Annotated in this window: 52 protein-coding genes and 2 riboswitches (2 of these 54 running past the window's edge); of the genes, 30 read left to right on the top strand and 22 right to left on the bottom strand. The window is 73.0% G+C overall.

Annotation, left to right across the window (positions count from 1 at the left end; genetic code table 11):
• From ACIRG9_RS18715 to ACIRG9_RS18670, 10 genes are all read left to right on the top strand, one after another.
• Window positions 1-454, top strand: the 3' portion of a protein-coding gene (locus tag ACIRG9_RS18715) for a DeoR/GlpR family DNA-binding transcription regulator (RefSeq protein WP_402857081.1). 332 nt of this gene lie to the left of the window's left edge; only the last 454 of its 786 coding nucleotides appear in the window; its start codon lies beyond the left edge, outside the window; it ends in the stop codon at window positions 452-454.
• Between the two features lie 117 nt (window positions 455-571).
• The gene (locus ACIRG9_RS18710) at window positions 572-1,552 is read left to right on the top strand and encodes an ATP-binding cassette domain-containing protein (protein ID WP_402857079.1); all 981 of its coding nucleotides are present in this window, start codon (window positions 572-574) and stop codon (window positions 1,550-1,552) included.
• Complete coding sequence (locus ACIRG9_RS18705; RefSeq protein ID WP_402857077.1) at window positions 1,549-2,565, top strand: ABC transporter permease subunit; 1,017 nt, start codon at window positions 1,549-1,551, stop codon at window positions 2,563-2,565. Before ACIRG9_RS18710 ends, ACIRG9_RS18705 begins: the two co-directional genes overlap by 4 nt.
• A 131-nt stretch (window positions 2,566-2,696) precedes the next feature.
• A complete protein-coding gene (locus ACIRG9_RS18700; protein WP_402857075.1) occupies window positions 2,697-3,221 on the top strand; it encodes a DUF3263 domain-containing protein in 525 nt (174 codons plus the stop codon).
• A gap of 71 nt (window positions 3,222-3,292) precedes the next feature.
• Entirely contained in the window at window positions 3,293-4,195 is a 903-nt protein-coding gene (locus tag ACIRG9_RS18695) for a hypothetical protein (RefSeq protein ID WP_402857073.1), read from the top strand.
• A gap of 150 nt (window positions 4,196-4,345) precedes the next feature.
• A complete protein-coding gene (locus ACIRG9_RS18690) occupies window positions 4,346-4,855 on the top strand; it encodes a GNAT family N-acetyltransferase (RefSeq protein WP_402857071.1) in 510 nt (169 codons plus the stop codon).
• A 294-nt stretch (window positions 4,856-5,149) separates the two neighbouring features.
• Window positions 5,150-5,587 (top strand): hypothetical protein, encoded by a 438-nt coding sequence (locus tag ACIRG9_RS18685; protein WP_402857069.1) that lies wholly within the window; start codon window positions 5,150-5,152, stop codon window positions 5,585-5,587.
• Window positions 5,588-5,589: 2 nt separating this feature from the next.
• Window positions 5,590-6,756: an SRPBCC family protein gene (locus tag ACIRG9_RS18680; protein WP_402857138.1), complete on the top strand. Its 1,167-nt coding sequence runs from the start codon at window positions 5,590-5,592 to the stop codon at window positions 6,754-6,756.
• Window positions 6,653-6,928 (top strand): gas vesicle protein, encoded by a 276-nt coding sequence (locus ACIRG9_RS18675; RefSeq protein WP_402857067.1) that lies wholly within the window; start codon window positions 6,653-6,655, stop codon window positions 6,926-6,928. Before ACIRG9_RS18680 ends, ACIRG9_RS18675 begins: the two co-directional genes overlap by 104 nt.
• Window positions 6,925-7,308: a gas vesicle protein K gene (locus ACIRG9_RS18670; RefSeq protein ID WP_402857065.1), complete on the top strand. Its 384-nt coding sequence runs from the start codon at window positions 6,925-6,927 to the stop codon at window positions 7,306-7,308. Before ACIRG9_RS18675 ends, ACIRG9_RS18670 begins: the two co-directional genes overlap by 4 nt.
• Window positions 7,309-7,386: 78 nt before the next feature.
• On the opposite strand, the gene ACIRG9_RS18665 is transcribed toward ACIRG9_RS18670, so the two are convergent.
• On the bottom strand, window positions 7,387-9,708 hold the full coding sequence (locus ACIRG9_RS18665) for an AAA family ATPase (RefSeq protein ID WP_402857063.1): 2,322 nt from the start codon (window positions 9,706-9,708) through the stop codon (window positions 7,387-7,389).
• Window positions 9,709-9,801: 93 nt separating this feature from the next.
• A complete protein-coding gene (locus ACIRG9_RS18660; protein WP_402857061.1) occupies window positions 9,802-10,305 on the bottom strand; it encodes a roadblock/LC7 domain-containing protein in 504 nt (167 codons plus the stop codon).
• 377 nt (window positions 10,306-10,682) lie between these two features.
• Between ACIRG9_RS18660 and ACIRG9_RS18655 the strand changes: the two genes are divergently transcribed.
• The 3 genes from ACIRG9_RS18655 (at window position 10,683) to ACIRG9_RS18645 (ending at window position 15,054) form a co-directional block, all read left to right on the top strand.
• Window positions 10,683-13,553, top strand: coding sequence for an alpha/beta fold hydrolase (locus ACIRG9_RS18655; RefSeq protein WP_402857059.1), 2,871 nt, complete (start codon window positions 10,683-10,685; stop codon window positions 13,551-13,553).
• A complete protein-coding gene (locus tag ACIRG9_RS18650) occupies window positions 13,553-14,440 on the top strand; it encodes an ABC transporter permease (RefSeq protein ID WP_402857057.1) in 888 nt (295 codons plus the stop codon). Before ACIRG9_RS18655 ends, ACIRG9_RS18650 begins: the two co-directional genes overlap by 1 nt.
• Window positions 14,441-14,604: 164 nt before the next feature.
• Window positions 14,605-15,054, top strand: coding sequence for a DoxX family protein (locus tag ACIRG9_RS18645; protein ID WP_402857055.1), 450 nt, complete (start codon window positions 14,605-14,607; stop codon window positions 15,052-15,054).
• Between the two features lie 81 nt (window positions 15,055-15,135).
• Here ACIRG9_RS18645 and ACIRG9_RS18640 read toward each other — a convergent pair whose 3' ends face one another.
• Window positions 15,136-15,738, bottom strand: coding sequence for a DUF4232 domain-containing protein (locus ACIRG9_RS18640; protein ID WP_402857053.1), 603 nt, complete (start codon window positions 15,736-15,738; stop codon window positions 15,136-15,138).
• Between the two features lie 186 nt (window positions 15,739-15,924).
• Window positions 15,925-16,057, top strand: a riboswitch (SAM riboswitch).
• Window positions 16,058-16,069: 12 nt separating this feature from the next.
• Here ACIRG9_RS18640 and thrC point away from each other — a divergent pair.
• The 3 genes from thrC (at window position 16,070) to paaN (ending at window position 20,524) form a co-directional block, all read left to right on the top strand.
• Window positions 16,070-17,359: a threonine synthase gene (gene thrC, locus ACIRG9_RS18635; RefSeq protein ID WP_402857051.1), complete on the top strand. Its 1,290-nt coding sequence runs from the start codon at window positions 16,070-16,072 to the stop codon at window positions 17,357-17,359.
• 418 nt (window positions 17,360-17,777) lie between these two features.
• A complete protein-coding gene (locus ACIRG9_RS18630; RefSeq protein ID WP_402857048.1) occupies window positions 17,778-18,797 on the top strand; it encodes a GNAT family N-acetyltransferase in 1,020 nt (339 codons plus the stop codon).
• Between the two features lie 53 nt (window positions 18,798-18,850).
• On the top strand, window positions 18,851-20,524 hold the full coding sequence (gene paaN / locus ACIRG9_RS18625; protein ID WP_402857046.1) for a phenylacetic acid degradation protein PaaN: 1,674 nt from the start codon (window positions 18,851-18,853) through the stop codon (window positions 20,522-20,524).
• 112 nt (window positions 20,525-20,636) lie between these two features.
• Here paaN and ACIRG9_RS18620 read toward each other — a convergent pair whose 3' ends face one another.
• A complete protein-coding gene (locus tag ACIRG9_RS18620) occupies window positions 20,637-21,161 on the bottom strand; it encodes a GNAT family N-acetyltransferase (protein ID WP_402857045.1) in 525 nt (174 codons plus the stop codon).
• Window positions 21,162-21,381: 220 nt separating this feature from the next.
• On the opposite strand from ACIRG9_RS18620, the gene ACIRG9_RS18615 reads away from it, so the two are divergent.
• From ACIRG9_RS18615 to groL, 3 genes are all read left to right on the top strand, one after another.
• Window positions 21,382-21,585, top strand: a complete 204-nt coding sequence (locus ACIRG9_RS18615) for a cold-shock protein (RefSeq protein WP_013288855.1) — start codon at window positions 21,382-21,384, stop codon at window positions 21,583-21,585.
• Window positions 21,586-21,694: 109 nt separating this feature from the next.
• Window positions 21,695-23,074, top strand: a complete 1,380-nt coding sequence (locus ACIRG9_RS18610) for a hypothetical protein (RefSeq protein WP_402857043.1) — start codon at window positions 21,695-21,697, stop codon at window positions 23,072-23,074.
• 276 nt (window positions 23,075-23,350) lie between these two features.
• Window positions 23,351-24,973, top strand: a complete 1,623-nt coding sequence (groL, locus tag ACIRG9_RS18605; protein WP_402857041.1) for a chaperonin GroEL — start codon at window positions 23,351-23,353, stop codon at window positions 24,971-24,973.
• Window positions 24,974-25,037: 64 nt separating this feature from the next.
• Here groL and ACIRG9_RS18600 read toward each other — a convergent pair whose 3' ends face one another.
• The 3 genes from ACIRG9_RS18600 to ACIRG9_RS18590 form a co-directional block, all read right to left on the bottom strand.
• On the bottom strand, window positions 25,038-25,280 hold the full coding sequence (locus tag ACIRG9_RS18600) for a hypothetical protein (RefSeq protein WP_402857039.1): 243 nt from the start codon (window positions 25,278-25,280) through the stop codon (window positions 25,038-25,040).
• Between the two features lie 93 nt (window positions 25,281-25,373).
• Window positions 25,374-26,303 (bottom strand): GNAT family N-acetyltransferase, encoded by a 930-nt coding sequence (locus ACIRG9_RS18595; RefSeq protein WP_402857037.1) that lies wholly within the window; start codon window positions 26,301-26,303, stop codon window positions 25,374-25,376.
• A gap of 87 nt (window positions 26,304-26,390) precedes the next feature.
• Window positions 26,391-28,928, bottom strand: a complete 2,538-nt coding sequence (locus tag ACIRG9_RS18590) for a S8 family serine peptidase (RefSeq protein ID WP_402857035.1) — start codon at window positions 28,926-28,928, stop codon at window positions 26,391-26,393.
• A gap of 132 nt (window positions 28,929-29,060) precedes the next feature.
• On the opposite strand from ACIRG9_RS18590, the gene ACIRG9_RS18585 reads away from it, so the two are divergent.
• Both ACIRG9_RS18585 and ACIRG9_RS18580 read left to right on the top strand, forming a co-directional pair.
• Entirely contained in the window at window positions 29,061-30,875 is a 1,815-nt protein-coding gene (locus tag ACIRG9_RS18585; protein ID WP_402857136.1) for a glycerol-3-phosphate dehydrogenase/oxidase, read from the top strand.
• A 7-nt stretch (window positions 30,876-30,882) separates the two neighbouring features.
• Window positions 30,883-31,170, top strand: a complete 288-nt coding sequence (locus tag ACIRG9_RS18580; protein WP_402857033.1) for a DUF4031 domain-containing protein — start codon at window positions 30,883-30,885, stop codon at window positions 31,168-31,170.
• Here ACIRG9_RS18580 and ACIRG9_RS18575 read toward each other — a convergent pair.
• Complete coding sequence (locus ACIRG9_RS18575) at window positions 31,136-31,777, bottom strand: metal-dependent phosphohydrolase (protein WP_402857031.1); 642 nt, start codon at window positions 31,775-31,777, stop codon at window positions 31,136-31,138. The genes ACIRG9_RS18580 and ACIRG9_RS18575 overlap by 35 nt on opposite strands.
• A gap of 76 nt (window positions 31,778-31,853) precedes the next feature.
• Here ACIRG9_RS18575 and ACIRG9_RS18570 point away from each other — a divergent pair, with 76 nt between their 5' ends.
• Window positions 31,854-33,113, top strand: coding sequence for an aromatic acid exporter family protein (locus ACIRG9_RS18570; RefSeq protein WP_402857134.1), 1,260 nt, complete (start codon window positions 31,854-31,856; stop codon window positions 33,111-33,113).
• A gap of 25 nt (window positions 33,114-33,138) precedes the next feature.
• On the opposite strand, the gene ACIRG9_RS18565 is transcribed toward ACIRG9_RS18570, so the two are convergent.
• The gene (locus tag ACIRG9_RS18565) at window positions 33,139-34,419 is read right to left on the bottom strand and encodes an aminotransferase class V-fold PLP-dependent enzyme (RefSeq protein WP_402857029.1); all 1,281 of its coding nucleotides are present in this window, start codon (window positions 34,417-34,419) and stop codon (window positions 33,139-33,141) included.
• Between the two features lie 49 nt (window positions 34,420-34,468).
• Window positions 34,469-34,589, bottom strand: a riboswitch (SAM riboswitch).
• Between the two features lie 23 nt (window positions 34,590-34,612).
• On the opposite strand from ACIRG9_RS18565, the gene ACIRG9_RS18560 reads away from it, so the two are divergent.
• Window positions 34,613-36,100, top strand: a complete 1,488-nt coding sequence (locus tag ACIRG9_RS18560) for a PrsW family intramembrane metalloprotease (RefSeq protein WP_402857027.1) — start codon at window positions 34,613-34,615, stop codon at window positions 36,098-36,100.
• A gap of 75 nt (window positions 36,101-36,175) precedes the next feature.
• Here ACIRG9_RS18560 and ACIRG9_RS18555 read toward each other — a convergent pair whose 3' ends face one another.
• Both ACIRG9_RS18555 and ACIRG9_RS18550 read right to left on the bottom strand, forming a co-directional pair.
• Window positions 36,176-36,343 (bottom strand): hypothetical protein, encoded by a 168-nt coding sequence (locus ACIRG9_RS18555; protein WP_402857025.1) that lies wholly within the window; start codon window positions 36,341-36,343, stop codon window positions 36,176-36,178.
• 82 nt (window positions 36,344-36,425) lie between these two features.
• Entirely contained in the window at window positions 36,426-36,773 is a 348-nt protein-coding gene (locus tag ACIRG9_RS18550) for a GroES family chaperonin (RefSeq protein ID WP_402857023.1), read from the bottom strand.
• Between the two features lie 134 nt (window positions 36,774-36,907).
• Here ACIRG9_RS18550 and ACIRG9_RS18545 point away from each other — a divergent pair, with 134 nt between their 5' ends.
• Entirely contained in the window at window positions 36,908-38,212 is a 1,305-nt protein-coding gene (locus tag ACIRG9_RS18545) for an AI-2E family transporter (protein ID WP_402857021.1), read from the top strand.
• 253 nt (window positions 38,213-38,465) lie between these two features.
• Here the strand turns inward: ACIRG9_RS18545 and ACIRG9_RS18540 are convergent, their stop codons facing one another.
• Entirely contained in the window at window positions 38,466-40,595 is a 2,130-nt protein-coding gene (locus ACIRG9_RS18540) for an ATP-dependent DNA helicase (RefSeq protein WP_402857019.1), read from the bottom strand.
• A 127-nt stretch (window positions 40,596-40,722) separates the two neighbouring features.
• Here ACIRG9_RS18540 and ACIRG9_RS18535 point away from each other — a divergent pair, with 127 nt between their 5' ends.
• The gene (locus ACIRG9_RS18535; RefSeq protein ID WP_402857017.1) at window positions 40,723-41,229 is read left to right on the top strand and encodes a DUF402 domain-containing protein; all 507 of its coding nucleotides are present in this window, start codon (window positions 40,723-40,725) and stop codon (window positions 41,227-41,229) included.
• Between the two features lie 8 nt (window positions 41,230-41,237).
• Here ACIRG9_RS18535 and sigJ read toward each other — a convergent pair whose 3' ends face one another.
• Window positions 41,238-42,191 (bottom strand): RNA polymerase sigma factor SigJ, encoded by a 954-nt coding sequence (gene sigJ, locus ACIRG9_RS18530; RefSeq protein WP_402857015.1) that lies wholly within the window; start codon window positions 42,189-42,191, stop codon window positions 41,238-41,240.
• Between the two features lie 242 nt (window positions 42,192-42,433).
• On the opposite strand from sigJ, the gene ACIRG9_RS18525 reads away from it, so the two are divergent.
• Both ACIRG9_RS18525 and ACIRG9_RS18520 read left to right on the top strand, forming a co-directional pair.
• A complete protein-coding gene (locus ACIRG9_RS18525) occupies window positions 42,434-43,060 on the top strand; it encodes a DUF47 domain-containing protein (RefSeq protein ID WP_402857013.1) in 627 nt (208 codons plus the stop codon).
• A 4-nt stretch (window positions 43,061-43,064) separates the two neighbouring features.
• Window positions 43,065-44,069 (top strand): anion permease, encoded by a 1,005-nt coding sequence (locus tag ACIRG9_RS18520; RefSeq protein ID WP_402857011.1) that lies wholly within the window; start codon window positions 43,065-43,067, stop codon window positions 44,067-44,069.
• 59 nt (window positions 44,070-44,128) lie between these two features.
• Here the strand turns inward: ACIRG9_RS18520 and ACIRG9_RS18515 are convergent, their stop codons facing one another.
• Window positions 44,129-45,121, bottom strand: a complete 993-nt coding sequence (locus ACIRG9_RS18515; protein ID WP_402857009.1) for a Gfo/Idh/MocA family protein — start codon at window positions 45,119-45,121, stop codon at window positions 44,129-44,131.
• Between the two features lie 244 nt (window positions 45,122-45,365).
• Between ACIRG9_RS18515 and ACIRG9_RS18510 the strand changes: the two genes are divergently transcribed.
• Complete coding sequence (locus ACIRG9_RS18510; protein ID WP_402857007.1) at window positions 45,366-46,187, top strand: NUDIX hydrolase; 822 nt, start codon at window positions 45,366-45,368, stop codon at window positions 46,185-46,187.
• A gap of 7 nt (window positions 46,188-46,194) precedes the next feature.
• On the opposite strand, the gene ACIRG9_RS18505 is transcribed toward ACIRG9_RS18510, so the two are convergent.
• Entirely contained in the window at window positions 46,195-47,151 is a 957-nt protein-coding gene (locus ACIRG9_RS18505; RefSeq protein WP_402857005.1) for a helix-turn-helix transcriptional regulator, read from the bottom strand.
• Window positions 47,152-47,213: 62 nt separating this feature from the next.
• Here ACIRG9_RS18505 and ACIRG9_RS18500 point away from each other — a divergent pair, with 62 nt between their 5' ends.
• A complete protein-coding gene (locus ACIRG9_RS18500; RefSeq protein ID WP_402857003.1) occupies window positions 47,214-48,401 on the top strand; it encodes an epoxide hydrolase family protein in 1,188 nt (395 codons plus the stop codon).
• Between the two features lie 64 nt (window positions 48,402-48,465).
• Here the strand turns inward: ACIRG9_RS18500 and pstB are convergent, their stop codons facing one another.
• The 7 genes from pstB to ACIRG9_RS18465 form a co-directional block, all read right to left on the bottom strand.
• Window positions 48,466-49,242 (bottom strand): phosphate ABC transporter ATP-binding protein PstB, encoded by a 777-nt coding sequence (pstB, locus tag ACIRG9_RS18495; RefSeq protein ID WP_402857132.1) that lies wholly within the window; start codon window positions 49,240-49,242, stop codon window positions 48,466-48,468.
• A gap of 20 nt (window positions 49,243-49,262) precedes the next feature.
• Entirely contained in the window at window positions 49,263-50,351 is a 1,089-nt protein-coding gene (pstA, locus tag ACIRG9_RS18490; RefSeq protein WP_402857001.1) for a phosphate ABC transporter permease PstA, read from the bottom strand.
• Window positions 50,348-51,433 carry a phosphate ABC transporter permease subunit PstC gene (gene pstC / locus ACIRG9_RS18485; RefSeq protein ID WP_402856999.1) on the bottom strand — a complete coding sequence of 362 codons (1,086 nt, stop codon included), beginning with the start codon at window positions 51,431-51,433 and terminating at the stop codon, window positions 50,348-50,350. The genes pstA and pstC overlap by 4 nt, the downstream gene beginning before the upstream one ends.
• Before the next feature lie 44 nt (window positions 51,434-51,477).
• Complete coding sequence (gene pstS / locus ACIRG9_RS18480; RefSeq protein WP_402856997.1) at window positions 51,478-52,584, bottom strand: phosphate ABC transporter substrate-binding protein PstS; 1,107 nt, start codon at window positions 52,582-52,584, stop codon at window positions 51,478-51,480.
• Between the two features lie 377 nt (window positions 52,585-52,961).
• Entirely contained in the window at window positions 52,962-53,888 is a 927-nt protein-coding gene (gene mshD / locus ACIRG9_RS18475; protein ID WP_402856995.1) for a mycothiol synthase, read from the bottom strand.
• A gap of 183 nt (window positions 53,889-54,071) precedes the next feature.
• A complete protein-coding gene (locus tag ACIRG9_RS18470; protein ID WP_402856993.1) occupies window positions 54,072-54,923 on the bottom strand; it encodes a polysaccharide deacetylase family protein in 852 nt (283 codons plus the stop codon).
• 176 nt (window positions 54,924-55,099) lie between these two features.
• A complete protein-coding gene (locus tag ACIRG9_RS18465; RefSeq protein ID WP_402856991.1) occupies window positions 55,100-55,813 on the bottom strand; it encodes a winged-helix domain-containing protein in 714 nt (237 codons plus the stop codon).
• Window positions 55,814-56,068: 255 nt separating this feature from the next.
• Here ACIRG9_RS18465 and ACIRG9_RS18460 point away from each other — a divergent pair, with 255 nt between their 5' ends.
• On the top strand, window positions 56,069-56,352 hold the beginning of the coding sequence (locus ACIRG9_RS18460) for a hypothetical protein (protein ID WP_402856989.1). Its footprint extends 769 nt past the window's final position; the window shows 284 of its 1,053 coding nt (coding positions 1-284); the start codon lies at window positions 56,069-56,071; the stop codon falls past the right edge of the window.

Raw genomic sequence — 56,352 nt, 5'->3', positions numbered from 1 at the left:
CGTCCGGCCGGACCTCAACACCAGCGCCGAGGGTGCCCAGCTCACCGTGGTCACCAACGCCCTGAACATCGCCAACGAGCTGCTGGTCCGCTCGCGGATGAAGGTGGTGGTGGCCGGCGGCGTGGTCCGGCCCAAGTCGTTCGAACTGGTCGGCCCGCTGGGCGGGGCGCTGCTGCGCGAGGTGACCCTGGACGTCGCGCTGCTCGGCGTGGACGCGATCGACCCGCAGCTCGGCGCCGCCGCCCACCATGAGGGCGAGGCCGCGATGAACAGCCTGATGGTGGCCCGGGCCAAGCGGGTGGTGGTGATCGCCGACTCGTCCAAGCTGGGCGGTCACGCCTTCGCCCGGATCTGCCCGGTGGACCGGGTGGAGACGCTGGTGACCGACTCCGGTGCGTCCCCCGACGTGGTGCAGGCGTTCCGCGAGGCCGGCGTACACGTCATCTGCGCCTGACGACACGCCCGGACGCCCGGGCGCGAATCCGGGAAAACCCTGACGCATACCGGGTATTGTCAGCGGCTGCATACCGCGTATGGTGTCTGCTGCCACTACTCATCGGGGGAGGTCAGCTTGACGGCTGTCCTGGAGATCGAGGGTCTCCGTAAGACGTACCGGAGTCGAAAGCGCGGGACACGCCATGCGCTCGACGGCTTCGACATGCGGGTCGAGGCCGGGCAGGTGCACGGCTTCCTCGGCCCGAACGGTTCGGGCAAGACGACCACGCTGCGTACCCTGCTCGGCCTCATCCGGCCCAACGACGGCCGGATGGCCATCCTCGGGCACGAGCTGCCGCAGGCGTTGCCGTCCGTCGCCGGGCAGGTCGGGGCCATCGTGGAGAGTCCGCAGTTCTTCCCGCACTTCTCCGCGCGCGACACCCTCGGCCTGCTCGCCCAGGCCGGTGAGCTGCCCCGGCAGCGGGTCGACGAGGTGCTGGAGCTGGTCGGGCTCCGCGACCGGGCCGGCGAACGGGTGAAGACCTACTCGCTCGGCATGAAGCAGCGGCTGGCGGTCGCCTCCGCGCTGCTCAAGAGCCCGAAGCTGCTGATCCTGGACGAGCCGGCCAATGGCCTCGACCCGGGCGGCATCCGGGAGATGCGCAGCCTGATGCGCGACCTCTCCGCCTCGGGCATGACCGTGGTGCTCTCCAGCCACATCCTCGGCGAGATCCAGCTCATCTGCGACTCGGTCACCATCATCTCGCTGGGCCGGCGGGTCGCGTTCGGGCCGGTCGAGCAGGTGCTCGCCGCCCACTCGCAGGGCGCCGTACGGGTCCGGCTCGAGGCGGTCACCGATCTGCCGCAGGCCGCCGAGACGCTCACCCGGGCCGGGATCCGGATCACCACCACCGAACCGGACCACCTGATGCTCGCCGGCGTCGACAAGCCGGCCACGGTCAGCCGCCTCCTCGCCGAGCAGGGCCTGTACGTCAGCGAGCTGGCGCCGGTCGCGGTCGACCTGGAGAGCGTCTTCCTCGAACTGACCGCCACCGCGCCGGTCCCCGGCCAGCACCGCCAGGTCGACGAGTCCACGAAGGTCGGTGAGACGGCATGAGCCTGTTCGTCACGGAACTGCGCCGGCTCGCCAAGCGCCGGCTCACCCGGCTGCTGCTGGTGCTGCTGGTGCTCGGGCTGGCCAGCGTGGCCATCGGCTTCAGCATCTACAGCCAGAAGCTCTCGAAGGAGGTCGTGGCGGCGGCACAGGCGAAGTCCGATGCCCAGTACCGCGAGTCGATGAAGGCCTGGGAGGGAAGCATCGCCGAGTGCGACGCCGCCAAGGCCCGTGGGGACCAGGACACCGAGGAGCGGTACGGGCCGAACTGCGGCCGGGACTGGCAGCCCCAGCCGGAGATGTTCGACCCGAAGTGGAACCTGCCCTACCAGTTCGACTTCCGGGCCGAGTTCCCGCTGTTCATCGCGGTCTTCGCCGGTGCGGTCGGGCTCTTCGCGTTCCTCGTCGGCGCCTCGTTCGTCGGTGCCGAGTGGGCCAGCGGCGGAATGATGAACCTGCTGCTCTGGCGGCCGAAACGGCTCGCCGTGCTCGGCACCAAGCTGGCCGCTGTGCTGACCACGGCCCTCGGGGTGAGCGTCGTGCTCGGCGGCCTCTGGACGCTGGCCTTCTGGCTCATCGGCACCTACCGGGGGACCACCGCCAAGATGACCGCCGGGGCCTGGCAGTCGATCGGGCTGGACGGTCTGCGCGGGGTCGGGATCATCCTGGTGATCGGCGCGGCCGCGTTCGCGCTGGCCTCGCTCGGCCGGCACACCGCGATGGCGCTCGGCGCCGCCGTGGGGGTCTTCGCGATCAGCGAGGTCGCCATCCGGATCGCGGTCGGCGTGCTCGGCGTCCAGTTCGGCGACCGGTACCTGCTCTCCACCTACGCCCAGGCGTGGTTCATGAAGCAGGTGAAGCTACTCGACTACCGGGTGTGCGACTTCGCCAAGGGCGAGTGCCATCCAGCGGAGCTGCTGATCACCTGGCAGGACTCGGCGCTGGTGTTCGGCCTGGGCGCCGCGGCGGTCCTGGTCGGCGCGTTCTGGGCGATGCGCCGGCGGGACATCGCCTGATCGTGCTCCGCGCCGCCGGCCCCCGGTCGGCGGCGCGGACGTCACGTCCGATGCGGCCGGGTCGGCCTCTGGTTAGGCTGGGCCCCCGGCCGGTGGTCGCCGCGCCGGTCGTCCGTTCCCCGAGGAGCGCCATGCCCGCCGACGCCTCCCCGGCCGCCACCGGCCGGTCTGAGCCGTCCGGGTCCAACGACGCCACGCGCCGAGAGGCCGGCGGACCCGTCCCGCCGCAGGCCGGCGGCGGGCGCCGGGACACCGGCGTCACCGTCCCGCCGCCCCGTTCCGCCCCCGCCGTCGAGGCCGACCTCGCGCCCGAGGAGGCCGCGGTGCTCGCCGACGAGGAGGCGCGCCCGCTGGACGAGCCGGCGGACGGCGCCGGCCCCGCGCCGGTCGAACCGCGGCCGACGGACGACGGCTCCGGTCCGGGTGACGGGCTCACCGAACGGGACCGGCAGATCCTCGCCTTCGAGCAGCGGTGGTGGAGGCACGCCGGCGCGAAGGAACAGGCGATCCGGGACACCTTCGGGCTCTCCGCCACCCGGTACTACCAGCTGCTCAACGCGCTGCTCGACCACCCGGCCGCGCTGGCCGCCGAGCCGGTGCTGGTCGGCCGGCTGCGCCGGCTGCGCTCCGCGCGGACGCGCGACCGGCGGCGTTGACACCCCACCTCCCCGGGCATGGCGTCCGCCGGTCCGGGTAGGCGGGCGGGCGACGGAGGGAGTTGACGGGGATGGGGGCACCAGATCGCCGGTACGCGACCGGGAGCCAGCCGGCGCGGCCGATCGGGACGGCGCCGATGATGCGGGTGCGCTCCGCCTCCGATCCGGCCCCCGGCCGGCCGGTGAACGAGGACCTGGTCTTCCGGTTCGGTCCGCTGGTCGGTGTTCTCGACGGGGCCACGGTGCCGGAGGGCTTCGACACCGGCTGCGTGCACGGGCCGGACTGGTACGTCCGGCACCTGGCCGCCCGGATCGGTCTGGCCGTCGCGGCCCGGCCGGCGGCGACGCTGATGAGCAGTCTGGCGGCGGCCATCCTGGCGGTCCGCGCCGACCACGGCGGGGAGTGTGACCTCGACCATCCGGGCACCCCGTCGTCCACGGTCTGCCTGCTGCGCGAGGGCGGCGACCAGGTGGACTACCTGGTGCTCTGCGACAGTCCGCTGGTGCTGGACGCCGGCGGCCAGGTCGGCGTGGTCTCCGACGAGCGGCTTGACGCGGCCATGGCGGAGCTGCGCCGTACCGCCGAGCAACTGCCCGAGGGCGACGCCGATCCGGTGACCCGGTTCCGCCGGTCGGTGATCGTGCAGCGGGAGCGGATGAACCGCACGCACGGCTACTGGGCCGCCGCCGCCGACCCGGACGCCGCGTACCACGCCATGACCGGGACGCTGCCGCTGCGCGGGCCGGGGGCGCTCCGGCGGGCGGCGCTGCTCAGCGACGGCGCGTCCTGCGCGGTCGAGCAGTTCGGCCTCTTCGACTGGGCCGGCCTGCTAAACGTGACGGCGGCGGAGGGGCCCGAGGGGCTGATCGGCCGGGTCCGGGCCGCCGAGCGGGACCACCCGGACCGGCTGCGCCGGCACAAGCGGACCGACGACGCCTCGGTGGTGTTCTGTGAGTTCGACCCGGCCGGGTGAGGACCGGCGACGGAGGAAAGACCGGTTGGATGACAACGGAGCGTGAGGTGGAACACGGAGGGGGTACGACCGGCCGATACGGTCCTCCGGACCGGCAATCCGGGCCCAAAGGGGTGGACTTGGGCCGGTAGGGGCGGCAGACTGCGGCTCGTGGCGGGTGTCGTACGACTGGAGCTGGTGGACGAGCGAAACCTGGAGCCGTTGCTCTCCGTAGCGGCGGCAGAGGCGGAGCCGGAGGACGTCATGCCCCCGGTGGAAGCCCCCGCCGGTTGGTCGCTGGCCCGTCGGGACGCGTTCCGGGACTTCCACCGGGCCAGCTTCGGCGGCCTGGACGGCCCCACCCGCACCCGGATGTACGCGATCGTGGCCGGTGGCGAGGTGGTCGGCATGGTCCGGATGGCCCGCCGCGACGAGCCCGGAACGGTGGAGACCGGGATGTGGCTGGGGCGCTCGGCGCGGGGCCGGGGGCTCGGTGCGGCGGCCCTGCGCGCATTGTTGAACGCCGCCGCGGCGGCCGGCATGCACACGGTCGTGGCCGAGACGACGCCGGATAATCAGGGTGCCGTCTCCGTGCTCCGGAAATGCGGCGCAGAATTGCGCGAAAAGGGCGGGAAGCTGCACGCGCGGATGTGTCTGGACTCCGTTCTGCCGATCCGCTGACGCCGTTCGACCATCGTTCGACAGATACCTCCTTCCCCCTGCTCAACCCGGTCTGCCTGGCCGTTTTGCACGCATCCCGCCGCCGCTCGCCGAGTGTCCGATTCGCCGGTGACGCGCGCCTCAGGAATTACCCGGAAATGTTTTGCGAATAGGGGGCCGGGTACTGCCCGCCGGGTCCGCCCAATACCGGACGACCGGTCGCAGGCCCTCTTCCGCTGATCCCCGGTAGCTGTTTTCCGGCCTGCCCCACACGGGCGGATGTCCGCGCGTCCGCCGGGGAGCGAAGGAGAACTGATGAAGAGCGGAGCTCGAATAGCGCTGGCGGTGGGCGTCGGCTATCTCATCGGCCGCCGGAGGAAGCTGCGTACCGCCCTCACCCTCGCCGCCGCGGTGGCCATCGGCCGGGCCAGTCAACAGCCCGGTGGCCTGCTGAAATACGGCACAGACCTGTTGAACACGTCCCCCCAGCTCGGCAACCTGACCAGCCTCGCCGGCCCGCTCGCCAGCGCGGGCAGGGCCGCGGCGACGGCCGCCGCCGGCAGCGGCATCGACACCCTCAGCGGCAAGCTGCGCGGCGGCGCCGACGTGCTGCGCCGCAGGTCCGGCCCCGGCCAGCAGGGCGCGGCACCGGAGCGCTCGGCCCCCGACGAGGAGCAGGAGCTGGACGAGCAGCCCGCCGCGCGGGACGACGAGGACCGCGCCGAGGCCGGCGGCCGCGGACGGAGGCGGTGACCATGGCGACCGGCAATCCCGCGGACCGGGCACTGGACCAGCTCGGCAGTGAACTGCGCAACCTCGTCGCCGCGCTCGGCGAGCGGGCCGTCCAGGCGTTGACCGACCGGGTCGCCGACGCCACCGGGCGGCTCAGCGAGTACGCCAAGCAGGGCGGCGGCCCCGGCCTGATCGCCGCGGCCACCGGCGTGCAGAAGCTCGCCGAGGGCCGGTCCCCGATGCAGGCCGTGTTCCATGCCGGGCTGGCCGGCGGTAAGGAGAAGTTGATGTCGGCGGTCGGCGCTGGCGGCAAGGGTGGCAGGGGCGGCCGGAAGCCGAAGGTCACCAACATCGTCGAGACCGTCGAGGTCGGCGTGCCGGTCCGGGTCGCGTACAACCAGTGGACCCGGTTCGGCGACTTCCCCAGCTTCATGAAGAAGGTCGAACGGGCCGAGACCGACTCCGACGAGAAGCTGACCTGGAAGGCCCAGGTGGGGTGGTCGCACCGGACCTGGGAGTCGACCGTCGTCCGGCAGATCCCGGACCGCCTGATCAACTGGCGCTCGAAGGGTGACAAGGGCGCGGTCGACGGCACGGTCAGCTTCCACGAGATCGGTCCCGAGCTGACGAAGATCCTTGTCGTCCTGGAGTACCACCCGCAGGGCCTCTTCGAGCGCACCGGCAACCTCTGGCGTGCCCAGGGCCGCCGGGTGCGGCTGGAGCTGAAGCACTTCGTCCGCCACGTGATGACCCGGACCGTGCTCGACCCCGACTCGGTCGAGGGCTGGCGCGGCGAGATCGAGGATTCCCGGGTGGTCAAGGACCACGAGACCGCGCTCCGCGAGGAGCAGGAGGCCCGGGAACGACCGCGGGGCCGTACCGAGGAACTCGAGGAGGAGGAGCGCGGGCGCCGGCCCCCGCAGCGCCGCCGTTCGCCGGAGGAGGACGAGGAGTACGACGCCTACGACGAGGGCGACGACTACGACGAGGACGAGTACGTCGAGGAACCGGCGGAGGAGGAACCGCCCCGGCGCCGGCAGCCCGAGCGGGCCCGCCGCCCGCAGCCGCGGGAGGACCGGGCACCCCGTGCTGAGCGCGCGGAACGGCCCCGCCCCCGCCCGACGGTCCGCCGTCCGGTGGAGTCACCTCGACGGCCCGTGGTCGGTCGCCGACGGGAGGAGGAGGAATGAGGTCGACCTGCTCGACCGGGTGCTCGCCACCGGCGTGGTGGTCACCGGCGACATCACCCTCGCCATCGCCGACGTCGACCTGGTACGCATCTCGCTGCGCGCGCTGATCGCCTCGGTCGGCGCCCTCGGCCCGCCCGAGTCCGACCCGTCCGCCGCGAAGGCCGCGCCATGACCGGACATGAGGTGGCCGAGGAAGGCGTGGTGCGGCGGGACGAGGCTGCCGAGCTGGCGGCGGCGCTGGGGGAGTCGCAGTGGCAGGCGCCCCGGGTCCGGCCGCTGGACCGCCGGCTCGCCGTGGACCGCGACTCGGTCGAACGGGGGCTCGCCAGCCTGGTGCTGACCGTCGTCGAGCTGCTGCGGCAGCTGATGGAACGGCAGGCGCTGCGCCGGGTCGATCTGGGCGACCTCACCGACGAGCAGGTCGAACGGATCGGCACCACGCTGATGGCGCTGGAGGAGCAGATGGCCCGCCTCCGCGAGCACTTCGGTCTCTCCCCCGAGGACCTGAACCTCGACCTGGGCCCCCTGGGCCCCCTCCTCCCCAGCGACTGACCGCCGCCCGCCACGTTGATCATGAAACTGTTGTCACGACGCGCCGGGTGGCGCGCGGCAACTTCATGATCAACGCGGTCACTGACGGGTGGCGGCGTAGGCGGCCAGGGCGGCTACCTGGGCGGGGTTGAGGGAGGGGCGGATGCGGGGACGGGCCGCCGCGACGTGTGTGGCGGTCACCGTGGTGGCGGTCAGGGACTCGCGCATCGCGGCCAGCGCCGCCTCGCGGATCAGGGCGGCGCAGTCGGCGGCCGAGAAGCCGTCCAGTTCGGCGCCGAGGGCGGCCAGGTCGACGTCGTCGGCGAGCGGCACGTTCCGGGAGGTGGCCCGGAGGATCTCGGCCCGGGCGGGACCGTCCGGCGGCGGCACGTACACCAGGCGTTCCAGGCGGCCGGGGCGGAGCAGTGCCGGGTCGATCAGGTCGGGCCGGTTCGTTGCGCCGACCACCACCACGTTGCGTAACGCCTCCACCCCGTCCAGCTCGGTGAGCAGGGCGGCCACCACCCGGTCGGTCGTACCCCCGTCGGTGGCCTGACCACGGGCCGGGGCGAGGGCGTCCACCTCGTCCAGGAAGACGAGCGTCGGCGCCGCCTCGCGGGCCCGGCGGAACAGCTCCCGGACCGCGCGTTCGCTCTCGCCCACCCATTTGGAGAGCAGCTCCGCGCCCTTCACCGACAGCACGTTCGCCCGGCCGGAGCCGGCCAGCGCGGTGACCAGGTACGTCTTGCCGCAGCCGGGCGGCCCGTAGAGCATTACCCCGCGCGGCGGCGTCACGCCCAGCCGGGCGAAGGTGTCCGGGTAGGTCAGCGGCCAGAGCACCGACTCGGTCAGCGTCTCCTTGACCTCGTGCAGGGCCCCGACGTCGTCCAACGTCACCGAGGCCAGCTCCAGGGTGGACCCGGCCATCGTGGTGGGCCGGACCACCTCCAGCGCGGCGGTGAAGTCGGGCATCGCCACCGTCGGCGTCTCGGCCGTCTTCTGCCTCAGCGCCGCGCGTACGCCGGCCTCGCGGACCAGCGCGGCCAGGTCGGCGGCGACGAACCCCGGCGTACGGGCGGCCACCTCGTCCAGCCGGACGTCCTCGGCGAGCGGCACCTGCCGGGTTAGTACGGTCAGCACTTCCCGGCGCAACGCCTGGTCGGGCAGGGGGACGGTGATCCGCAGCGAGAGCAGGTCCGGGGCGCGCAGGGCCGGGTCCACCGCCTCCGGACGGCCGGTGGTGCAGACCACGGCCGCCCCGGCCCGGACCGTTTCGGCGACGACCTGCCGGAACACCGTGGCCAACGGTCCCGGCTGATCGGCCGGGGCGATGGCCTCCACGTCGGTGACCAGCAGGACGGCGGGACCGTCCGCGCGGACCGCCTCGGCCGCCTGGCGTAGCCGGCGGGCCGCCGCGTCGTTGGTCAACGCGGCCAGCTCCGGCGCCCACAGCGGGCACATCCGGGCGCGTACCCGGGCGGCGACCGCGCGGACCAGTGCCGACTTGCCCGAGCCGGCCGGCCCGCTGAGCAGGACGCCCAGCGACACGGCGGTGCCGAGCCGGCCCAGCACCTCCCGGTGGTGGAAGCCGAGGTCGAGCAGCTCGGTCAGTTCCTCGGCCTGGGCCCGCAGTCCGGGCAGCTCGTCGAAGCCCGGGGCGTCCACCGTCCCGTCGAGGCCCGGTGCCTCCGCCGGCTCGGCGGGGCCGGGCTCCGGCCGCACCGGCGCGGCCCGCCCCGTCCCGTCCTCCCCCGGCCGGTCGACCGGCGCCCGACCGCCGGCCCCGGTCGTGCCGGCGGTCAGCCGGCCGCTCTGGTCCTGACCGGCCGCTCCGGAGCCGCGGGTGGCCGGGCCGTGTTCCCAGCCGACCACGGTGTCCATGGTGACCAGCGCGCCGGCCGCCGGATCGGCCGCGACCACGGTGAGCAGGGTGCTGGTCCAGGCGTATCCGACGGTGTTGGCGAGGCTGCGCCGGGCGGCCTCGACCAGACCGCGGACCGCGGCGTCGGGAAGCACGTCCTGAGGCAGCAGCGAGACGTCGTCGCCGGTGGTGACCAGCTTGCCGAGCAGGGCGAGGCGGAGCATCTCCGGGGAGACCGCGGCGATGATGCCGACCGGACCGGCGAGGGTCACCGTGCGGGCCGGGACCAGCGGCAACGGGCTGATTCGCACCTGCCCGCCGTCCCGCAGGCCGAGGTTGCCGAGGATCAGGTCGTCGGCGTGGAGCAGCGCGGCGCTCGCGGCCGGCTCGGCCGGGGCGGCGATGCCGGCGGTCACCCGCCGGCCGGCCAGCCGGACCGGGTCGCCGGGGCGCAGCGCCAGCGCGGTCAGCACCTCCGGGTGCAGGCGGACGACGCCGCGCCGGGCGTCCAGCGCGGCCGGCCGCAGGCTCGCGGTCAGGGTCAGCTCGGGTTCCGCCACCCGCCCGACAGTAGCCGCCGGCCGCGGGTCGTGCCCGTGACGCGCGTCCGCCGGGGTCAGCTGGGCCCCGATCCGGGTCGGATCGGCGGTGGCTCAGGCCCGCTTCGCCCGGGGCACCCGGTCCGCGACCGGGCGCGGTACGGCGTTCTTCAGCTCGTTGATCAACCGCGGGCTCAGCGCCCCGCCGGCCCGGCCGGCGAAGAGCGTCATCTCGTACGCCACGGTGCCGAGGTTCGCCGAGCGGTCGGCGACCACGGCGAGCACCGAGCCGCTGCTGATCGCACCGATCAGCAGGTACCCCTCGGCCATGTCCACGATCACCCGGTTGAGGACGCCCAGCGCGTACCAGTTCGCGGCGCCGCCGGCGAGGCTGGTCATGCCGGAGACGACGGCGGCCAGCCGTTCCGCGTTGGACCGGTCTCTGCTGCCGGAGGTGGCGATCAGCAGCCCGTCGGCGGAGACCGCGATCGCCTCCATCACCCCGGCCGTGCTGGAGGTGAACGCGTCGAGCAGCCAGTGGAAGGTGCGGGCCTCGGGGCTGTGTTCCCCGGCCGGCTGTTGCCGGTCGCCGTTGTCGGGCCGGGAGGGACTGGTCACCGTGCGTCCTCTTCGTGACGGGTCGGGTTGGACCGACTGTGTGCGCGGTCCTGTGCACCGGGCGGGAAAGTAGCCGGACCGGAAATTAGTGGACCCACACGCGGTGTGATCGCCGCAGCCGAGTCGGCTTCGCGTCACTCCGGGTTGCGTCACGTCTCGTTGGTGCGGTGCTCACGCAGCGGTTCGTGACGGTTGCCGAGATGGCCGGTCGGCGGCGGTTTGCAGGATAGGCCTGAATTCACGGAATCAGAACTCCGGTCACCGGAACGCTCGGGACGTTCCACGGTCGACCGGACTCGCCCGCCGAACGACGCGGCCGGGCGGCCGTACGGCGGATCTCAGGTGTCACACAGCTTCCGGGCCGTACCGTGTGCCGCATGAGATCACCGCTAGCCGCCTCGCGGATCCGGCGTGCCCTGGCCAGCCGCCGTCGCCGGGCGGTCGCCGTGGTGGTGGCGGCCGTCCTGGTGGCCGCCGCCGTGGCCTGGGCGGCCCGGCCGCAGGGGGCCGGCTTCCGGACCGAGTCGGCGCTGGTGACCGTCCGCTCCGGACCGGCCGGCGACCAACCGGTCGACCTGGACACCACGCTCTACCTGCCTCGGGACGCCTCGGCCGGGCACCGGGTCCCGGCGGTGCTGCTGGCGCACGGCTTCGGCGGCACCAAGGAGTCGGTCCGCGCCGACGCGGAGGACCTGGCCGACCACGGGTACGCCGTGCTCACCTGGACCGCTCGGGGCTTCGGCCGCAGCGGCGGCGAGATCCACCTGGACAGCCCGGACTACGAGGTGCGGGACGCGCAACGCCTGATCGACCGGCTCGCCGCCCGCCCGGACATCCGCCTCGACGCGGCCGGGGACCCCCGGGTCGGCGTGGTCGGTGGCTCGTACGGCGGTGGCCTGGCCCTGCTGCTGGCCGCCCAGGACAGCCGGGTCGACGCGATCGTCCCGATGATCACCTGGAACGACCTGTCCCGGGCGTTCCTGCCGGAGAGCAGCGGCAAGGCGCCCACCGAGGGCGTGTTCAAGAAGGGCTGGGCCGGCCTCTTCTTCGGCGGTGGCGGCAACGTCGGCTCGGGACCGGCCGGTCTCTCCGGCACCACCGCCGGCCAGCCCGAGGGTGCCCCCGCGTCGGCCGGCGCGCCCAGCCCGCAGCCCGGCGCCGGTCCCGGCACCAGTTCCGGACGGGTGCCCGCGGGCCCCGCCGACCCGTCCTGCGGCCGGTTCGCCGCCGACGTCTGCGCCGCGTACCTGCGGATCGCCACCGCCGGGCGGGCCGACGCCCAGGCGGTCGACCTGCTGCGCCGCTCGTCCCCGGCCGGGGTGCTCGACCGGATCAAGGCGCCCACCCTGCTGGTGCAGGGCGAGGCGGACACCCTCTTCCCGCTCACCGAGGCGGACGCCAACGCGCGCGGCATCGCCGCCGCCGGCACGCCGGTCCGGGTCGCCTGGTTCACCGGCGGCCACGACGGCGGCACCGGTCCCACCTCCGATTCCGACCGGGTGAAGTTCCTCACCGCGCAGTGGCTCGACCACTACGTCAAGGGCGAGGGTTCGGCACCGGGCGGCTCCTTCACGTTCTCCCGGATCGCCGGGTTCGACGCGCTCGACCGGGGCCTGGTGGCCACCGGCTACCACACCGCCGACTATCCCGGCGTGACCGGACAGGGCCGTACCGAGATCACGCTGACCGGCCCGGCCCGGCCGGTCGCCAACCCGCCCAACGGCAACCCGGCGGCGATCTCCTCGGTGCCGTTCGCCGGGGCGGTCGGTTCGCTGCTGAACGGGGTGGCGGGGGACATTCCCGGCCAGCACGCCCGGTTCGAGTCCGAGCCGCTGACCGAGCCGGTCGACGTGGTCGGCGCGCCGACCGTACGGATCAGGGCGGCCTCGCCCACCGGCGAGGCGGTGCTCTTCGTCAAGCTCTACGACGTCGACCCGAAGGGCGCGGCCACCCTGCCCGACGGCCTGGTCGCGCCGATTCGGTTGACCGGCCTACCGGCGACGATCGACGCCGCCCAGCCGGTCACCGTCACCCTGCCGGCGATCGTCCGCCGGATCGAGTCCGGGCACCGGCTGCGGGTCGTCGTGTCCACCTCCGACCAGGCGTACGCGACCCCGGCCGAGCCGGCCGTGCACACCGTCGCCCTCGGCGGCGGTCCGCTGACCCTGCCCACGGTGGACGCCCAGCCGATCCCCACCACGGCCACCGTCTGGCGCTGGGCGCTGGTCGGCCTGCTCGCCGCGATCGCGCTCGGGCTTGCCGTGGTCGTCCTGCTCGCCCGCCGCCGGCACCGCCGCCAGGACAGTTCGGTCCACCCGGAGTACGCGGGCGTGCCGCTGGTCGTCCGCCAGCTCCGCAAGGAGTACGCGGACGGCTTCGTCGCCGTCTCCAACGTGGACTTCGAGGTGCACCCCGGCCAGGTGGTCGGCCTGCTCGGGCCGAACGGCGCCGGCAAGACCACCACCCTGCGGGTGCTGATGGGGCTGACCCAGCCCACGGCCGGCGAGATCTACGTCTTCGGGCATCGGCTGGTGCCCGGCTCGCCGGTGCTGTCCCGGATCGGCGCGCTGGTGGAGGGGCCGGGGTTCCTGCCGCACCTGTCCGGTCTGGAGAACCTGAAGGCGTACTGGCGGGCGACCGGGCGGCCGTGGGCGGAGGCGCACTTCGACCAGGCGCTGGAGATCGCCGGGCTGGGCGACTCGGTGCACCGCAAGACCCGCAAGTACAGCCACGGCATGCGGCAGCGGCTCGCCATCGCGCAGGCCATGCTGGGCCTGCCCGAGCTGCTGGTGCTCGACGAGCCGACGGACGGCCTGGACCCGCCGCAGATCGCCGAGATGCGCCGGGTGCTCCAGCGCTACGCCACCGACGGGCGGGCGGTGCTGGTCTCCAGCCACCTGCTCGCCGAGGTGGAACAGACCTGCACCCACGCGGTCGTGGTGACCAAGGGGCGGATCGTCGCTTCCGGCCCGGTCGAGGAGATCGTCGGCGAGTCGCCGAGCGTGCTGTTCGAGGTGAGCGACCCGGACGCGGCACGCGGCGTGCTCGACCGGCTGGACGGCGTACGGGTGCTGCCGGACGGGGACGGCGGGCTGGTGGTGGACACCAACGGCACCGCCCGCAGCGAGGTGGTGGCCGAGCTGGTCCGGGCCGGCATCGGGGTGGACCGGGTGGTGCCCCGGCGCCGCCTGGAGGACGCGTTCCTCGCCCTGGTCGGCGAGAACTCTCGGGGGAGCGGGGACCGGTGATGGAACAGTCGACATCCGTGCGTACGGCGGGCCGGGGCGGAGCGGCGTCCGGCTATCGGCCGTCGGCGACCCTGCCGTTCCGGGCCGAGTTCCGCCGGCAGGCGGCGCGGCGGCGTACCCAGCTCGCGCTCGGGTTCATGGTGCTGCTGCCGCTGATCATCCTGGTCGCGTTCCAGTTCAACTCCGGCAACGCGGACCGGAACCGGAACAACGAGTTCGGCAGCCTGGTCGACCTGGCCGTCTCCGGCGGGTTGAACTTCACCCTGTTCTCGATCTTCGTGTCGTCGTCGTTCCTGCTGGTCGTGGTGGTGGCACTGTTCTGTGGGGACACGGTGGCCAGCGAGGCGAGCTGGGGCAGCCTGCGCTACCTGCTGGCGATCCCGGTGCCCCGGGCCCGGCTGCTGACGGTGAAGCTGCTGGTCGCGCTCGCGTACTCGGGGCTGGCCCTGCTGCTGCTCGCCGGCACCGCGCTGCTCGCCGGCACCCTCCGGTACGGCTGGTCCCCGCTGCGCAGCCAGGTCTCCGCCGAGCTGCCGCCGGCCGAGGGGCTGCTCCGCCTGCTCGCGGTGCTCGGCTACCTGGCGGTCGTCCTGCTGGTGGTGGCCGGGCTGGCGTTCCTGCTCTCGGTGACCACGGACGCGGCGCTCGGCGCGGTCGGCGGGGCGGTGCTGCTCTGGATCCTCTCCAGCATCCTGGACCAGATCACCGCGCTGGGCGGGCTGCGCGCGCTGCTGCCCACCCACTACAGCAGCGCCTGGCTGGGCCTGCTCTCCACCCCGGTGCAGACCGACGACCTGGTACGCGGAGCCATCTCGGCGATCGTCTACGCCACCGGATTCTGGACGCTGGCCTTCTGGCGCTTCACTCGCAAGGACGTCACGAGCTGACCGAAGCGGGCGGTTAACGGTTGACAAACCGCGTTACCATGGGAGCGTTCCCAGTCCTTTGAGCAGGGGCGTTGTGAGTCGTCCCACCAGGAAGGAATTTATTACCTTCGATATGTTCGTGCCTCATCCTGGAACAAATCCATCCATGTCAATGGAGGTTCCCGATGGTTCCGGCACGACTGAACGGTCCCGCACTCTCCCTGTTCCGCATGGTGATCGGCCTGCTCTTCCTCTGCCACGGCATGGCATCGATCTTCGGCATGCTGGGCGGCAACCAGGGCAGTGGCAAGGCGATCCCCGTCGGTCAGTGGCCCGGCTGGTGGGCCGCGCTGATCCAACTCGTCTGCGGCGGCCTGGTGCTCCTCGGCCTGGTCACCCGACCCGCGGCGTTACTCGCCTCCGGCTCGATGGCGTACGCGTACTTCACGGTGCACCAGTCGCGCGGCATGCTGCCGATCGGTAACGGCGGCGAACTGGCCGCCCTGTTCTGCTGGTCGCTCGTGCTGATCGCGGTGCTCGGCCCGGGCAGCTGGGCGCTGGACGCGATGCTGCGGCGTCGCCGCGCCATCACCGCGCTGCCCCACCCGGCCGACCCCACCTCGGTCCCCGCCTGACGGCGACCGTTCGAGATCTTGGTAGCGGACGGCCCGTCCCGGGACCGATTCCTGCCAAGATCTCGAACGGGATCGGGCCCGTCAGAGGCGGCTCTCCGGGGGCGGGGTGGCGTCCGGGGCGGTGGGCGGTGCGCTGGGTGTCGGGGCGGGACGGTCGTCCCGCTTCCAGGCGCTGACGCCGAGGCGGCCGGTGTTACCGAGGTCGATCGAGCCGTCCAGGTCCACCGGGACGGCCGGGCGCCCCGCCACCGGGCTGACCTCCAGATACGCGCCGTCGCTCGCGACCACCGTGGGATCGGTGACCAGGTTGCGCCAGAGCAGGGCGGCGGTGGCCCGCTCGCCGGGGCGCAGCACGATCGGTCGGGGCGCCTGGTCGAAGCCCGAGGTGATCGAACGGGCCCCGGGGATGACCTGGACGGCCAGCGGGTCCCGGTCGGCGTCCCAGAGCCGAGGCGCCGGGTGACCTTCCAGCGCGTACGGGCCGGTGCCGCAGTTGACCAGCTCCAGGCCCATCGCCCGCAGCCCCATCGCGGCGTCCACCCCGAGCGCGGTGATGCGTATCCCCTCCGGAGAGCAGGCCGCGGGGGTGGGCTGATGCCGCTCCGGAAGGGGGTCGACGGGGACCGGTGCGGGCGTACAGGCGGCGAGCAGGGCGGTGCCGGCCAGTACGCCGAGTCGTGCCATCGTCCCCACCTGGACGATCCTGCCACCGGCTCGTCCCACCGGGTGTACCGGGCGGAGCCGCCCGAGCCGGAGCCGGTTCCGCGGGTGCCGGCACCGTGCTCCCCTGGACGGTCCGCTGGCTCATCAGTTGGAATCCGCGGTCGCGCCGGCGGCGGACCCTGCATAGACTCGGTGGCACAACTTCATACCTCATCCAGAGGGGCTGAGGGATACGGCCCGATGACGCCCCGGCAACCACCCGCGCGCTCGACGACGAGCGACGGCGGGCAGGTGCCAATTCCGTCCCCGCCGCACCCGGCGATGTGGGGAAAGATGAGAGGAATTCCTCGACATGACGTCGACGCTTCCTGCCGCCTCCGGCATCGACACCACCCTCAGCCCGGCGCGCGCCCTGGTCTGCCGCGCCTGTTCCGCGCGCTACCCGCTCGCCGCCCAGCACGCCTGCTACGAGTGTTTCGGGCCGCTCGAGGTCGACTACGACACCGCGGCCCTGGCCACGGTCACGCGGGAGCAGATCGAGGCCGGTCCGAAGAACCTCTGGCGGTACGCGGCCCTGCTCCCCGCCGGCCAGGACCCGGCCACCCGGGTCACCCTGGACCCGGGGCTGACTCCGCTGGTCGCCGCCCCGTACCTGGCCGCCGAGCTGGGCATCACCGCCCCGCTCTGGGTCAAGGACGACAGCGCCAACCCGACCCACTCGTTCAAGGACCGGGTGGTCTCGGTGGCGCTGACCGCCGCCCGGGCGCTCGGCTTCAACCGATACGCCTGCGCCTCCACCGGCAACCTGGCCAACTCGGTCGCCGCCCACGCGGCCCGGGCCGGGGCGCCCTCGGTGGTCTTCATCCCCAGCGACCTGGAGCAGGGCAAGGTGGTGACCACCGCCGTCTACGGCGGCGAGCTGGTCGCCATCGACGGCTCGTACGACGACGTGAACCGGCTCTGTGGCGAGCTGGTGGAGACCGACGAGTTCGAGGACACCGCCTTCGTCAACGTCAACGTCCGGCCGTACTACGCCGAGGGTTCCAAGACCCTCGGGTACGAGGTGGCCGAGCAGCTCGGCTGGCGCATCCCCGCCCAGGTGGTCATCCCGATGGCGAGCGGTGAGCTGCTCACGAAGATCGACAAGGCATTCTCCGAGCTGGTCGAGATCGGGCTGGTGGAGGCGCCGGCCGAGGGCTGGAAGGTGTTCGGCGCCCAGTCCGCCGGCTGCAACCCGATCGCCACCGCGCTGCACGCCGGCAGCGACACCATCGTCCCGGTCAAACCGACCGGGATCGCCAAGTCGCTCAACATCGGCGACCCGGCCGCCGGCCTGTACGCGCTGGAGGCGGTCCGCCGCACCGGCGGCTGGATGGAGTACGTGGACGACGAGGAGATCCGCGCCGGCATCCGGCTGCTCGCCCGGACCGCCGGGGTCTTCGCGGAGACCGCCGGTGGGGTCACCGTGGCGGTGCTGCGCAAGCTGGTCGAGTCGGGTCGCCTCGACCCGGCCGCCGAGACCGTCGTCTTCAACACCGGGGAGGGCCTCAAGACCATCGACGCGGTGTCATCCCAGGTCGGCCCCACCCACCGCATCAAGCCCTCCCTCCGCGCCGCCCGCGACGCCGGCCTCCTGGCCTGACCCTCCACCCCCGCCCCAGCCTTGTTGTCAATCACGTCGGGGCGGCACGTCTTGATCAACTCCGTGTGCGGCATGTTGTGGTCAGAGCGGGCCGCGAGGCCAACCTCTTGCCGCGCTCGGAGTTGATCTTGGAGGAGGCGGGCGGTTGGGGGAGGGGGGATCGCCCGGGTGGGGGATCGGGCCGATTCGCGGGGTAACTGGCTATTCGCTGTGAGTGTGAAATTTTCGCCGACCAGGACTTGACGGCAGGAACCGGACGGCGCAAGATGCTCGGTGCGGGAGGGCATCCGCCCGAAGACTTTCCGGTCTTCTGGCCCAACGCCGGAGGCGTTGTGCGGACGTCCCTCCCGACCAACTTCCGAAGGGGCCAGCGGAAAACCGCTGGCCCCTTCGCTGTGCCTGGCGCAGGCTCACCCGCATGGGCATCACGATCGTGCCGTTCGACGCCGCCGATTCGGCCGCGCTCGACGAGGCGTACCTGATCGGTGCGGCGGCCGAGCAGGCCGATGTGCCGGACTTTCCGCCGTTCTGCCGGCAGCGGTTCACCGTCGGCGCGCGGCACCCGTTGCCGGGCATCGCGCGGCGCTGGGCCCTGGCCCGGCTCGACGGGGCGCCGGCCGGCTATCTCGCGCTCTCCCTGCCGCAGCTGGACAACACCGACAACGCCGATGTCGAGCTGGTGGTGCATCCGGCGTACCGGCGCCGGGGCGTCGGGCGGACGCTGCACGAGCACGGTTTGCGCCTGCTGCGGGAGCACGGCCGTAAGCGGGTGGTCGGGATGACCGTGACCACCTTGCCCGGCGGTGTTGCGCGACCGGCGGCGGGCGACGCCTTCGCCGCCGCGACGGGTGCGCGGTCGGCGCTCGTCGACGTGCGCCGCCGGCTCGACGCCGGCCGGCTCGACCACGCGGCGCTGGACACCCTGGCCGCCGAGGCCGGGGCGAGCGCCACCGGTTACCGCAGCGTGCGGTGGCGCGGTGACACACCGGAGGAGTACGCCGCCGACGTGGCCTACCTCGATGGCCGGCTGATGGCCGACGCGCCCCTCGGTGAGCTCGAGGTGGAGCCCGAGCGGGTCGACGTCGACCGGCTGCGCGGGACCGAACGGGCGCTGAACGCCCGTGGCCGACGCCGCTACCACCACGGCACGGTGCACGAGGCCTCCGGCCGGCTGGTCGCCTGGACCCTGATCGACCTGGGGCCGAGCGCGGACTGGCACGCCTGGCAGCAGATCACCATCGTCGACCCGGAGCACCGCGGCCACCGGCTCGGCCTGCTCGTCAAGATCGAGAACCTGCGGTACGCGCTTCACCACGAGCCCGCGCTACGGGTGATCGACACCTGGAACGCCGCCGAGAACCAGCACATGATCGCGATCAACGAGCGGCTCGGCTTCCGGCCGGTGGACGGCTGGACGAACTGGCAACTGGCGACCTGAGTTTGTGACAGCCCCCTACTGATCTGGTGGCTTCCTGTTGCATGATTGCGGGCATGACGGAGACCCCGCACCCCCTGTACGACAGGCACGCCGAGACCCTCCACCGGGCGCTGACCGCGATCACGGAGCGGGGCTACTGGTCCGCATACCCCGAGTCGCCCAGCCCGCGGGTGTACGGCGAGACCGCCGCCGCCGAGGGCAAGGCCGCCTTCGAGGCGTACCTGAACCAGGACTTCCCCCTGGACCAGCCGGGTGACGGGCAGACCGTCGCCACCGAGGTCAGCCCGTTCGGCGTGGAGCTGAACGTGCGCTACCCGCACGCCACCCCCGACCAGCTCGTGGCCGCCGCCACCGCCGCCCTGCCGGCCTGGCGGGATGCCGGCCCGCAGGCCCGGGTGGGCGTCTGCCTGGAGATCCTCGACCGGCTGCACAGCTGCGTCTTCGAGCTGGCCAACGCGGTGCAGTTCACCAGCGGCCAGGCGTTCGTGATGGCCTTCCAGGCCGGCGGCGCGCATGCGCTGGACCGGGCGCTGGAGGCGATCGCCTACGCGTACGCCGAGATGACCCGCCACCCGGGGACGGCCGGCTGGGAGAAGCCCGCCGGCAAGGGCGACCCGCTGCGGATGAGCAAGACCTTCCACGTGGTACCGCGCGGCGTGGCGCTGGTGATCGGCTGCAACACCTTTCCGACCTGGAACTCCTACCCGGGTCTGTTCGCCTCGTTGGCCACCGGCAACCCGGTCGTCGTCAAGCCGCACCCGCGCGCGGTGCTGCCGCTCGCCATCACCGTGAAGTACGCCCGCCAGGTGCTCGCCGAGGCCGGCTTCGACCCGAACCTCGTGCAGCTCGCCCCCGAGGCGGCGGACGAGAAGCTCGCCTCGACCCTGGCCCTGCACCCGGCCGTCAGGATCGTCGACTTCACCGGCTCCTCGGAGTACGGCGACTGGCTGGAGGCGAACGCCCGACAGGCCGCCGTCTACACCGAGAAGGCCGGCCTGAACACGGTGGTGATCGACTCCACCGACGACTTCGCCGGGATGTGCCGCAACCTGGGCTTCACGCTCGCCCTCTACAGCGGCCAGATGTGCACCACGTCGCAGAACCTGCTGATCCCCCGGGGCGGCATCGAGACCGACCAGGGGCACAAGAGCTTCGACGAGGTGGCCGCCGGGATCGCCGCGGCGGTCGGCAAGCTCACCGCCGACCCGGCCCGGGGCGTCGAGTTCACCGGCGCGATCGTCAACGACGGCGTGCTGGAGCGGCTGGAGGAGGTTGCCAAGGTCGGCGAGGTGGTGCTGGAGTCGCGGACCGTCGAGCACCCGTCCTTCCCCGCCGCGGTGGTGCGTACGCCGACCATCGTCAAGCTTGACGCGACCGACACGGCGACCTACTCGCGGGAGTGGTTCGGGCCGATCTCGTTCGCGGTCGCGACCAACTCGACCGCGCACAGCCTGGAGATCCTCCGCTCGACCGTGGGAGAGAAGGGCGCGCTCACCGCGGGGGTGTACTCCACCGACGAGGCGGTGCTGGACGCGACCGAGACGGCGGCGATCGAGGTCGGCGTGCACCTGTCGTGCAACCTCACCGGCGGGGTGTTCGTCAACCAGTCGGCGGCGTACTCCGACTTCCACGGTTCGGGGGCGAACGCGGCGGCGAATTCGGCGCTGACCGACGGGGCGTACGTGGCCAACCGGTTCCGGATCGTGCAGTCGCGCCGCCACGTCTGAGGTGAAGGAGGGGCCCCTTCTTGACGCCCGCGGTAGAGGAGGGGTCCCCCGTTAACACCGGTCACCGGTCACCGGGTGGCGGGTGGCGGGTGGCGGCGGCGGGTCGGGTGAGTCAGGCTGGGCGGCGCATCTGGAGTTCCTGCAGGGCGGGGATCCTGGGGTGCGGGACGCGGATGCCGGTGTCCACGAAGCCCAGCTTCTGGTACGCCCGGTAGGCGCGGTCGTTGCCGACCACCACCTCCAGCAGCAGCTCCGGCCGGCCGCAGGCCCGGGACCAGGCAGCCACCTCGTCCAGCAGCGCGCCGACCAGACCGCTACCGCGCCAGGCCGGCGTGACGTAGACAGCGTGGATCACGGTCAGCCCCGGCTCGTCCGGTTCGGCCGAGCCGCCGGCGTGGCCGACCAGGCGGCCGCCGGGATCGGCCAGGAACTGGGCCGTCTCCGTGCCCCTGGAGACCGCGGCGATCCGGGCCGCGTACCCGGCGTGCGGCCGGGCGGCGGCCTCGGCCACGGTCTCCAGGAACGCCAGCGGCGAGTCGGCGAGCATCTCCAACCGGAGCGCCCGCATTCTGGCGGCGTCCTCGGGACGGGCCCGGCGAATGTTCGCGGTTCGGGTCGTGGTCGGCGCGCTGGTCATGCCGCATGCATACCGGAGAGCGACGGACTCCTGACACCCGGGTGGGATGCCGGTCGGAATATGCCCGATTTGTGGTCGTGCGCGCTCGTCACGCCTCGTGTAGCGTGCGATTTCGGTCACCGATTCTGCGGTCGTCGCCGATCGTGAACCGGTGCACCGCCGGTGCCGGTCCGCCGGTCTCCGGGTTGTGGGAACGCCGCGCAGAGTGAGGAAGTGCACCGTGGCACAGGGCACCGTCAAGTGGTTCAACGCCGAAAAGGGCTACGGCTTCATCGCCGTCGACGGCGGGCAGGACGTCTTCGTCCACTTCTCCGCGATCGAGATGGACGGTTACAAGGCGCTGGACGACGGCCAGCGGGTCGAGTTCGAGATCGCGCAGGGGCAGAAGGGCCCGCAGGCGGAGCGGGTCCGGGTCATCGCCTGATCCCGTCGCCGCCAGTCCGGCGGCCGTTTGGCCCGATCAGGGGCTGTGGCGCGGGCGCGCGCCGTGCAGGATCATGAGCCGTTCCAGCCATCGCAGCTGAGGAGGGTTCATGTCCGACCAGCCGCCGTCGGGTCCCGTCGAGCCGGGTCCCCCGGCGTCGTCCGGTACCCCGGTCGACCCGACCCGGTTCGCGCCGCCAACCGCCGAGCCGACACCGTCGCCGGGGCAGGCGGGTGAGCCGGTCGCGTCCGGACAGTCCACCCCGACAGGTCCGGGCGTGTCCGCCCAGTACACCTACGGCGACCCGGCCATACCGGCGCAACCCGGTCAGCCTGGTCTGCTCGGCCCGTACGCGGCACCCGGTCAACCGGGCGCGCCCTTCCCGGGAGCGGCGCCCGGGCAGCCGGTCGCGCCGGCCCAGGGCGGCGGGTCCGTGCCACCCGGCCAGTGGGGCGCACCGGCGCAGGGCGCGGCCCCGGGCCAGCCCGGGTTCGGAGCATACGGCGGGCAACCCTGGGGTGAGTACCCGTCGGACCCGGCCGGGCAGCCGCAGGGCTGGGTCTGGCCGGCCGCGGGTGGTCCCGTGCCGGTCGGCGGATATCCCGGCTACCCGATGTCCGGCCAGCCGTACGGCTGGTACCCGGGTATCGACCCCGGTGACCCGCTGGTCACGCCGCCGCACGCGGGGATCGGGGCCTGGTTCTCCCGCTGCTCGGCAGTGGTACGTCGAGGCTGGCGGCCGCTGCTGTCGATCTTGCTGCTCACCCAGGCGGTCCCCGCAGCGGTGCTCTCGGTCCTCTCGGCGGCCTTCGCCCCGCCGGATCAACTCGCCACCGCGCCGGACGGCACCGCGGTCCTGCCGGACGGCTACCTCTCGCAGTTCTTCGCCTTCTACGGCGTGATCATCGTGGCCTCCCTGCTCTTCGGTCCGCTGCAGAGCACCGGTTGGGCCGCCGGCTCCTGGGTGATCACCCGCCAGGCGGCCGGCGAGCCCGCCGGGGTCGGCGCCGCGCTCCGGTACGGCCTGCGTCGCGCCCTCGGCCTCTGGGGCTGGACCATCGTCGCCACGCTGCTGCTCACGGTCGGCTTCTGCCTCTGCCTGTTGCCCGGGATCTATGTGGGGTTCGCCGTGGCCCTGGCCGGCCCGATCTATCTCTTCGAGCGGGAGAACCCGATCGGCCGGTCCTTCCAGATGTTCCATCGGCGGTTTGGGATGGTGCTGGGCCGGGTCGCGTTGGTTGTCGCCGCGGTGGTCGTCGGTGCCCTGGTCAGCGGGATGCTCGAGCTGCTCGGACAGATCCAGTTCGGCACCCACCCGATGGACGCCCCCGGTACGGCGGCGGGGATCGTCGCGGTGGCCGTGGTCTCCGCCCTGCTGGCCACCCCCGTCTACCTGGCGCAGCTCGTCGGACTGCTGGTCACGTACGCCGAACAGCGGGCCCAGGAAGGCCCGGTGAACACCGCCCAACTGGCCGCGGAACTCGGCTGAGCGGGGGCATCGTGCTTGCACTCGGCTAGGGAGAGTGCTAAACAGGTCATTGGCACTCGCGTACGTTGAGTGCCAATGGTCGGGGCGGTAGGGCCACGGCCGCACCGGTGTCTCGATGGCACCGGGGTGGCACGAGGCCGGTCGTCGCGGGCTATCCGGCCCGGCCGACGGACGTCGTCGTCGCCAGGTGGCGACGTCCCAAGGTGCGTACACCAGGCGGCCCACCCGGGAACACAGACTCGGGTGGCCCGTGAGTGTCCAGGAGGACAACGCCGTATGGCCAAGATGATCGCGTTCGACGAAGAGGCGCGCCGCGGCCTCGAGCGGGGTATGAACCAGCTCGCTGACGCCGTGAAGGTGACCCTCGGCCCCAAGGGCCGCAACGTCGTGCTCGAGAAGAAGTGGGGTGCCCCCACCATCACCAACGATGGTGTGAGCATCGCCAAGGAGATCGAGCTCGAGGACCCGTACGAGAAGATCGGCGCCGAGCTGGTCAAGGAGGTCGCGAAGAAGACCGACGACGTGGCCGGTGACGGCACGACGACGGCGACCGTCCTGGCCCAGGCCCTGGTCCGTGAGGGCCTGCGCAACGTGGCCGCCGGTGCCAACCCGATGGCCCTGAAGCGGGGCATCGAGGCGGCCGTGGCCAACGTCTCGGAGGAGCTGCTCAAGCTCGCCAAGGACGTGGAGACCAAGGAGCAGATCGCCTCCACCGCCTCCATCTCCGCCGCTGACCCGAGCGTCGGTGAGATCATCGCCGAGGCGATGGACAAGGTCGGCAAGGAAGGCGTCATCACCGTCGAGGAGAGCAACACCTTCGGCCTGGAGCTTGAGCTCACCGAGGGTATGCGCTTCGACAAGGGCTACATCTCCGCGTACTTCATGACCGACCCGGAGCGTATGGAGGCCGTCTTCGACGACCCGTACCTCCTGATCGTCAACAGCAAGATCTCGTCGGTGAAGGACCTGCTCCCGATCCTGGAGAAGGTCATGCAGTCGGGCAAGCCGCTGCTGATCATCGCCGAGGACATCGAGGGCGAGGCCCTGGCCACCCTCGTGGTCAACAAGGTCCGCGGCACCTTCAAGTCGGTCGCCGTCAAGGCGCCGGGCTTCGGTGACCGCCGCAAGGCCATGCTGGCCGACATCGCCATCCTCACCGGTGGCCAGGTCATCAGCGAGGAGGTCGGCCTCAAGCTGGACGCCGTCGGCCTCGACATGCTGGGCCGCGCCCGCAAGGTCGTGGTGACCAAGGACGAGACCACCATCGTCGACGGTTCCGGCGACGCCGAGCAGATCCAGGGCCGGGTCAACCAGATCCGCGCCGAGATCGAGAAGAGCGACTCCGACTACGACCGGGAGAAGCTGCAGGAGCGGCTGGCCAAGCTGGCCGGCGGCGTTGCGGTGATCAAGGTCGGCGCGGCCACCGAGGTCGAGCTGAAGGAGCGCAAGCACCGCATCGAGGACGCCGTCCGCAACGCGAAGGCCGCCGTCGAGGAGGGCATCGTCCCGGGTGGTGGCGTCGCGCTGGTGCAGGCCGGCAAGACCGCCTTCGACAAGCTGGACCTGGCCGGCGACGAGGCGACCGGCGCGCAGATCGTCAAGATCGCGCTGGACGCCCCGCTGCGGCAGATCGCCGTGAACGCCGGCCTGGAGGGTGGCGTCGTCGTCGAGCACGTCCGCAACATCGAGCCGGGCCACGGCCTCAACGCCGCGACCGGCGAGTACGTGGACCTGCTGGCCGCGGGCATCATCGACCCGGCCAAGGTGACCCGTTCCGCGCTGCAGAACGCCGCCTCGATCGCCGCGCTGTTCCTCACCACCGAGGCCGTCGTGGCGGACAAGCCGGAGAAGACCCCGGCCGCCCCGGCTGGCCCGGCCGGCGGGGACATGGACTTCTGAGTCCAGCTCCAGCAGTACGCAGAAAGGGGCGGGCCGCGTCAGCGGTCCGCCCCTTTCCGTTCGCTCACGTCGGCAGCGGTCGCTGGTTGCGTCGCTTGTGCGTCCGGTCGTACGGGGGCGCGATGCGGATCGGCTCGTCCACCAGTTGCAGCGGTTCCTCGGCGGGTGGCTCATCCACGTGGGCCATCTCCGCCAGTTGCTCGGCGTCGCCATAGTCGAGCCGGTCGAACGGCAGTTGGCCGGGGAGTTCGCCGACCGGGCGCCAGCTCGCCGGCTGGTCGCCGGTGCGTTCGTCATCCGTCGTCATGGCTGCCTCCTCTACGCACGACCGTAGGCGGCGGTCAATGACCGGCGGGCTGGAATGGCATTATTTACGTCTATGCACCTTTCGCTCCTTTAGTCATTCCTGTCCGGTCAACGACTTGCGGTACAGGAAGAACACCCGCTCGATTCGTGCGCCCGCCGCATTCGCGTAGAACTGCACCGGACCCACCCAGCCGATCTGCGCCGTATCGAGGCCGGTGGCCGCCTGATCGCGCAGACAGCGCCGCAGCAGCACCCCGCCGATTCCCGAGCCCTCGGCCGCCGGGGCCGTGCCCATCGGGCCGAACCAGCTCGGCCGGGACGAGCCGTACGCGGCGAACCCGAGCGGCTCGCCGTCCCGCTCGGCCAGGTGCGCACCCGCCCCCGGCCGGCCCAGTGACCCGGCCAGCTCGGCGTCCCACGCCCCACCGAAGGTGGCGCGGGCGAACTCGGCCAGCGCCGGCAGGTCCGCCGGCTCGGCCCGCCGCACCGTCACGCCCCGGTCGGCCAGCCGGCGCTCGGCAGGCTCCGTGGTACGCAGCGCCGGGGACCCCTCCGCCAGGTCCGCGGTCATGTTCCATGCCGTACGGTCCTGCCGGTAGCCGAGCCGCAGCGCGGCACAGACCGCCGGCGTGTACCGCACGTCGATGCCCGGCCAGGCGTAGTACGGGGGATTCCCGGCGAGCAGCAGCTCGGCAGCTCCGAGCCCGGCCAGTCGCCGCTCCGCCTCGGCCAGCAGGGCGCGCCCGATGCCCCGCCGCCGCTCCTGCGACGCCACCGCCAGCAGGTCGACGTGGCCGAGCCGGGGATCCCGCGGTGCCACCGAGCCGACCAGCACTCCGATCAGCTCGTCGCCGCGTAGCGCGCCGAGCGTCAGCACCGGCCGGTCGGCCGCCGCGCGGGCGGCGAGCGCGTCCACGATGGCCGGTGCCTCGGCCGCGTCCTCGGGCAGGTCGAGGGCCCGCCGGCAGAGGTCGGTGGCCGCCGGCAGGCGGTCCGGGCCCAGCTCGATGATCTCCACGTCCATGGACGCCGACCCTAGGCGATCCGTCGCCGCCGGGTCACCATCCGAGCGGCCGGGTGTTGAGAGGGGACCCGTGCTCTACCGGAGGGGTTAAGAAGGGGCCCTTCCTTTCATCGCGGCGCGAACGGCGGTGTACGCATCGACCAGGCCGGCGCCGGTCAGGTTGCGGGCGTCGCCGCAGGCGTCCGTGTCGGCGGGTACGCCGGCCGGGGTGGTGGTGTCGAGGAGGAGCTGCCGCGTCCGCGCCAGGTCGCCGACGAGCGCCGGATTCGCCGACCACATCAGCGCCACCACACCCGCCACCTGCGGAGTGGCCATCGAGGTGCCGTCCAGAGTGGCGTACTCGCCGCCGGGGAACGCCGACAGGACCCCCGCCCCGGGCGCGACCAGGTCCGGCTTGGCGAGACCGCCGGCGGCGGGGCCCCGGCTGGAGAAGCTGGTGACCTGGCGTGCCCGGTTCACCGCACCGACCGTCACCACGTCCGGGTACGTGGCCGGCGGGTCGGCGACCGAACCGCAGTACGGGCCGGTGTTGCCGGCGGCGGCCACCACCAGGATGCCGGCGGCGGCGAGTGCGGCGGTCGCCGGCCGCAACGCCCCAGGGTCGCAGCCCTCGATCGGCGGGCAGCCCCAGGAGTTGGTCAGCACATCCGGCGCGCGGTCCGGCCGGCCGTCGGTGAACGGGTTCCCGCCGGCCGGGAACGGGGCCAGCATGAACTGGAGGCAGTCGAGGTAGTGGGCCGGGCTGCCCAGGTTGCGGTCCAGGTTGACGCAGCCGACCCACTGCGCGCCGGGTGCCACCCCGATCCCGTTCCGGCCCACCGCGCTGCCCACCGTGTGGGTGCCGTGACCGCCCCGGTCACCCGGCGTGCGCCGGTGCTCCCACGGGTCGTACCAGGAGTCGTCGCCGCCCCGGAAGCCGGCCGCCAGCGCCGGGTGCCGGCCGTCCACTCCGGAGTCCGAACTGCCGACCACCACGCCCGAGCCGGTCACCCCCAGCTCCGACCAGACCCGGTCCGCGGCGACCAGCGAGACGTTCCAGACCGGGCCGGCGGGTGCCGGTTGGTCCCCATGGGCCGGGGGTTCCGCCGCCGGCAACGGGCGCAGCCGCTGGCTGAGCAGCACCCGGGCCACCTCCGGCCGGCCGGAGAGCCAGGCCCGCACCTCCGGCCCGCCGTCCGTCTCGATCGCGTTGATCAGATAGTACGAAGTCGGGTGCAGGCGCAGCCGGGTCAGCTCGCGGCGCAGGTCGCCCTGGGTCCGGTCGGCGGTGGCCACCAACCGCCGGTAGACCTCCGCCGCGCGGGTGTTCCGCCCGTCCCGGCCGGGCGTCCCGGCGGGGATGCCGCTCAGGTCGGCCTGCTCGCGCAGCACCACCAGCAGCCGCTCCCCGTACAGTCCGGGGTGGCCGGGTACGGCGTACACCACGGCCACGGCGGCGAGCAGGGCCGCGGCGGCCAGCCCGGCCGCCGCGCGCCGGGGGGCACCGGCGCGGGGCCGGGCCAGCAGTACGCCGTATCCGACGGCGAGCAGCACCGCGACGGCGAACGCCGCGCCGGCCCCGACGGCGACCCAGTAGGGGACGTCGCGGCCGGACGCCAGCAGGACGGTGATCTCCTCCGGGTCGGTGAAGGCGAGCGGCCCGGCCAGCGCGAGGCCGACCAGCCAGCGGACCGGGGCGCGGCCGGCCGACCTGCCGGAGCGGCGGGCGGCGGCCTCCAGCGCGGCCAGTACGAAACCGAGCGGCGGCACCAGCAGCAGGGCCGGTAGCTGCGCCCCGGACTGCCCGGCCGCCCCGGCCAGCGGCACCAGGGTGACCCCGGCGACGAGGCCGCCGACCAGCACCAGCCGGGCCGGTCGCGGGGGCGTGCCGACGGCGAACCGGGTCCAGAACGCGGCGTCGAGCAGCGCCCCGGCGAGCCCGCCCAGCGCGGCGGCGGCGAGGCCGGCGAGCAGTGTCTCCAGCGCCCCGCCGAGCGCGCCCACCCAGGCCCAGGGCAGCAGCGACGCCAGGCCGGCGGCGATCGCCAGCAGGGTCACCGGGCGGAGCCGCCGCCCACTGCCACCGGCCGTCCCGCCGGCCGGGCCTGCCGCCGCGCGGGCTGGCTCTGCTGCCGGACCGGACGGGGTGCGGTCCGGGGCGGCCGGCGGCTCACCGCCCGGGACGGCGGCGGCGCTGCCGGGCGCGGCGCCCCCACGGCGACTCGACAACCGGCCGACGACCAGCGTGAATACGGCGGCGGTCGCGGCCAGCGCGGCCAGGTACGCCTCCTTGTGCACCGGCGGCACCGCCCGCAGCAGGGTCAGCGCGCCCAGGGCGAGCGCCGCGGTCAGCCAGGCGCGGCCGGTGACCCGGACGGCCGGGGAACGGGGGAGCAGCGCGAGCGCGAGGCTGGGCGCACCCACCAGCAGTGCGGTGGCGAGCGCGACCACCGGCCACACCAGCACCGCCCGGTGCAGGCCGGTGACCAGCACCACCTGGTCGACTCCCCAGCCGACGACCTGGCTCGACACGGTCACCAGGACGGCCCAGCCGCCGACGAGCACGGCTGCGACCACCGGCCAGGGGCTCGTTCGACCAGGCGGGAAACCCGGCGGAGGGGCGGGATACGGGTGACCGGCCTGCATGCAGAGCACACTACGGCCCAGCCGGCCGCTCCAACGCACACCCGCTGCGCGGATCTTGGAGGCCGGGTGACCGCGACGATGGATGCCGTCGGAGCATGCGGCGGTTACGGTGGACGGGTGCGCGACCCCAACGTGTCCCGATCCGTGGCCGGTCAGCTCTCCGCCGAGCGCCGCGCCGAAGACCTGCGTCGACTCCGCGCCGAGCGGTTCGACGTGCTGGTCATCGGCGGCGGGGTGACCGGGGCCGGCGCCGCCCTCGACGCCGCGTCCCGGGGGCTGAAGGTGGCCCTGGTGGAGGCGCGGGACTTCGCCGCCGGCACCTCCAGCCGCTCCAGCAAGCTGATCCACGGCGGCCTGCGCTACCTGGAGCAGTTGGAGTTCCACCTGGTACACGAGGCGCTCACCGAGCGCGGGCTGCTCGCCACCCGGCTCGCCCCGCACCTGGTGCGCCCGGTGCCGTTCCTGATCCCGCTGCGCGCCGAGGGCGGCCTGCGGGACCTGCCGGGGCGGCTCTTCCGCCGGTCCTACTACGGCGCCGGAGTGGCCGCCTACGACGCGTTCGCCGGGGTGTTCGGCGGCGGGCGGGGCATGCCGTTGCACCGGCACCTGAGCCGGGAGGGCGCTCGTCGGATCTTCCCGAGCCTGCGGACGGACGACCTGGCGGGGGCGATCCGCTACTACGACGGGCAGGTCGACGACGCGCGCCTGGTGGTGACGCTGGCCCGGACGGCGGCCAGCCTCGGGGCGACCGTGGTGACCAGCGCCCGGGCGGTCGGCCTGATCCGGCAGGCCCGGGAGGTAACCGGGGTGCGGGTCCGTGACCTTGAGGCGCCGGCCGGATCGTCCGACGCCGAGTTCGAGATACGCGCCCGTACGGTGATCGCCGCGACCGGCGTGTGGAGCGACGACATGTCGCGGATGCTCAACGATGTCGGGCTGCGCCCCGGCGTGCGGGTCCGGGCCTCCAAGGGAGTGCACCTGGTGGTGCCCCGCTCGGCGATCACCGGCGAGACCGGGCTGATCCTGCGTACCGCCACCAGCGTGCTCTTCGTGATCCCGTGGGGCGGTCACTGGATCATCGGCACCACCGACACCGACTGGCGGCTGGACCGGTCCCACCCGGCGGCCACCGCCCGCGACATCGACTACCTGCTGGAGCAGGTCAACACGGTGCTGGACCGGCCGCTCAGCACCGACGACATCGAGGGCGTGTACGCCGGGCTGCGCCCGCTGCTGGCCGGCGAGGCGGACTCCACCTCCAAGCTGTCCCGGGAGCACGCGGTGGTCGAGCCGATGCTCGGGCTGCTGCTGGTGGCCGGCGGCAAGTACACGACGTACCGGGTGATGGCCTCGGACGTGGTCGACCGGGCCGTGCACCGGCTGGGCGGGACGCGCCCGTCGCGTACCGCCGACCTGCCGCTGCTCGGCGCCGACGGTTACCCGGCGATGTGGCGGGACCGGGCCGATCTGGCCCGCCGGCACGGGGTGCCGGTCGGGGTCGTCGAGCACCTGCTGGAGCGGTACGGCACGCTCACCCGGGACCTGCTCGCCCTGATCGACGCCGATCCGCTGCTCGGTTCGCCGTTGGCCGGTGCCCCCGAGTACCTGGCCGCCGAGGTGACGTACGCGGCCCGCGCCGAGGGTGCGCTGCACCTGGAGGACGTGCTGACCCGGCGTACCCGGATCGACTTCGAGACCAGCCACCGGGGCCTGGAGTCGGCGGAGCACGCCGCGGAGCTGATGGGCGCGGTGCTCGGCTGGGACGAGGCGACCCGGGCCCGCGAGGTGGCTCACTACCGGGCCCGGGTGGAGGCCGAGCGGCGGTCGCAGCTGATGCCCGACGACCTCGCCGCCGACGAGGCCCGGCTGGGCGCCCCGGACGTGCGCGGTTTCGCGGCCGACCGGGGCGGCGACGGCGACAGCGTCGAGCTTCCGTCGTCCCGCTAGGCGGAGCATGCTCTATCTGGACCGGCCTGCGGTGCCCTGGCGGGGGCGGCTCTGGTCACACCTGATCAGCGACGTCTCCTACGCGGAGCTGCACGCCTTCGCCGAGGCGCTGGGCGCGCCCCGCCGTGGCTTCGACCGGGACCACTACGACCTGCCGGCGGAACGGTTCCCGATGGCCGTCTGGCTCGGCGCCCGGGTGGTTCCCTCCCGCGACCTCGTCCGGCTGCTGCGCGACTCCGGCCTCCGCCGCCCCAAACATCTCACCCGGCCCGCAGGGCCGCGAGTTCGCGGGTGAGGTTGGCCCGGGCGGGGACCTCCCAGCGCGCGTGCGGCGCGGGCAGCCGGTAGAGGGTGGGCAGGTCCAGCAGGCCCGCCAGCACCGCCGCCCGGCCGGCCCGGAAAGCCGGGTCGGGGACGTGCGCGTACTCGTGGCGGACGGCGGTGGCGTAGCGGTCGTACCCGTCGGGCGGGGCGGCCAGGATCGCCAGGTCGGCGTCGCAGAGCAGGGCACCGTCCGGGTCGTCGGGCCGCGTCGCGTGCCCGGCGGTGAGCAGCACGAGTCGGCGTACCTCGGTCACCGCGTCCGCCGGCAACCCGGCGGCGGCGAGCAGGTCGCCGGCCAGTTCGGCGCTGGCCCGCTCGTTGGTGTCCCCGCCGGCCCGCGGGTCGTAGACCGCGTCGTGGCACCAAGCCGCCAGCCGGACCAGCGCCGGCCGGCGGGCCGACCCGGAATACGCGTCGATCACGTCCAGCACCGCCCGCAGGTGGGTGGTGGTGTGGTACCGCCGGTGCGGCTCCCGCCAGGCGGTCAGCAGCCGTGCCCCGGCCCGCTCGACCCCGGCCGGATCGGCTGCCCCCGCCGCGTGGGCCGCGTCCCGCCACCGCTGCATCAGCTCGTCCACCCGGTGCAGTCTGCCGTGTCGCCGTACGCGGGGCGAGGATTCACCGGGTGTGGGGCGGGTAGTCCCGGTCATGACCATTGCCAGGGACCGGCGGCCCTCGTTCCTGCGGCGTGCCCGGCTGCGCGAGGGGCTGGTCGACGTCGACTCGGCCCGGATCGCCGAGGCGATGGATGAACTGCGGCATCGAGGCCGGGCCACCTGGCACGACCGGTTGCACCGGGTGCGTACCGCCGGCGGCCTCGCGGTCCAGGCGGGCCTCGCCGCCGCCCTGTCCTACCTGGTCTCCCACCGGGTGCTCGGCAACCCGCAACCGGTCTTCGCCCCGATCTCCGCGGTGGGCACCCTGGCCGCCTCTGTCGGCCAGCGGTTCCGCCGGACCGTGGAGCTGATCGTCGGGGTGGCGATCGGGGTGTTGATCGGCGACGGCCTGATCTATGCGGTCGGGACCGGCGCATGGCAGCTGGGCGTGGTGGTGACCGTGGCGATCCTGCTGAGCATCTTCGCCGGGGCGAGCGTGGCGGTCGTGATCCAGGCTGCGGCCACCGCCGTGCTGATCGTGACCCTCAGCCCGTCCACCAAGAACCTGGAGATCCCCCGCTTCATCGACGCGGCTGTGGGCGGCTCGATCGCGCTGCTGGTGACCGCGATCCTGCTGCCGCTCAATCCGCTGCGCGTGATCAACCGGGCCGCCCGGCCGGCGCTGGAGCTGCTCGCCGCGCAGCTCGACATCTGCGCGGAGGCGCTGCGCACGCGGGACCGGGGTGCGGCGCAGCAGGCGCTGCACCGGCTGCGGGAGAACAAGGCGGAGCTGGCCGAGTTCTCGGAGGCGATCGAGGGCGCCAAGGAAACCATCACCATCTCGCCGGCCCGCTGGCACCGGCGCAACGAACTGACCCACTACGCCGAGGCGGCCGACCCGATCGACCGGGCGATGCGCAACAGCGGCACGCTGATCCGGCGCTCGGTCACCCTGATCGAGGACGAGGAGCCGGTTCCCGAACCGATGCCCGCCGCCGTCGCCCACCTCGCCGAGTCGGTACGCCTGCTCCGGCACGAGTTCGCCGTCGGTGAGGAGCCCCAGCAGGCCCGGGAACGGTCGCTGCGCGCGGTCAGCGAGGCCGGCCGGGCGTACACCGAGGGGGTCGGTTTCTCCGGCAGCGTGGTGATCGCGCAGGTCCGTACCACGGCGAGCGACCTGATGGTGGCCTCCGGGGTCGAGCAGGAGGAGGCGAACCGGCTGGTCCGGCAGGCGTTCGGTGAGCGGGAGCAGCGCAGGGGCGGCACGACCGAGCAGAGCCCCGCCCCCAGGCCGCCCACGGCACCCCCCGTCGGTTGAGACGCGTCCCGAGGTCGCGCGGGACTCAGGCCAACTGGGCGAGGGCGGTGAGGAGGGTGTCCACCTCGGCGGCGGTGGTGCCGAGGCCGAGGCTGGCCCGCAGCGCGGTCGGGGGCAGGTCACGCCGCCGGCTGCGCGCCGCCGCCTCGACCAGCAGCCGGCGGGCCAGCGGGTGGGCGCAGAAGAGCCCGTCCCGGACCCCGATCCGGTGGGCGGTGGCGAGCTGGGCGGCGACGTCGGCGGAGTCCCGGCCGGCGATCACGAACGAGACGATGCCGACCCGGGGTGCGTCCGGCCCGAAGGTACGCAGCTCCACCACGTGCGGCAGGGCGGCGAGCCCGGTCCGCAACCGGGTCAGCAGCGCCTGCTCGCGGGCGTGCAGCGCGTCCCGGTCCGCCTCGCCGAGTGCGGCGCAGACCGCGGCCAGCGCCACCGCGCCGAGCAGGTTCGGGGTGCCGGCCTCGTGCCGCGCCGGCCCGGTGGCCCAGCGCACATCGTGGGTGGCCGTACCGACGTGGCTGGTCGCGCCGCCGCCGGTCAGGTACGGCGGGGCGGCGTCCAGCCAGTCCCCGCGCCCGACCAGCACGCCGGCGCCGAACGGGGCGTACAGCTTGTGGCCGGAGAGCGCCAGGTAGTCCACGTCCAGCGCGGCCAGGTCGACCGGGGCGTGCGGGGTGAGCTGCGCGGCGTCCACCAGGATCCGGGCGTCGTGCCGGCGGGCCACCCGGGCGAGTTCGGCCACCGGCCAGCGTTCCCCGGTCACGTTGCTCGCGCCGGTCACCGCGACCAGCACCGGCAGTTGGGCTCCCGCGCCGGTGCCCGTGCGGCGCAGCTCGCGCAGGGCGGCGTCGAGGGCGCGTACCGCCTCGGCGGGACTGGCCGGCACCGGGAGCCGGACCGAGCCACGCGGCCAGGGGAGCAGGTTGGCGTGGTGCTCGCCGGCGAAGGTGACCACGGTGGTGCCGGCGGGCAGCGCCCGGGCGAGCAGGTTGACCGCGTCGGTGGTGTTCCGGGTGAAGATCACGTGGTCGCCGGGGCGGGCGCCGAGGAAGTCGGCCACCGTCTGCCGGGCCTGCTCGTAGGCCAGGGTGCAGCGCCGCGACAGCGCCCCGGCGCCCCGGTGCACGCTCGCGTACCAGGGCAGGAGCTCGGCCACCGCGTCGGCCGCGGCCCGCGCGCACGGCGCGCTGGCGGCGTGGTCCAGGTTGATCTCCCCCGGTACGCCGAGCACGGCGAGCGGGTCCGGCCGGTGCGGCGCCGGCGGCGTGGAGAGCGTGAACGGGGCGGGTACGAGGGTGACGGCCATGCCGGAACCTCCCGGGTCCAGGGGACCCCGGGTGTGGCTACCGGGACGGGGTCCGCGCTTGCCCAGCACGGGGTTCGGGCTGGGCCCGGTCATCACCCGGGGCACCCCACCGCGAACTCGACGAGGGTTGCCGGCCAGCAAGCCGGGGCTTGACGCTGGCGCTCGTGACCTGCCCGGGAGCATACGCGCACCGATGCGGCCGGACCAGAGCCGCGCGGGTGACTACGCTGGCGCCATGGCCGACACCCCGCCCGGCGGAGCCCCGCCGCCGCCCGCGCCCGCCCTCCCGCCGCCGGGGTCGTCGACTCCCCGGATGCCGCTGCGCCGGCTCGGCTGGCAGCGGATCCTGGTGCTCGCCGCCGTGCTGCTGGTGATCGCTGTGGGCGCGGTCGTCATCCTCTACCGGCTCGGCTCCGACCTCGGCCCGGAGGCCCTGCTGGTCGGGGTGGTCGCGGCGATCCTGCCGGTGCCGGTGCTCGTCGCCTGCTTCCTCTGGCTGGACCGGTACGAACCGGAGCCGCTGAAGTATCTGATCTTCTGCTTCGTCTGGGGCGCGTTCGTCGCGACGTCGATCGCGTTGTACGTCAACGAGGGCTTTGCCAGCCTGTTCAAGCACCTGGGGCTGCCCGCGGAGCTGACCGCCGTGCTGGTCGCCCCGTTCATCGAGGAGTTGACCAAGGCAGCGGCCCCGATCCTGCTGCTGATCTTCCGTCGCCGGGAGTTCTCCGGGATCACCGACGGGCTGGTCTACTGCGGGCTCTCGGCGATCGGCTTCGCGATGGTGGAGAACATCCTCTACCTGGGCGGGTACGGCTACCGGGCCGGCGTCGAGGAGTACGGCCCGGCCACCGGCGCCCAACAGGTGATCGCCATCTTCATCGTCCGGATCCTGCTCTTCGGCTTCGCCCACCCGCTTTTCACCTCGATGACCGGGGTGGGCCTGGGCATCGCCGCCCGGGCGGCCGACCGGCGGGTCCGCATTCTCGCCCCGCTCGCCGGCCTGCTGGTGGCGATGATGCTCCACGGCACCTGGAACCTGCTGCCCTCGCTGGCCGCCGCCACCGGGCAGCCGATCATCGTCCTGTACGGCTACATCGGCGTGATGGTGCCGATCTTCTTCGCGATGGTCGGGCTGGCGGTCTGGCTGCGCGCCTGGGAGGGTCGGCTCACCGAACGAACCCTGCCGGACTACGTCCGGGCCGGTTGGCTCACCCCGCCGGAGGTGGCGGCCCTGGGCAGCCTCGGCCGGCGGCACGCCGCGCGTACCTGGGCCCGGCGGGTGGCCGGCGAGGGCGGAGTGCGGGCGATGCGGGGATACCAGTTCGCGGCGACCCGGCTGGCGCTGCTGCGCGACGGTATGCGCCGTGGGCTGGACCGGACGCCGGCCGAACGGGACCGGACGGCGCGGGAGGAGCGGCAGCTGCTGGACTCGATCGTCGCGTACCGGGCGTTCTTCGTGGGCCGGGACCCGCAGGCGCCGGTCGGGATCTGGGACGGCCAGCACTACCACCTGCGGTTCCCGGACGGGTCGCAGCGCGCGGTCGAGGCCCCGGACGAGCCGGTGGTGCCGATTCCGGTGGTGCTGGCCGCGCCACCGCCGCCCCCGGCCTACCCGCCCGGCTACGGCCCACCGGGCTGGTACGGCGCCCACCCCACGGCGCCCTGGCACCCCGGCGCCTGACCGGTCACGACGGTGCTCGGCGGCCCTGGCCGCATCCTGGCCGGTTGCCTGAACCGCGCTGGCCAGGGTGCGTGGTCAACCCATCAGGCTGGTGAGGAAGTCACCGATGCCCTGGGCGATGGCCATCAGGCCGGCCCCGATCGTCCTGACCAGTTGCGCCGCGCCGTTCGGGCGGTACGCCACGTAGTAGATCAGGAACGCGACGAGTCCCCAGGCCAGCAGCTTTTTGAGCACAATCGGCATGGTCCCTCCCCAGGGCGCTGTGGTGCCTGGGCTTCCCGCCGGGCAGCAGCGCAAACAGCGCCCGGGGTGAGGGGCACCGGCCCTAAAGGTAGAGGCCGGTCGAGCCGGTGGGCTCCTTCTCCACCCGCTCGGCGGCGACGGCGTGCACGTCGCGTTCGCGCAGCAGGACGTACGCCCGGCCCTGCAGTTCGACCTCCGAGCGGTCGTCGGGATCGAAGAGCACCCGGTCCCCGGAGACGATGGAACGCACGTTCGGGCCCACCCCCATCGCGGTCGCCCAGGCCAGCCGCTTGCCCACCGCTGCTGTGGCCGGGATCACGATGCCGGCGGTGGATCGGCGTTCGCCGTCGCTGCCCTCCGTCTGCACCAGCACGCGGTCGTGCAGCAGACGGATCGGCAGGCCGGAGTCGAGGTTCTGGTCGACGGTCACGCGAAGACGCTACCGCGTGCGCGACGGTCGATCGTCGGCGTGGTTGGTCGGAATGGGCACGAGCAATGTGTGGCGGAGCCGACCTAGGGTGGGATGGACGACTATTCTGTCCCCCCTGGCACGTGGGCGGACCAATGTTGCGGGAGGTGCGCTTGAGCCGCTTCGAGCGGATGCGCGGACGGCTCCGCCGCGCGTACGAGTCAGGCCGTGCGTCGGCCCGGACCCGCCGCCTCGATCCCGCAGACCCGCCGGGGGAGGACGTCGCCCCGTCGGGCCCGGCGACTCCGGCTCCGGCGCCCCCGGTCGGTCCGGAATCGTCGACCGCCCCGCACCCGTCGACCGCCAGTCAGGACGACGCGGACGTGCCGCACGCGCTGCGGATCGCCGCCGCCTGGTCCTGGCGGTTGATCGCGATCGGCATCGTGGCCTGGGCGCTGCTCAGGATCGTCGGCACCATCCGCATCGTGATCATCCCGCTGGCGATCGCGCTGCTCCTCTCCGCGCTGCTCGCCCCGGCGGTCGGCTGGCTGCTCAAGGCCCGCTTCCCGCGCTCGCTGGCGACCGGCGTGGTGCTGGTCGGCGGCCTGGCCGCGGTGGTCGCCACGCTCACCCTGGTGGTGAACGAGTTCATCCGGGGCGTGCCCGAGCTGAGCGAGAAGTCGTCGCAGGGCGTCCGGCAGATCCAGGACTGGCTCAGGACCGGCCCGCTGCACGTGTCGGACAACCAGCTCGACCGCTACATCGACGAGGCGCAGACCTGGATCACCGGTAACTCCAAGACGTTCACCACCAGCGCCCTCTCCGCCACGGCGACGCTGGCCGAGGCGCTGACCGGCACCATTCTGGTGCTCTTCGCGACGTTCTTCTTCCTGCGCGACGGCAACAAGATCTGGCGTTTCCTGGTCCGGCTGCTGCCGGTGGCCGCCCGGTGGAAGGTCGACGACGCCGGCCGGGCCGCCTGGTCGACCCTGGGCGCCTACGTCCGGGCCACCGTGCTGGTCGCCTTCATCGATGCCGTCGGCATCGGCATCTTCCTGGTCGCCTTCCATATCCCGTTCGCGTTCCCGCTGGCCGCGTTGGTCTTCCTGGGGGCGTTCATCCCGATCGTCGGGGCGGCGCTCTCCGGCGGGGTGGCCGTGCTGGTGGCGCTCGTCGACAGCGGCCCGGTGACCGCCTTGATCATTCTCGGCGTGGTGATCGCGGTGCAGCAGGTGGAGGGGCACGTGCTCCAGCCGTTGATCATGGGTCGGGCGGTGGCCATCCACCCGCTCGCCGTGATCATCGGGATCGCGGCCGGGGTGGTCCTCGCCGGCATCGCCGGCGCGCTGGTCGCGGTGCCGCTGATCGCGGTGCTCAACACCGCGATCCGTCGGCTTGCCGCCCGGACCGTGCCGGACACCCCGCCGGACGCCGTCGTGGTGGCCTCCCAGGCCCCCTAGCCCCTGGGCCGCCGGGCCTCCTGGGCAGCTGGGCCTCCTGGGCCTTGATCAACTCCATGTGCGGCAAGGTGTGGTCTTTCAGGCCGGGTGGAGACCGCGATGTGCCGCATGCGGAGTCGATCAACGCGCGGTGCGGCAACATGCGCGGTGTCCGGGCCGGGTGGAGACCGCGAAGTGCCGCACCTGGAGTGGATCAACGCGGGCGACGGGTGGCCACGCCGGCATCCGCGTCGGCCGGCCGGTCAGCGCCCGGTCAGGAGCGGCTGAGCCGTTCCAGCGCGCCTCGGGCCACGTCGGGCCGGGTGGTGTACCAGAACGGCGGCAGCGAGCGGCGCAGGAACGGCCCGTAGCCGCGGGCGGTCTCCAGCCGGGAGTCGAGCACCGCCACCACCCCCCGGTCGGCGGTGGCCCGGATCAGCCGGCCGACGCCCTGGGCCAGCCGGACCGCCGCGATCGGCACGCTGACCGCGGCGAAACCGGAGCCGCCGCTGGCGTCCACCGTCGCCGCGCGGGCCGCGGCGAGCGGCTCGTCCGGTCGGGGAAACGGCAGCCGGTCGATCACCACGAGCTGGCAGGAGTCACCCGGCACGTCCACCCCCTGCCAGAGCGACATCACCCCGAACAGGCAGCTCTCCCGCTCCTCCCGGAACCGGCGGACCAGCAGCGGCAGCGCCTCCTCACCCTGCAACAGCACCGGCAGGTCGGTCCGCGCGCGGAGCAGCTCCGCCGCCTGCTGCGCGGCCCGCCGCGAGGAGAAGAGCCCGAGGGTACGCCCACCGAGCGCCCCGACCAGCGACAACAGCTCCTCGCCGGCCGCGTCGGGCAGCCCGGAGACGCTGGGGCGGGGTAGGTGCGCGGCGACGTACAGGATGCCCTGTCGCGCGTAGTCGAACGGCGAGCCGACGTCGAGCGAACGCCAACCGGACCCCTCGGTGGCCGGAGCCGTGCCGGCGGCGGTCCTCCGGGTGCCCTCGGCGTCCGCGGCCCCGGGCCGGCCGGCGGCGGCTGTGGCGGCCAGCGCGGCGGCGGCCGGGGACGGCGGGGCGGGTGGCGGCGCGTCCAGCCCCAGCGCGCGGGCGACCGTGTCGAAGCGCCCGCCCAGCGCCAGGGTGGCCGAGGTGACGACCACCGTACGCTCGTCGTACAGGTGGGTGGCGAGGGTGCCGGCGACGGAGAGCGGCGCGACCACCAGGGCGCGGCGGCTGCCGTTCTCCGGCTTCTCCACCCAGGCCACATCGTGGTCGGCCTCCTCCAGCAGCCGCTGCACGGTGCTGGACAGCTCGTCCAGCACCGCCTTGGCCTGCTGTTTGCGGACCGGGTCCGGGTCGTCGGACTTGACCTCGCCGATCGACTCCAACGCGGCCCGGGTGGCCCCGTCCAGCAGCGTGCACGCCTCCCGGAGCGCGGGTGGCAGCCCGGCGGTGAGCCGCCCGGCCGGCGCCTCGGCCAGCCCCACCGCGAGGGCGTCGCCGGCCTCGGTGAGCCGCTCGGCCAGCTCGGGGCGCAGCAGCGGCCGGGCCCGGCGGGCGGACCGGTCGATCAGCTCCGGGACCAGCTCGGCCTGGGCCGCCGAGGAGACCCGGTCGGCGAGCTCGTGCGCCTCGTCGACGATGAGCAGCTTGTGTGGCGGCACGATGTGCCGGCCGGCGAGCATGTCGACGGCGAGCAGGCTGTGGTTGGTGACGACGATGTCGGCCTCGCGGGCCCGGGCCCGCGAGGCCTCGGCGAAGCACTCCTGCCCGAACGGGCAGCGGGTCGCGCCGACGCATTCCCGTGCCGGCATCGAGACGGTCCGCCAGACCTGGTCGTCGACGCCCGGGTCCAACTCGTCCCGATCGCCGGTGGCGGTCTTCTCCGCCCAGTCGCGCAGCCGCTGGATCTGCTTGCCGAGCCGGCCGGCCTCGCCGAGCCACTTGGTGCCGCCGGGGCGGGGCGCGTCGAAGAGGGTGTCCTCCGGCTCCTCCTCTGTGGAGCTGTCCAGCCGGGCCAGGCACAGGTAGTGGTGCCGTCCCTTCAACACCGCGAAGGTCGGACGGCGGCGGAGCAGCGGCTCCACCGCGTCGGCCAGCCGGGGCAGGTCGTGATCGACCAGTTGGGACTGCAGAGCCAGGGTGGCGGTGGAGACCACCACCGGGCCGTCCACGGTCAGCGCCGGGGTCAGGTACGCCAGCGACTTGCCGGTACCCGTGCCGGCCTGGACCAGCAGGTGCTCGCCGGAGCTGATGCTCTGCTCGATCGCCTCGGCCATCTGCTGCTGCCCGGGGCGGGCCGCGCCACCGGGGACCACGCCGATCGCCGCGGCCAACAGTTCGCCGCCGCTGGGCCGGCTGCCCCGGCGTTTCTTTCCGACGGCGGGACCGGTGGCGGTACGGGGCAGGGTCACCGTGCGACCGTACCCGTCGCCGCCGACAGGGGGCGCGCCGAACCGCGTCGTGGCGCGGTTCCGGCGGGATCGCGTCCGGTTACCCGCCGATCGCGTCCCGTGGCCGGAATCGGTTAGGGTTCCAGTCATGCCGAGCGATGTGGTCCGTGTGATCTACCGCAAGTACGACGGCAGCGCCCACCGCGACTACCCGGCCCGCCGGCTCGCCGAGGACGACCTCGGTGTGTGGCTCGGCGTGCCGGCCGGCACCGAATCGGTCTATCACGGCCGGCCCTCGGTCGAGCAGATCCCGTTCGTGCTGCTGGTGCCCCGGCACGGCTGGTGGACCGGAATGTTCAACCCGCCACCACGGACCAGCGAGGTCTACTGCGACATCGCCACCCCGGCGCGGTGGGAGGGCGAGAGCACGGTCCACCTGATCGACCTGGACCTGGACGTGGTGCGCCGCCGGGACACCGGCATCGTCGAGCTGCGCGACGAGGACGAGTTCGCCGAGAACCGGGCGCGTTTCGGCTACCCGGACGACGTGGTCGTCGAGGCGGAAGCCGCCGCTCGCCGCCTCCTCGGCGCGCTCGGCGACGGCACCGAGCCGTTCGCCACGTCGTATCGGAAGTGGCTGGCCCTGGTGGTCTGAGCCGGCCGCTACCAGCGCGGCGGCCAGCCGGTCTCCACCCCGAGCCCGGCCAGGTGGGCCAGCTTCTCCGGGTTGATCTGGTTGAACACGCCGGTGAGCCGGCCGTCGTGCACGGCGAACGAGGTGACCATGCGGAGCTGCTGCCCCCGGTGCACCGTCTCCAACTGCCAGCCCAGTGCGCCGTCGACCAGCACGGGCCGGGCCGCGAGCCGGCTGCCGTGCCGGGCGGCCTGGCCGAAGAGACCGAAGAGGAAGCGGGCCACGGCGACGGCGCCGACCACCGGCCGGCGGGCCGCCGGGACGTGCCCGCCGCCGTCGCCGATCAGCACCACGTCCGGGGCGAGGACGTGTACCAGCCGGTCCAGTTCCCCGGATTCCACGGCGGCCACGAATGCGGTGAGCACCCGCTGCTGCTCGGCCAGGTCGGCGGTGTGGCGTGGGGTGTCCGGCCCGGTGACCGCACGGCGGGCCCGGGAGGCGAGCTGCCGGGCCGCGATGGCGGTGGTGCCGAGTACGTCGGCGATGGTGACGAACGGCACAGCGAAGACGTCGTGCAGGACGAACGCCACCCGCTGCTCTGGGGTCAGCCGCTCCAGCACCACCAGCAGAGCGGTGCCGAGTTGCTCTGCCCGTACGGCCCGCTCGGCCGGGTCGGGGGCGAAGCCGTCGACGGCGGGCACGTCGGTCACCACCGGCTCCGGCAGCCACTGACCGGGGTACGCCTCGCGGCGTACCCGGGCGGAGCGGAGCACGTCCAGGCAGATCCGCGAGCAGGTGGTGGTCAGCCAGCCGCGCAGCTCGCGGATCTGGGCACGGTGGGCGGGGTCGGCGAGCGCCTTCGCGTACCGCAGCCAGGTTTCCTGCACCGCGTCCTCGGCCTCGCTCCGGCTGCCCAGCATCCGGTGCGCGACCGCCAGCAGATGCCCTCGTTCCGCCTCGAACTCGCCCGCCAGATCTGTCACGCCCCGCTCCTCCCGCCAGAACCCACATTCTCCCCTTCCCTCAGGACGTCTCAGCGTCCGCAAACGTGACACCGATGGAGGGGCGGCAGGCGTAGGTGAACAGTGGGTGAACTCACGGTAAAGCGGGTTTGACCAGGGGTGGGCCGGCGAATGCCCGATTCGGCGGGGTACCTAGCATGCCCTCTGCAGGCGCCCAGTGGGGCGGCGGCCCACCCTTCCCCCGACACGACGAGGTCCGTGCTGTGAAGTTTTCCTTCCGTCCCACCGAGGGCGCCTTCTACGAGCTCTTCACCAGGGCCGCGCATAATCTGGTGCGGGGCACCGAACTCCTCAACGAGTTGGCGCTGCCGGGCGTTGACGTGCAGTCGGTCAGCGAGCGGCTGACCGAGGTCGAGCACGACAGCGACCAGATCACCCACGAGCTGTACAAGAAGATCAACTCTACCTTCATCACCCCGTTCGATCGGGAGGACATCTACCGGCTGGGCTCGCTGCTCGACGACGTGATGGACCACCTGGAGGCGGTCGGCAACCTGCTCTACCTGTACGGCCTGACCAAGCTCCCCGCGCTGCCGCGCGAGCTGCACGAGCTGGTGAACGTGCTGGACCAGCAGGCGAAGCTGACCGCCGAGGCGATGCCGCAGCTGCGGTCGATGAAGAACCTCGAGCCCTACTGGATCGAGTGCAACCGCCTGGAGAACGACGGCGACCAGGCGTACCGGATGCTGCTCGTCCGGCTCTTCTCCGGCGAGTACGACGCGCTCACGGTGCTGAAGATGAAGGAGGTCGCTGACGAGCTGGAGGCCGCCTGCGACGCCTTCGAGCACGTGGCGAACACAGTCGAGACCATCGCGGTCAAGGAGTCCTGATCCCGTGAGTCCCGAACTCATCGCCGTGCTGGCGGTGATCGTGGTCGCCATGGCGTTCGACTACACGAACGGCTTCCACGACGCGGCCAACGCCATCGCCACCAGCGTCTCCACCCGCGCGCTCACCCCCCGGGTCGCCCTCGCCCTGGCCGCCGTCGGCAACTTCGTCGGAGCGCACTTCGGCGCCGGGGTGGCCAAGACGGTCGGCGACGGCCTGGTCACCCTGCCCACCGGGGTGGCAAGTCTCGGGGTGCTCTTCGCCGGGGTGCTCGGTGCGATCGCCTGGAACCTGATCACCTGGTACTTCGGCCTGCCGTCGTCCTCCTCGCACGCCCTCTTCGGCGGGCTGGTCGGGGCGACCCTCTTCGCCGCCGACGGCGTCGTGCAGTGGGGCAACATCATCGACAAGGTCATCATCCCGATGGTGCTCTCGCCGGTGGTCGGCCTCGTCCTCGGCTTCCTGGTGATGCTGGCGATCCTCTGGCTCTTCCGGAAGGGGCAGCCGGGCAAGCTCAACCGGGGCTTCCGCTGGGCGCAGACCCTATCCGCCGCCGCGATGTCGGTGGGCCACGGCATGCAGGACGCGGCCAAGACCATGGGCATCATCGTGCTGGCCCTCTACACCGGCGGCTTCCAGTCCGACAAGACCCACATCCCGCAGTGGGTGTTCTGGACCTCGGCGGCCATGCTCGCGGCCGGCACCTACGCGGGTGGCTGGCGGATCATCCGTACCCTCGGCCGCAAGATCATCGACCTGGGCCCGCCGGAGGGCTTCGCGGCCGAGTCGGTGGCCAGCGCGGTGCTCTACTTCAACGCCCTGGTGCTGCACGCCCCGATCTCCACCACCCACACGATCACCTCGGCGATCATGGGTGTCGGCGCGACCAAGCGGCTCTCCGCGGTCCGCTGGAACGTCGCCGGCAACATCGTGGTCGCCTGGATCATCACCTTCCCGGCGGCGGCGGCCATCGCCTGCCTGGCGTACCTGCTGGTCCGCCCGCTGTTCTGAGGTGAGAGGAGGGGCCCTTGCCGGGCCCCTCCCGCTCAGGGCGCTGTCGGCCCTCCCGCTCAGGCGTAGGAGACGCCGACGCGGTTGCGGATGTCGTCCAGGAGCGCCATCACCTCGAGCGTGGCCGAGTGCGGGACCAGCGGGCTCTCGACCAGCCCGGCGGCCAGGCAGCGCTGCACCTCGGCGGCCTCGTACTGGTAGCCGCCGCCGGTCAGGTCGGCCGGGATGGTCTCGGGCTCCGCGCCGAGCCGGTGCAACACCGCCGACCCGGGCCGGAAGAACGGCTCGGGCAGGTCGATCCGCCCGGAGGTGCCGGTGATCGAGGCGGTGATCGCGGTGGCCCCGACCATTCCGCAGCTCAGCGTCGCCACCGCGCCGGAGTCCCAGCCGAGCACGATGCCGGTGTTCTCGTCCACGCCCTCGGGGCTCAGCTTCGCCCAGGCGTGCGTGTGCTGCGGCACGCCGAGCAGCAGGTGGGCCAGGCTCACCGGGTATACCCCGAGGTCGAGCAGCGCGCCACCGCCCAGCGTCCGGGCCCGCATCCGGTGCTCCGGCGGGAACGGTCCGGCCGCCCCGAAGTCGGCCCGTACCTGGGTCACCTCGCCGATCGCCCCCTCCGCGATCAGCTCAAGGACCCGCAGGATGATCGGGTTGGTTCGCATCCACATGGCCTCCATCAGGAAGAGACCGCGGGCGCGCGCCGTCTCGACCAGCTCGGTGCTGGTGGCCAGGTCCAGGGTGCACGGCTTCTCCACCAGTACGGCCTTGTCGCCGGCCAGGCAGGCCAGGGCCGCCTCGTGGTGCGCGGCGTGCGGGGTGGCCACGTAGATCACGTCCAGGTCCGGGTCCGCGGCCAGTTCCGCCCAGGAGGCGTACGCCCGGGACACGCCGTGCCGGGCCGCGAAGAGTTCGGCGCTCTCCCGGGTACGCGAGCCGACCGCGACCAGCTCCGCCCCCGGCACGAGCCGCAGGTCCTCGGCGAACCGCGCGGCGATCCAGCCGGTGGCGAGGATGCCCCAACGTGTCTTCGTGGCGCTGCTCTCTTGGTCCATGTCATCCCTCCGCCCGGCGGGCCCGCCAGCTGCCCCGGCACTTTCCTGCCCGCGAGATCAGAGCCTTCCCCACCCCGCACCCCGGGGCAAGCTCGCCTGTTCCCATATCTCGGGCGTCGCCTCCCACCCATCAGGACATCCGAGGGATCTTGGTATATTTCGGCCGCTGTTGGGGCCACTTCCTTCCAAGATCTCTCCCGGGTCGCCGGGGCATGATCCACTTGTCGCGAACTAGGCTCGCGAGATGACCGCCGACGGTTTCGCCGCACCCCCCGCCCTGGTGGAGCACGCCCGCCGCTTCCACGCCGAGCGTGGTGTGCCGGCCGTGCCCCGGGTCGCCGCCACCGTGCTGCTGCTGCGCCCCGCCGGCACCGACTTCGAGGTGTACCTCATCCGTCGGGTCGCCGCGATGGCCTTCGGCGGGATGTACGCGTTCCCCGGCGGTGGCGTGGACCGCTCCGACTCGCAGGCGCACCTGGGCTGGGCCGGTCCGGACGCGGCCGAGTGGGGTGACCGTCTCGGACTCGCGCCGGGCGACGCCCAGGCGGTGGTCTGCGCCGCTGCCCGAGAGGTCTTCGAGGAGGCAGGGGTGCTGCTGGCCGGCCCGGACCCGACCACCGTGGTGGGCGACGTGAGCGGGGACGAATGGGAGACCGTCCGGCAGGACCTGGAGGCCCGCCGGACCGGCTTCGCCGACCTGCTGGCCGGCCGGGGGCTCACCCTCCGGTCCGATCTGCTGCTGCCGTGGAGCCGGTGGATCACGCCGGAGTTCGAGCCGCGCCGCTTCGACACGTACTTCTTCGTGGCCCTGCTGCCGGAGGGGCAGCGGACCCGGGACGTCTCCGGCGAGGCCGACCGGACGCTGTGGTGCCGACCGGCGGACGCCCTGACCCGGGCGGACGCCGGCGAGCTGAACATGCTGCCGCCGACGAGGGTCACCCTGGCCCAGGTCACCGCCGCCGGCGACCTGGCCGGCGTGGCCCGGGCCGCCGCGGCCCGCGATGCCGCCACCCCCGTCACCCCCCGCCTCGACCTCAGCGGCGATCCTCGGTTCGTGCTGGACTGACCGGCCGTCAGCCGGCCGCGCGCAGGTAGCGCTTGCCGAGGGTACGCAGCAGTTCGGCCAGTTCCGGCGGGTCCTGGACGGTGAAGTCGGCGTCCAGGAGGCCGAGCCACACCGAGATCGTCTCCAGCCGGTCGGAGCCGGTGTGCAGCAGGCAGCTGCCCGGATCGACCGGTTCGACGGTGCCGACGGCCGGATTGATCCGCTCGGCCACCACCTCGGCCGGCGCGTGCACCAGCACCCGGGCCCGGTGCCGCCACGCCGCCGCCGACACGCCGCGCCGGACCCTGTCCACGACGTCCTCGGGCAGCTCCCGCGCCGGGAAGCGGGGGCCGGTCGGAGCGTGCGGCGTGATCCGGTCCACCCGGAAGGTCCGCCAGTCGTCCCGCGCCGGGTCGAAGGCCACCAGGTACCAGCGGCGGCCCCAGTTGACCAGCCGGTACGGCTCGACGTCCCGCCGGTCGGCGGTGCCGTCGTGCCGGACGTAGTCGAAGCGCAGCCGTTCCCGGTCCCGGCAGGCGGCGCTGATCGTGTGGAGCGTGTCCGCGTCGACGGTCGGGCCGGGTTCGTCGTGCGGCACCCGCACGGTGTGGGTGTGCAGCGCGCTGACCCGGCGGCGCAGCCGGTGGGGGAGGACCTGTTCCAGCTTCGCGAGCGCCCGCAGCGACGTCTCCTCGATGCCGGCGACGCTGCCCCCGGCGGCGGTGCGCAGCCCGACCGCCACCGCGACCGCCTCCTCGTCGTCGAGGAGCAGCGGGGGCAGCGCGGCCCCCGCCCCGAGCCGGTACCCGCCCACCGCGCCCCGGGTGGCATGCACCGGGTAGCCGAGGGCGCGCAGCCGCTCCACGTCGTTGCGGACGGTCCGGGTGCTCACCGAGAGGCGCTCGGCCAACTCGGCGCCGGTCCACTCGCGCGGGGTCTGCATCAGCGACAGCAGGCGCAGCAGCCGCGCCGAGGTCTCCAACATTCCCCGGATTCTGCCGCATCATTAGGAACGAAGCGTTCCTAATTGATCTCTACGCTTCGGGCATGGCTGACAACACCGCGCTCCTCCCGTTCCGTATCGACGTCCCGCAGGCCGAGCTCGACGACCTCACCGACCGGTTGGCCCGGACCCGTTGGGCCGAGGAACTCCCCGCCGACCCCCCGGCCTCCCCGGCCGGCCCGGTCCCGCCCGGCTGGGAGTACGGCGTGCCGCGCAGCTACGTGCAGCGGCTCGTCGAGCGCTGGCAGACGGCGTTCGACTGGCGGGCCTGGGAGACCCGGCTCAACGCGTACCCGCAGTTCACCACCGAGATCGACGGGCAGAACGTGCACTTCCTGCACGTCCGCTCGCCCGAGCCGGACGCCACTCCGCTGATCCTCACCCACGGCTGGCCGACCACGGTGGTCGAGTGGCTGGACGTGATCGGACCGCTCACCGACCCCCGGGCACACGGCGGCGACCCGGCAGACGCCTTTCACCTGGTCATCCCGTCGGTGCCCGGGTTCGGTCTCTCCGGGCCAACCCGGGAGCGGGGATGGAACCGTTTTCGGGTGGCCCGCGCCTGGGCCGAGCTGATGCGCCGCCTCGGGTACGACCGCTACGGCGCGGCCGGTAACGACCTCGGCGCCTTCGTCAGCCCGGAGGTGGGCCGGACCGACCCGGATCACGTGCTCGGCGTACACGTCACCCAGGTCTTCTCGCTGCCGTCCGGCGACGCCGGCGAACTCGCCGCCCTCACCGAGGAGGAGCGGGGCAAGGTGGCGTTCGCCGACTGGTTCGTCCAGCGGCGAGGCGGCTACGACCGGCTGCACTCGACCGAGCCGCAGAACGTCGCGCACGCCCTGGCCGACTCGCCGGCCGGCCTGCTCGGCTGGGTGGCCCAGTTGATGGGGGAGCAACTCGACCCCGACTACGTGCTGGCCAACGCGACCATCTACTGGCTGACCAACACCGCCGCCTCCTCGGCCCGCTACTACTACGAGGACGCCGAGGTGGTGCACCCGACGCAGAAGGTCAACGGCCGAGGCTCGGAACCGCTGGAGCCGACCACGGTGCCGCTCGGGCTGGCCAACTTCGCCTGGGACTTCCAGTCGATCCGCACGCTCGTCGAGCGGGACCACAAGAACATCGCCTCGTGGCACACGTACGACCGGGGCGGGCACTTCGCCGCCCACGAGGCGCCGGACCTGCTGGTGCAGGACATCCGCCAGTTCTTCGGGAAGCTGCGCTGACGGAACACGGCGGAGGGCCCCGGTCGGAGATCGACCGGGGCCCTCGCGGACCGGAACCAGCGGCTCAGCCGAAGCGGCCGGTGATGTAGTCCTCGGTCTTCTTCTGGCTCGGGTTGCTGAAGATCTTCTGGGTGTTGTCGTACTCGATCAGCCGGCCCGGGTCGCCGGTCTTCTCGATGGAGAAGAAGGCGGTCCGGTCCGACACCCGGGCTGCCTGCTGCATGTTGTGCGTGACGATGACGATGGTGAACTTGTCCTTGAGCTGGAACATCAGGTCCTCGATGGCCAGCGTGGAGATCGGGTCCAGCGCCGAGCAGGGCTCGTCCATCAGCACCACCTGCGGCTCGACCGCGATGGTCCGGGCGATGCAGAGGCGCTGCTGCTGACCGCCGGAGAGCCCGGCGCCCGGCTTGCCGAGCCGGTCCTTCACCTCGTCCCACAGGTTCGCCGAGCGCAGCGCCTTCTCGGCCGACTCCTCCAGGATCGACTTCCTCCGGACGCCGTTGAGGCGCAGGCCGGCCACCACGTTCTCGAAGATGCTCATGGTGGGGAACGGGTTGGGCCGCTGGAAGACCATGCCGATCATCCGGCGGACCGCGGTGACGTCCACGTCCCGGTCGTAGATGTCCTGGTTGTCGATGGTCAGGCTGCCCTCGACCCGGGCGCCGGGCAGCACCTCGTGCATCCGGTTGATGGAGCGCAGGAAGGTGGACTTGCCGCAGCCCGAGGGGCCGATCAGGGCGGTGACCGTCTTCGGCTCGACGGTCAGGTTGATGTTCTCGATCGCCTTGAACCCGCCGTAGTACGCGGTGACGTTGGTGGCTTCGATGCGCTTGGCCATGGTGGTGGTACCTCCGAGGTTCATCGGCCGAGCCGGTTGCGGCGGGCCAGCAACTTCGCCGCGACGGTCAGGATGAGGACGAGGGCGACCAGGGTCAGGGCTGCGGTCCACGCCCGAGCCGGCGAGTACTTCGATGCCTCGCCGGCCTGCTGGTAGACGAAGAGAGCCAGCGACGACTGGTTGTTCTCGAACGGGTTGAAGTTGATCGCCGCGCCGCCGCCGGCGACGAGCAGCACCGGGGCCGTCTCGCCGGCCGCCCGCGCGATGGCGAGCATGATGCCGGTGACGATGCCGGGCAGCGCCGTCGGCAGCACGATCCGCAGGATCGTCTTCCACTTCGGCACGCCGAGGGCGTACGCGCCCTCGCGCAGCGGCGCCGGGACGAGGCGGAGCATCTCCTCGGTGGAGCGGACCACGGTCGGCAGCATGAGCACGCTCAGCGCCAGGGCGGCGGCGAAGCCGGAGAAGCCCGGCTGCCCGTTGTTGAACCACGGCGAGACGATCATCACCCAGAACGCCAGCACGAACAGGCCGGTGACGATCGACGGGATGCCGGTCATCACGTCGACGAAGAAGCGGATCGCGAAGGCGAACCGGCCCCGGCCGTACTCGACCACGTAGATGGCGCAGAGCACGCCGAGCGGGACGGTGATCAGCGTGGCGATTCCGACCTGCTCCAGCGTGCCGATGATGGCGTGGTACGCGCCGCCGTTCGCGTCCCGGGCCCCGATGTTGTTCATCGAGGTGAAGAAGAAGTTGGCGTCCAGCCGCTCGGCGCCCTTGCTCACCAGGGTCCAGACCACCGAGGCCAGCGGCAGCACCGCCAGGACGAAGGCGGAGTGGATCAGAGCGCTCCAGGTCCGGTTGCGGGCCGACCGGCGTCCCTCCACCGCGTTCGCGGTGAAGAAGAGGCCGGCCAGGTAGAGCAGCACGCCGACGACCACGACCAGGACCGGTCCGCCGATGCCGGCGCCGTACACGATGCCGGCGGCGACCAGCAGGGCCACGACGGCGATGGCGGGCGCGGCGTATGCCGGAAGCCGCTTGGCCCGCAGCGTGACCGGCTGGGCCGGCGGCTGCGGGCGGTGGGAGGTGACTGTCATGCTCATGCTGCCGACTCCGTGAACTCGCGGCGGCGGTAGATGATCGCCCGGGCGGTGATGTTGACGATCAGCGTGATCGCGAAGAGCACCAGGCCGGAGGCGATCAGTGCGCCCCGCCCGGTGGCGTTCGCCTCGGCGAACCGGTTCGCGATGTTCGCCGCGATCGAGTTGCCGCCGCTCTCCAGGACGTTGAACGAGATGGCGTACGTCGAGCCGAGGGTCAGCGCCAGGGCGATGGTCTCGCCGAGCGCGCGGCCCAGGCCGAGCATCACCGCGGCTATCACGCCCGGACGGCCGTACGGGATGACGGCGGTGCGGATCATCTCCCAGCGGGTGGCGCCCAGCGCGAGGGCGGCCTCCTCGTTGGCCGTCGGGGTCTGCCGGAACACCTCGCGGGAGAGCGAGGTGACGATCGGCAGCACCATGATCGCCAGCACCAGCGAGCCCAGCAGGATCGAGCTGCCGTACGGGCCCTCGCCGAAGATCGGGATCCAGCCGAAGTACTCGTGCAGCCAGGCGGACAGGTCGGCGACCGGCTTCGCGAAGTAGTCCCGACCCCAGAGCCCGAAGACCACGCTGGGCACCGCGGCCAGCAGGTCCATCAGGAAGCCGAGGGCGTTGCCCAGCCGCCGCGGGGCGTAGTGCGAGAGGTAGAGGGCGATGCCCAGCGCGACCGGCACCGCCATGAGCAGCGCCAGCGCCGAACTGAGCACGGTGCCGAAGGCGAGCGCGCCGATGCCGAACTTCGGGGGGTTCTCGTTCGGGAACCAGCCCTCGTAGGTCCAGAACGACTCGGTGTTCGCCCGCAGTGCCGGAACCGCCTTGGCGATCAGGAAGATCGCGATCGCCGCGATGATGACCAGCACGGCGGTGCCGGCGGCCAGGGTCAGGCCACGGAACGCCCGTTCCGCGCCGAAGGCCCGCGCCCGGGGCAGGGCCCCGCCGCCGCCCAGGCCGTTGTCGGTCAAACGAGGGTTACCGGAACTCTCGGCCACACGCGCCGAGGCACCGGCAGGTCCCTCGTGGCTCGTGGCCACGTGGGTCCCGCCGGTGCCGGCGTGAGCCGAGCGGTGAGGGTTATCACCCATCTGCTCGCTCGCTTCGTATTGAGGAGGTGGTGTCGGTCAGCGCGTCAGGCGAGGCTCTGGACGGCGGCCTCGACCTTGGTGCGGACCGAGTCGGGCAGCGGCGCGTAGCCCAGCTCGGTCAGCGAGCTCTGGCCCTCGGCGCTGGCGGCGTGGCTCAGCAGGCCCTTGACCAGCGCCAGCTTGTCGGCGGCGACGCCCTTGCTGCAGACGATCTCGTAGGTCACCAGGACGATCGGGTAGGCCCCGGCCTCCGTGGTGTTGTAGTCGATCGACATCTTCAGGTCGTTGCCCTGGCCCTCGATCTTGGCCCCGGCGATCGCCTTGCCGGCCGACTCGGCGGTCAGCTCGGCCCACTCACCGGCACCGTTCTTGACCTTGGCCTTCTTCAGGCTGGCGTTCTCGGCGTACGACCACTCGACGTAGCTGATGGTGCCGTCGGTGCTCTTGACCTTGCTGGCCACACCGTCGGACTTGGCCGCGCCCACGCCGCCCGGAGCCTTCCACGCCTTGGCGTTGCCGAAGGTCCAGTCCGTCTCGGCGGTCTTGGAGAGGTACTTGGTGAAGTTGTCGGTGGTGCCCGACTCGTCGGAGCGGTGCACGGCCTGGATCGCGGTGGCCGGCAGCTTGGCGTCCGGGTTGTCGGCCTTGATCGCCGCGTCGTCCCACTTGGTCACCTTGCCGGCGAAGATCTTCGCCAGGGTGGCCGGGGTGAGCTGGAGGTTGTCCACGCCGCTGACGTTGTAGACCACGGCCACCGGGCCGATCACCATCGGCAGGTTGAGGGCCTGGCCGCCGGTGCACTTGGCGTCCGCCTTCGGCTGCTCCTCCTCCTTCAGGGCGGAGTCGGAACCGGCGAAGTCGGCGGTGCCGGCGATGAAGGCCTCGATGCCGGCGCCGGAGCCGGTGGGCTCGTAGTTGATCGTGGTGCCGGCGCACTTCTGCTGGTACGCCTTGATCCACTCGGCCATCGCGTTCTTCTGGGCGGAGGAGCCCTGCGCGTTCAGCGTGCCCTTGCCGCAGTCGGCCGCAGCGGCCGACCCGGAGGCGGAGGCGTCCGTGGAGGGCTCGTTGTTGTCCGATCCGCAGGCGCTGAGACCGAGCACCGCGGAGAGAGCGAGGCAGGCAATGGCACCGTGCCGCTGGAGCTTCACCTGAGGGGTTTCCCTTCACATCTTTGGTCAGGTCGCCCGGGTTGGCCCGGGTGCCGGCGCTGACCGGCTGGTACGAAAGTTAGAAGTGCCAGGTAGCCGGCTCGCCCGCGGGAAGTGAACAGGGGGTGAACAGGCACGCTCCGCCAGGCGACAGTCTGCTTAGGACGGATTGTCCATTACGTGAACTGGCGGGGAGGTGTCCCCTTTATCCACTCATGTCGGGCCGGACGTGACCGCCCCGGAACCTTCCCGTGATGCCCTCGTGATGCACCCGCCAGCCGCTCGCCGGCACACGCCGGGTGCTCAACCGCTGTGTGGTGCCGGGTGTTGCGGTGCCGGGTGCTCAGTCGCCGCGCGGTGCCGTACGCGCTGGTCGCTCAGCCGAGCTGGTAGTTGACGTGGGCGCACCAGCGGGCGAAGCCGAGCCCTTCGTAGAGGGCGACGGCGCGGGTGTTGGACTCGTCGACGTAGAGCATCACCCGGTCCAGCCCCCGCCGGTCCCGCAGGTGGGCGAGCCCGGCGTTGGTGAGTGCCCGGCCGAGCCCGCCCCGGTGTGCCGACGGGTCCACCCCGAGTACGTAGACCTCGCCGATCCGGGCCGAGCCGGGTCGTTCGTGGACCTTGGTCCAGTGGAAGCCGAGCAGCCGTCCGGTGGCCGAGTCCACCGCGAGCAGGAAACCGGCCGGATCGAACCATGGCTCGGCCAGGCGTACCCGTAGGTCGGCGGGAGTCCACCGGCCCTGCTCCGGGTGCTCGGCGAAGGCCGCGTTGTTCAGTGCCAGCCAGGCGTCGTCGTCCTCGCCGGGACGGAACGCGCGCAGCAGCACGCCGTCGGGCAGGACGGGCTCGGGCAGTGCCGCGGTCAGCGGACGGCGTAGCTGCCAGAGCACCCGGGCGCGGGCGAAGCCCAGGTCCACGGCGAGCGCGGCGGCGGACGGGTGATCGCCGTGGGCCCAGGCGCGCAGCGGGCCGGAGGCCGCGGCCAGCACCCCCCGGGCCAGGGCCCGCCCGGTGCCGCGCCGCCGGTACGCCGGATGCACGACCAGCTCCACCCCGAGGCCGCCCGCCGGATCGGTGGTGTCGAGGTGGGCGTAGCCGGTGAGGGCGTTGTCGGTGGCCCGGGCGGTGAGGTGCACCGCCGGCGCCTCCGGGTCCCGCAGTCGCAGCAGCACGTGCTCGTCGAGCGGGTCGGCCCCGTCCGCGTCCCCGGCGGTGCGGGCCAGCGCCAGCACCTCGGCCACCTCGACCGGCGCCAGCCGGTCGGCGCGGGCGACTCGGTCAGCGGTCGGCACGGTGCTGCTCATGCCGTCACCGTAGCGGCCGGCCCGCACCCGCTCGTGGCGGACCCGGGGACCGGCCGTGTGCGGTCGCACACCCGCGTCGGTCTACGCGGTAGGTGTGTCTTGATCGACTCCGTGCGCGGTGTGTGGTGGTCTCGGTGCTGCCGGATGCCACCGCTCGCGCGACCTGGAGTGCATCCCCGATCGTCACGTGGTGCCGGTCGGCAGGGCCTCCAACTGGTACCGGCTCATCAGCTCGGGCAGCAGGCTCTGCAACGCCTTGACGGTGCCCGACCGGTCGCCACCGGCATCGTGCATCAGCACGATCGAGCCGGGTCCGGTCTCGGTCGTCACCACCGTCATGATCTGCGCCGCTCCGGGCATCTGCCAGTCCGACGGATCGACCGCCCAGTGCAGTGGGGCCATGCCCAGGTCCTTGCAGACCGACACCACCGGGGCGGTCCAGTTGCCGCCGGGCTGCCGGAAGTACGCGATCCGCGCGTTCGGCACCGCCGAGCGGATCGCCTCGCTGGTGCGGCGCAGGTCGTCCCGGATGGTGTCCGACGACCGCTGGCCCAGGTTCTCGTCGTGGTTCCACGAGTGGTTGCAGAGGGTGTGCCCGTCCGCCACGATGTCCCGGACCAGCTCCGGGTAGCTCTGCACGTTCTCGCCCACCAGGCAGAAGGTGGCCTTGACGCTGTACTGCTTGAGCAGGGCGAGCACCTGTGGCGTGTACTGCGGGTCCGGCCCGTCGTCGAAGGTCAGCGCGACCCGGGAGGATCCGGTGGAGGTCAGGCTGCCGTACGGTCCGTCACCGTCGCCGAGCAGCTGTTGCAGCTCGTCAAGGCTCTGCGCGCTCGGACTGCTGGAGGCCGTCGGTGACGGTGTGGAGTCCGTGCCCGAGGGCTGGTCGGCGTAGCGTGGGCCGTCGGCCGTGACCGAGGCGTTCTGCGGTGGCGCCTCGGGCAGCAGGCTGCGGCCGAGCGCGTACACCGAGCCGAGCAGCGCGGCCGCCACCAGCGTCACGACCCCGGCCGCTCGCAGTGTCCTGGCCGACATCAGAATTCCCGCCCGTTCGGATCCCGGCCCGGATCCGTCATCGCCCCCGTGGTCACCATGCGCACCGCCGCCCCCTTTGTCCGATAAGTCCGCAGTCAGAATAGATCTCACTATCCTGCCCAAAAGGGACTTATCGGAGGGGTCCCCCGAAGGAGGGAACGGCGGGGAATCTGCGGTCAGACGGGCAGCGGGGCGGGCTCCGACTCCGGCAGTGAACGTGACGGCGGCACGACGAACTTGTACCCGACCTGGCGCACCGTGCCGATCATCGACTCGTACTCCGAACCGAGCTTGGCGCGCAGTCGCCGGACGTGCACGTCGACCGTGCGGGTGCCGCCGAAGTAGTCGTATCCCCAGACCTCGCGGAGCAGCTGGTCCCGGGTGAACACCCGGCCCGGGTGCTGGGCCAGGAACTTCAGCAGCTCGAACTCCTTGTAGGTGAGGTCCAGCGGGCGGCCCTTGAGCTTGGCCGCGTACGTGTCGGGGTCGATGGTCAGCTCACCGGCCCGGATCGAGCCGCCGGCAGCGGCCGTCGCGTTGCTCCGCCGTCCGACCGCGAGGCGCAGCCGGGCCTCCACCTCGGCCGGTCCCGCCGATGCCAGGATGACGTCGTCCACGCCCCAGTCCGCGTTCAACGCGATCAGGCCGGCCTCCGTGACCACCGCGACAAGTGGCACGCCCAACCCGGTGGCGTGCAGCATCCGGCAGGTCGCCCGGGCCTCGCTCAGCTCGGCGCGGGCATCCACGAGGACGGCGTCCGGGGTCGGGCCGGACACCAGCGTGCGGACGTCGCGGGGCGCGGTGCGGACCGAGTGTGGCAGCAGATCGAGTGCCGGCAGCACCGCCGATGGTTCACCTGCGCGCGCGGTCACCAGCAGCAGGATCTCCACACGATCACCTCCGTCCCGGGACGGCCCTCCGGCCGCGCGTGACCAGCGGCACTCCTGAGGTGGGTGGCGCTGAGAGTTTGCGTGGTCCCGGCGTCGCTGACGGGGGCGGGTAACGGGTCGAGCGTAACGGATCGCCCGCCCTTCACCTTCGCGTCCTTTCCCGTTTGCCCGTTCTGCCCCCGATCGCGGCTCAGGTTTTAACGTTGCCGAAACCGTGACCTCCGCCGGCCCGGCCCGGTCTGGCACGATCGGGGCGTGTTTCCCTCGACCTCGCCCGACACCGGCCGTGAGCCGTGGGCCGACGACGCGCGTCCGGGGCCCGCCGGCCCTTCCCGTGGCTACCCGCCAGGTCCGCGTACCGGCCCGGCCGACGACGGCGGGGACCAGCCGAAGCGGAAGGGACCGCGCCGGCTCCGCAAGGGCGGCCCGGGGCGCCGTCCGGACGACGAGCCCGACGACCTGCTCGACGAGGAGGAGGAACCCCCGGTCCCGGTACGCCGGCCGCTGGCGCTGACCGTCGCGGGCTTCGCCGCCCTGCT

Source organism: Micromonospora sp. NPDC093277 (assembly GCF_044765245.1).
In the GTDB taxonomy this organism is placed as follows: domain Bacteria; phylum Actinomycetota; class Actinomycetes; order Mycobacteriales; family Micromonosporaceae; genus Micromonospora.
This window is presented reverse-complemented; position numbering and strand designations above follow the sequence as displayed.

Bases quoted from the DNA above. Each gene is read 5' to 3' on its own strand.
- ACIRG9_RS18705 (WP_402857077.1), top strand. From the start codon at position 1,549: ATGAGCCTGTTCGTCACGGAACTGCGCCGGCTCGCCAAGCGCCGGCTC.
- mshD (WP_402856995.1), bottom strand. From the start codon at position 53,888: ATGAGCAGCACCGTGCCGACCGCTGACCGAGTCGCCCGCGCCGACCGG.
- ACIRG9_RS18590 (WP_402857035.1), bottom strand. From the start codon at position 28,928: ATGCAGGCCGGTCACCCGTATCCCGCCCCTCCGCCGGGTTTCCCGCCT.
- ACIRG9_RS18470 (WP_402856993.1), bottom strand. From the start codon at position 54,923: ATGTCGGCCAGGACACTGCGAGCGGCCGGGGTCGTGACGCTGGTGGCG.
- ACIRG9_RS18685 (WP_402857069.1), top strand. From the start codon at position 5,150: ATGAAGAGCGGAGCTCGAATAGCGCTGGCGGTGGGCGTCGGCTATCTC.
- thrC (WP_402857051.1), top strand. From the start codon at position 16,070: ATGACGTCGACGCTTCCTGCCGCCTCCGGCATCGACACCACCCTCAGC.
- ACIRG9_RS18680 (WP_402857138.1), top strand. From the start codon at position 5,590: ATGGCGACCGGCAATCCCGCGGACCGGGCACTGGACCAGCTCGGCAGT.
- ACIRG9_RS18545 (WP_402857021.1), top strand. From the start codon at position 36,908: ATGTTGCGGGAGGTGCGCTTGAGCCGCTTCGAGCGGATGCGCGGACGG.
- ACIRG9_RS18500 (WP_402857003.1), top strand. From the start codon at position 47,214: ATGGCTGACAACACCGCGCTCCTCCCGTTCCGTATCGACGTCCCGCAG.
- ACIRG9_RS18535 (WP_402857017.1), top strand. From the start codon at position 40,723: ATGCCGAGCGATGTGGTCCGTGTGATCTACCGCAAGTACGACGGCAGC.
- ACIRG9_RS18505 (WP_402857005.1), bottom strand. From the start codon at position 47,151: ATGTTGGAGACCTCGGCGCGGCTGCTGCGCCTGCTGTCGCTGATGCAG.
- ACIRG9_RS18515 (WP_402857009.1), bottom strand. From the start codon at position 45,121: ATGGACCAAGAGAGCAGCGCCACGAAGACACGTTGGGGCATCCTCGCC.
- ACIRG9_RS18610 (WP_402857043.1), top strand. From the start codon at position 21,695: ATGTCCGACCAGCCGCCGTCGGGTCCCGTCGAGCCGGGTCCCCCGGCG.
- groL (WP_402857041.1), top strand. From the start codon at position 23,351: ATGGCCAAGATGATCGCGTTCGACGAAGAGGCGCGCCGCGGCCTCGAG.
- ACIRG9_RS18640 (WP_402857053.1), bottom strand. From the start codon at position 15,738: ATGGCACGACTCGGCGTACTGGCCGGCACCGCCCTGCTCGCCGCCTGT.
- ACIRG9_RS18600 (WP_402857039.1), bottom strand. From the start codon at position 25,280: ATGACGACGGATGACGAACGCACCGGCGACCAGCCGGCGAGCTGGCGC.
- paaN (WP_402857046.1), top strand. From the start codon at position 18,851: ATGACGGAGACCCCGCACCCCCTGTACGACAGGCACGCCGAGACCCTC.
- ACIRG9_RS18630 (WP_402857048.1), top strand. From the start codon at position 17,778: ATGGGCATCACGATCGTGCCGTTCGACGCCGCCGATTCGGCCGCGCTC.
- pstB (WP_402857132.1), bottom strand. From the start codon at position 49,242: ATGGCCAAGCGCATCGAAGCCACCAACGTCACCGCGTACTACGGCGGG.
- ACIRG9_RS18620 (WP_402857045.1), bottom strand. From the start codon at position 21,161: ATGACCAGCGCGCCGACCACGACCCGAACCGCGAACATTCGCCGGGCC.
- pstA (WP_402857001.1), bottom strand. From the start codon at position 50,351: ATGAGCATGACAGTCACCTCCCACCGCCCGCAGCCGCCGGCCCAGCCG.
- ACIRG9_RS18655 (WP_402857059.1), top strand. From the start codon at position 10,683: ATGAGATCACCGCTAGCCGCCTCGCGGATCCGGCGTGCCCTGGCCAGC.
- ACIRG9_RS18670 (WP_402857065.1), top strand. From the start codon at position 6,925: ATGACCGGACATGAGGTGGCCGAGGAAGGCGTGGTGCGGCGGGACGAG.
- ACIRG9_RS18560 (WP_402857027.1), top strand. From the start codon at position 34,613: ATGCGGCCGGACCAGAGCCGCGCGGGTGACTACGCTGGCGCCATGGCC.
- ACIRG9_RS18695 (WP_402857073.1), top strand. From the start codon at position 3,293: ATGGGGGCACCAGATCGCCGGTACGCGACCGGGAGCCAGCCGGCGCGG.
- ACIRG9_RS18555 (WP_402857025.1), bottom strand. From the start codon at position 36,343: ATGCCGATTGTGCTCAAAAAGCTGCTGGCCTGGGGACTCGTCGCGTTC.
- ACIRG9_RS18650 (WP_402857057.1), top strand. From the start codon at position 13,553: ATGGAACAGTCGACATCCGTGCGTACGGCGGGCCGGGGCGGAGCGGCG.
- ACIRG9_RS18595 (WP_402857037.1), bottom strand. From the start codon at position 26,303: ATGGACGTGGAGATCATCGAGCTGGGCCCGGACCGCCTGCCGGCGGCC.
- ACIRG9_RS18580 (WP_402857033.1), top strand. From the start codon at position 30,883: ATGCTCTATCTGGACCGGCCTGCGGTGCCCTGGCGGGGGCGGCTCTGG.
- ACIRG9_RS18510 (WP_402857007.1), top strand. From the start codon at position 45,366: ATGACCGCCGACGGTTTCGCCGCACCCCCCGCCCTGGTGGAGCACGCC.
- ACIRG9_RS18700 (WP_402857075.1), top strand. From the start codon at position 2,697: ATGCCCGCCGACGCCTCCCCGGCCGCCACCGGCCGGTCTGAGCCGTCC.
- ACIRG9_RS18645 (WP_402857055.1), top strand. From the start codon at position 14,605: ATGGTTCCGGCACGACTGAACGGTCCCGCACTCTCCCTGTTCCGCATG.
- ACIRG9_RS18565 (WP_402857029.1), bottom strand. From the start codon at position 34,419: ATGGCCGTCACCCTCGTACCCGCCCCGTTCACGCTCTCCACGCCGCCG.
- pstC (WP_402856999.1), bottom strand. From the start codon at position 51,433: ATGGGTGATAACCCTCACCGCTCGGCTCACGCCGGCACCGGCGGGACC.